Below are 57,671 nucleotides of genomic sequence, written 5' to 3'. Positions count from 1 at the left end.
GAGCAGGCAGTGCGGCGGGCTGCCGGGCAGCCGGCCGTCCATGTGCATCGAGTAGTTCTCGATGCCGGAGCAGAACCCGACCTGGCGCATCATCTCGATGTCGTACGTGGTGCGCATCCGCAGCCGCTGCGCCTCCAGCAGCTTGCCCTGCCGCTCCAGCTCCGCCAGCCGCTCGCCCAGCTCGGCCTCGATGTCGCGGATCGCCCGCTCCATCCGCTCCGGGCCGGCCGCGTAGTGCGTGGCCGGGAAGATCATCAGGTGGTCGACCTCACGGACCACGTCGCCGGTGAGCGGGTTGAGATAGTAGAGCTTCTCCACCTCGTCGCCGAACAGCTCGATCCGGACCGCCAGCTCCTCGTACGCCGGGATGATCTCCAGGGTGTCGCCGCGGACCCGGAAGGTGCCCCGCTGGAAGGCCATGTCGTTCCGGGTGTACCGGATGTCGACCAGCCGGCGCAGCAGCTGGTCGCGGTCCAGCTCCTGACCGACGACCATCCGGACCGCGCGGTCCAGGTACTCCTCCGGGGTGCCCAGGCCGTAGATCGCCGACACGGTCGCGACCACCACCACGTCGCGGCGGGTCAGCAGCGACATCGTCGCCGAGTGCCGCAGCCGCTCGACCTCCTCGTTGATCGAGGAGTCCTTCTCGATGTAGGTGTCGGTCTGCGGGATGTAGGCCTCGGGCTGGTAATAGTCGTAGTAGGAGACGAAGTATTCGACGGCGTTGTGCGGCAGCAGCTCGCTGAACTCCTTGGCCAGCTGCGCGCAGAGCGTCTTGTTGGGCGCCAGCACCAGCGTCGGCCGCTGCAACCGCTCGACCAGCCACGCGGTGGTGGCGCTCTTGCCGGTGCCGGTCGCGCCGAGCAGCACCGTGTTGCGGTCACCGCGCCGGACCCGGCGCTCCAGGTCGTCGATGGCCGCCGGCTGGTCGCCGGCCGGCTGGAACTCACTGACGACCTGGAAACGGCCGTCGAGCCGGGGAATGTCGAGCGCCATGACCCCAACGGTACGCCGGGGGTCCGACACTCCGGGCCGACTACCGTGGGTCCGTGATCGGCTTCGATATTCCCATTGTGTGGCCCTTCTCACGGGGCTAGGCTCTCCACGTAGGCCGCTCGCGGCGGCCGACCGGGCCGGTGGCCAGGCCGTCAAGGGCCGGCCATCCCCGGCACAGGGGTCGCAGCACCCGGCACGCCCGGCGTGCGCGCCCAACGTGGTCGCGCTGGAGGCGCAGACCGGCCGCCGCGAGCGCCCCTGCTCGTCACCCCACGGCGGTGAGTTCCGTTCAACATCCGTGGAGTCCTCCGACCGGCCCGCCGCCGACCCCGCGCCCGCCGCTCCCGACCGTCCTCCGGCCGCCGCCGACCGGCTGCCGGTGGCACCCGGCACCCGGCGCTCACGCCAGCGCGCCGCACCCCCGCCCGACCGGACGCCACCGGTCCTCCCGCCGCCCGGCGACGCCAACACCGGCACGATCCCGCGCGTCGTCACCGGCCGACGGCGGACCGTCCTGGTGCTGCTGGCCGTGGTCGCCGTCCTCTCCGCCGCCGGCCTGGTGGCCGGGCTGCTGAGCTGGGCGCCGGAGCCGCCGGAGCCGCCCCGGGCGGCGAGCGCCGACGAACGCGCCCGGCTGGACGCGATGCGGGTCACCAACTACCGGGACCTGCGCGCCGGTGTGCACGTCACCGCCGGCACCGGCGGGGCCCGGGTCGAGCTGGTGGGCTGGGTGGACTGGTCCCGCGCACTGGCGTACCTGGACGTGGGCGGGCCCGGGGCCGGCCCCGAGCGCGGGCTGCTCCAGGCCACCCCGACGGTGGCGGTGCTCCGCCCCGACCCCGGCGCGGTCCCCACCCCGGCCCCGCCGCCGCTGGTGCCACCCACCGACCGGTGGCGTCTGCACGAACTGCCCGCCGGCCGGGGACCCGCCCCGCTGCTGGACCTGCTCTTCTCCCTCGCCGCCGACCGCCGGGACCCGGCCGGTGACCCCGCCGCCGTCCGATGGGTGGGCCGCGACACCGTCGAGGGGGAACCGGTGGACATCCTCCAGGCGCCACCACCGGGCAGCCCCTCCCCGCCGGCCAGGGACGGCGGGCAACGCCACTGGTTGGACCGCGACGCCCGCCTGCACCGCCTGGAGACCCGACTGCCCGGCACCGGCCCGGTCACCGTCACGCTGAACCGGACCAACCGGCCCACGCTGCGGCCGGTCGACGCCCTCGGGGGCCGTCCCGGGCTGCCCCGCGCCCTCGAGCCCGCCGAGCAGGACCGGCTGGACCGGCTGCCGGCCCGGCTGCGCGCCCGCGGCGGTGCCACGGTCACGCTGACCGCCCCGGTCGGCACGGCCACCAATCTGCGGGGCGCCGGCTGGGTCGACTGGCGCGGACGGATCACCTACCTGACGGTCGCCGACGTCGGCGTACCGGATCGGCGGACGCTCCTGCGCCGCGCCGCCGGCCGCACCACCCGCCTACCGGTGCCGGCCGGCACCGTCGGGGGGACCGCCGAGGCGCCCGCGCGCCCGCCACTACCGCCCCCGGCCCGGGGCTGGCGGGCCGACCCGGCCCGCGACGACGTGGCCGTACTGCTGGATCTGGCGCTCCGGGCGGGCGCGGCGCCACCGGAGGGCACCGCCCGGCGGATACGCGGGGACAGCCTCGCCGGCCAGGGCGTGGACGTGGTGGAGGTGCGGACGGCACGGACCGTGCTGCGCTACTGGATCGACCGCACCGGGTTGCTGCGCCGGCTGGAACTGCGGACCCGGCCGGGCACCTGGGCGCAGCTCGACCTCCGCCCGGGGCCGGTGCCGCGCCTGGGCGGCCCTGCTCCGGCCCGCCCCACCGCCGGAGCCTCCGGGCGCTGACCCGGGTCAGGGACGCCAGCCGCTCTGCGCGGCCCACTCCTCGGCCCGCAGGTGCTCCTCGTCGAACCACGGGTCCTTCGCCGTGGTGTAGGTGGCGCTGTCCGGCGCCGACGCGGCGAGCTCGCGCTTCAACAGCAGGTAAGCCGACCGCTGGTCCGGGTCCGCGCGCAGGTGGTCCCGCACCAGCAGCGCGTACCGCCACCCGGGCGAGTCGACCTCACGGATGTGCAGGTGGACCGGACGGGCCGGGTCGGCGCTGCCGTGCAGCCGCTTCGGCCACCGGCCGCTGCCCCGTGGGCGCGGCGCGTCCCACCACTCGCCGGGCAGCCGAGGGAACCCGGCGTCGGCGAGCCGGTCGGCCAGCGGCCCGTCGGCGTCGGCGAGACGCGGCACGGTGAGTTGGATGTCGATGACGTCCTTCGCGGCGAGACCCGGAACGGCGGTCGAACCGATGTGGTCGATCCGCAGGTCCGCGGGGGCGGTCGCGTGCCGGATCCGGGCGGCCAGCCGCGCGTACTGCTCCGGCCATGTCGGGTCCGCCTCGGCCAGGGCCACCCCGTGCGACCGGACCGCCCGCCGCGCGCAGAGATTCGCCTCGTAGGGCAGCAGCCGCTCCTGCCACAGCGCGTCCACCGCCGCGTGCAACTCGGCGAGGGTGCCGTCGTTGGTGAGGACCACGTCCGCCGCCGCCCGCCGCCGGGCGTCGTCGGCCTGCGCGGCGATGCGCCGCTCGGCCTCCGCCCGGTCCATCCCCCGGTCGCGGGCCAGCCGCTCCAGGCGGGTGGCCATCGCCGTCTGCACCACGAGCACGAGATGGTACGAGGGCGCGAGCCCCACCTCGACCAGGAGCGGCACGTCGTTGACCACGACCGCGTCCGGCGGCGCCGCGGCGGCGAGTTCGGCGGTACGCGCACGCACCCGCGGGTGGATGATCGCCTCCAGCCGCCGTCGGGACGCCTCGTCGGGGAACACGACGGCACCCAGCGCCGCCCGATCCAGTGCACCGTCGGTATCCAGCACCCGCTCGGAGAAGGCCTCGACGATCGCGGCCAGCCCGTCGGTGCCCGGCGCGACCACCTCCCGCGCCACCTGGTCGGCGTCGATCAGCACCGCGCCCCGCTCGACCAGCCGCGCCGACACCGCGCTCTTGCCGGACCCGATCCCTCCGGTCAACCCCACCATCAACACCGCACCAGTCAACCGGATCCCACTCCGCCGGCCAAACCGAGCGCCCCCTCGCGCCACGGGCTCGCGGGCGGCGGAGGCTCGCGGGCGGCGGGCGCCGGCGGGCTCGCGGGCTGCGGGCTGCGGGCTGCGGGCTGCGGGCTCGCAAGATCACGCACGAACCCGGATGTAGCGGCCTCCTGCACGCCCGGAGGCCGCTACATCATGGATCGAGCACGATCTTGCGGCGCGACGCGGGGCGACGCGGGCGGGCAACGCGAGGGCCCCGCCCCCGGCGATCTCGCGATCGCGGGGACGGGGCCTTTCGTCGTTCAGCGGGTCACTTGCCGCCGGCGAGCTTCTCCCGCAGAGCGGCGAGCGCCTCGTCGGTGGCCAGGGTGCCGGCCGGCTCCTCGGCCTGACGGCTCGGGGCCGTGCTGACCGTGGTGGTGGTGCCACCGGCAGCCACCGGCGGGGCCGGGTTCGCGGCAGCCTCGGCGTCGGCGGCCCGGGAGGTCTGCACCTGCTTGGTGTGGGCCTCCCAGCGCTGACGGGCCTCGGCGTACTGGTTCTCCCAGGTCTCGCGCTGCTTGTCGTACCCCTCGAGCCACTCGCCCGTCTCCGGGTCGAAGCCCTCCGGGTAGATGTAGTTGCCCTCGGCGTCGTACGTCGCGGCCATGCCGTAGAGGGTCGGGTCGAAGTGCTCCTCGCCCTCGACGAAGCCCTCGTTGGCCTGCTTGAGCGACAGCGAGATCCGGCGGCGCTCCAGGTCGATGTCGATGACCTTGACCATGACCTCGGAACCGACCTGGACGACCTGCTCCGGGATCTCGACGTGGCGCTCGGCCAGCTCGGAGATGTGGACCAGGCCCTCGATGCCGTCGTCCACCCGGACGAAGGCGCCGAACGGCACCAGCTTGGTGACCTTACCCGGCACGATCTGCTGGATCGCGTGGGTGCGGGCGAACTGCCGCCACGGGTCCTCCTGGGTCGCCTTCAGCGACAGCGAGACCCGCTCGCGGTCCAGGTCGACGTCCAGGACCTCGACCTCGACCTCCTGGCCGACCTCGACGACCTCGGACGGGTGGTCGATGTGCTTCCAGGACAGCTCGGAGACGTGCACCAGGCCGTCCACGCCGCCCAGGTCGACGAACGCGCCGAAGTTGACGATCGAGGACACGACGCCCTTGCGGACCTGGCCCTTCTGCAGCTTGTTGAGGAACTCGGTGCGCACCTCGGACTGCGTCTGCTCCAGCCACGCCCGGCGGGACAGGACCACGTTGTTGCGGTTCTTGTCCAGCTCGATGATCTTGGCCTCGAGCTCACGGCCGACGTACGGCTGCAGGTCGCGCACCCGCCGCATCTCGACCAGGGACGCGGGCAGGAAGCCGCGGAGCCCGATGTCGAGGATGAGGCCGCCCTTGACCACCTCGATGACGGAGCCGCGGACGACGCCGTCCTCGTCCTTGATCTTCTCGATCGTGCCCCAGGCCCGCTCGTACTGCGCCCGCTTCTTGGAGAGGATCAGACGACCCTCCTTGTCCTCCTTCTGGAGGACCAGGGCCTCGATGTGGTCACCGACCGAAACGACCTCGGCCGGGTCCACGTCGTGCTTGATCGACAACTCCCGAGAGGGGATGACACCCTCGGTCTTGTAGCCGATGTCGAGAAGGACCTCGTCCCGATCGACCTTGACGACGGTGCCTTCGACAATGTCGCCGTCGTTGAAGTACTTGATGGTCTCGTCGATCGCGGCGAGGAAAGCCTCCTCGGAACCGAGATCGTCGTGGGTGACCCGGGTGGCGCTCGAGGGGGCCTCGATGCTGCTCGTCATGTGGGCGGTTGCTCCGGTCGGATGGGTTGTCACAGCAGGCGTGGTGTCGCGGTGACCTGTTCGCGCCAGCGGATCCGCCGCCGGGCACACCGAACGATCAAGCAAGTGAAGATCATTGAGTGGCTCCGGTGACCGCGCACCTGCTCCCTGCCGAGGCACACGATCCGCGAGCGCATCGTCTAGCCTACCCGCTGTATTACCACAGCGTGCAAGGCCTCCCAGGTCCTCGCTGCCTCGCCACCTGCGAAAGCGGAGATTTCGACCGGAGAAGGAACCACCTGTCACCTGCGTCACAGCAGCCCCACCAGAGACGGTTGGCGACGCCCGGCCGGGTCCGCCGTTCGTCCCCGGCGCCCCCGACCCGCCGACACGCGACACGCCGGCGCCGGCCGTCCCCGCCCGCCGGCCGCGTCGCCGGGTACGGGGCCTAGCGTGGGCGGGTGGACGACGACAGCAGGGTGACCCGCCGCCGGGTCGGCGACGCCGAGGTACGCCGCGCCAACCGTGGCTGGTGGGACGTCGACGCCGACGACTACCAGGCCGAGCACGGCGCCTTCCTCGGCGACCTGGACTTCGTCTGGTGTCCGGAGGGCGTGCGGGAGGCCGACGTACACCTGCTGGGTGAGCTGGACGGGCGGCGGGTGCTGGAGTTGGGCAGCGGCGCGTCCGCCGCCGCGCGCTGGCTCGCCACGCAGGGGGCCCGCCCGGTCGCGCTGGACCTCTCCGCCGGCATGTTGCGGCACGCGGCGCGCGCCGCCGACCGCACCGGCGTACGCGTGCCGCTGGTGCAGGCCGACGCCCTCGCCCTGCCGTTCGCCGACGGCGCGTTCGACACGGTCTGCACGGCGTTCGGCGCGATCCCCTTCGTCGACGACTCGGCGGCCGTCATGCGGGAGGTGTTCCGGGTGCTGCGCCCCGGGGGTCGCTGGGTGTTCTCGGTGACCCACCCGATGCGGTGGATCTTCCTCGACGACCCGGGCGAGGGCGGGCTGACCGCCGTGCACTCGTACTTCGACCGCTCCCCCTACGTCGAGCAGGACGACCACGGCGTCGCCACGTACGTCGAGCAGCACCGCACCCTGGGCGACCGGATCCGCGAACTGGTCGGGGCCGGCTTCCGCCTCACCGACCTGGTGGAACCGGAGTGGCCGGCGGGCCACGAGGGGATCTGGGGGCAGTGGAGCCCGTTGCGCGGGCGCCTCTTCCCCGGCACCGCCATCTTCGTCACCGACAAGCCCGCCGACTGACCTCGAGCTGGTCGCCGGCAGCGCGGAGCCGACCGAGTTGGGGCCGCCGATCGGCGAGATCACCCGGAGGCGCCCGACCGGGCCCGCCGTTTTTTCGAGCCGGGCACGGGTAGCCAGGGCGTATGGCCGAGCAGAGGGAATTCCGCGAGGGTGACCACGTCTCCTGGGCCAGCCACAGCGGCCGGGCGCATGGCGTGATCAAGGAAAAGCTGATCGACCGGACACACGTGCGCGGGCACGCCGTGAACGCAACGGAGGACGAGCCGCAGTACCGGATCCGCAACGACGACTCGGGCCGGGACGTCGCCCACCGACCGGAGGCGCTGCGCCATGAGCCGAAGTGACGACGGCCGGGACACCTACCGGGAGTTCACCGAGGCGGTGAACATGAAGCCCCGCGAGCTGTCGACCTGGCTGGAGACCGACGAGTCGAAGCACGTCGGCTGGCGGAAGGGCACCAAGGGCGGCGAGTCGGTGGGCCACGAGTCGGGTCGGAAGATCATCGACCTGCTGCGTCGCAAGCGTGGCGACCTGTCCGAGGGCGACTACAAGCACATGCGCAAGGTGGTCGGGTACGTCCGCCGGCACATGGCCCAGCGCCCCTCCGGCGACGTCCGCGACACCAAGTGGCGCTGGTCCCTGATGAACTGGGGACACGACCCCCTCAAGGGCCCGCTGCCGCCGCCGGGCGGCCCGTCCCGGCGAGCCCTCGATCGCCACGGCACCCCACCGAAGGAGCGCCGGGGACCGGGACGGTGACCCACGCCTGACCGTCCGACGCGGCGACGGGGCACGGGCTCACGAGGCCGCGCGGCCCTTCACCCCGCCGCGACGGCTCAGTGGTCGGCGCTGTTCCAGTCGCGGCCCTCGCCGACGGACACCTCCAGCGGCACCGACAGCGGGTACGCCGCACCCATCTCGCGGCGGACCAGCTCCTCCAGGGTGTCCCGCTCGCCGGGGGCGACCTCGAAGACCAGCTCGTCGTGCACCTGGAGCAGCATCCGGGAGCGCAGCCCGGCGTCGCGCAGCGCGGTGTCGACGCGCAGCATCGCGACCTTGATGACGTCGGCCGCCGAACCCTGGATGGGGGCGTTGAGCGCCATCCGCTCGGCCATGTCCCGCCGCTGCCGGTTGTCGCTGACCAGGTCGGGCAGGTAGCGGCGGCGGCCGAGAATGGTCGAGGTGTACCCGTCGTGTCGGGCGCGGGCCACCACCTCCTGCAGGTAGTCGCGGACGCCGCCGAACCCGGCGAAGTAGTTCTCCATCAGCCCGCGTGCCTCCTCGGCGGTGATGCCGAGCTGCTGGGAGAGGCCGAAGGCACTGAGCCCGTACGCCAGGCCGTAGTTCATCGCCTTGATCTTGCGCCGCTGGTCGGCGGTGACCGCACCGACCTCGACCCCGAAGACCGACGAGGCGGTCGTGGCGTGGAAGTCGGCGCCGGAGTTGAACGCGTCGATCAGCGCCTCGTCCGACGACAGGTGCGCCATGAGGCGCATCTCGATCTGGCTGTAGTCGGCGGTGAGCAGGCACTCGTAGCCCTCCCCCACCACGAAGGCCCGGCGGATCCGCCGCCCCTCCTCGGTGCGGATCGGGATGTTCTGCAGGTTGGGCTCGGTGGAGGAGAGCCGGCCGGTGGCCGCCACCGTCTGGTTGAAGGTGGTGTGGATCCGGCCGTCGTCGGAGACCGACTTCAGCAGGCCGTCCACGGTGGTCTTGAGCTTGGCCACGTCACGGTGGCGCAGCAGGTGGGCCAGCACCGGGTGCGGGTTCTGCGCGTAGAGCCACTGGAGGGCGTCGGCGTCGGTGGTGTAGCCGGTCTTGATCTTCTTGGTCTTGGGCAGGCCCAGCTCGACGAAGAGGATCTCCTGCAACTGCTTGGGCGAGCCGAGGTTGAACTCCCGCCCGACCGCCTCGTACGCGCCCTGCGCGGCGGCCTTCACCTCGGCGGCGAAGTGCGCCTCCAACTCCGACAGGTAGTGCGTGTCGGCGGCGATGCCGACGCGCTCCATGTCGGCCAGCACCCGCATCAGGGGCAGCTCCACACCGGCCATCAGCCGGGCGGACTGCTCGCCGTCCCGGGACAGCTCCGCGTCGATGGCGTCGGCCAGGTCGAGGGTGGCCCGGGCCTGGAGCATCAGGTTCTGCTCGGCCTCGGCGTCGTTGCCCAGGCCGTCGAGGGTGAGCTGGCCGGTCTCCGGAGCGTCGACCCGCAGCTCCCGGTGCAGGTAGCGCAGGGCCAGGTCGGTCAGGTCGTAGGAACGCTGGTCGGGGCGGGCCAGGTAGGCCGCGATCTGGGTGTCGCGGGCGATGCCCTGAAGCGACCAGCCGTGCGCGGCGAAGGCCAGCACGGCCGGCTTGCTGTCGTGCAGCACCTTCGGCCGGGTGCCGTCGGCCAGCCACGCCGCGAGGGCCGCCTCGTCGGTCGGCTCCAGGCCGGCCGGGTCGAACCACGCCGCCGCGCCGCCCGCCGTCGCCAGCGCCATCCCGCTGACCGAGGCGGTGTGCCGGCGGTTGGGGCCGGTGTCGAGCTTGACGGCCACGCCCACCGGCGTGCCGGCCGCGGCGTGGGTCTCCAGCCAGCCGGCGAGGGCCCCGGGGGCGCCGAGCACCTCGCCGGTCAGGTCGAAGCCCGCCTCGGCCTCCGGCTCGACGGCCTCCAGGTACTGGTAGAGACGGTCGCGCAGGATGCGGAACTCCAGCGTGTCGAAGACCTGGTGCACCGCCTCCCGGTCCCAGCCCTGCCAGCGGGCGTCCTCCGGGCGCACCGGCAGCTCCAGGTCGGAGACCAGGCAGTTGATCTCGTAGTTGCGGATCACGTCGGCGAGCCGCTCCCGCAGGCTGTCACCCGCCTTGCCCTTGATCTCGTCGGCCCGGGCGACGACACCCTCCACGCCGCCGTAGGTGTTGATCCACTTGGCGGCGGTCTTCGGGCCGACACCCGGGATGCCGGGGAGGTTGTCGCTGGTCTCTCCCACCAGGGCGGCCAGGTCACGGTAGCGCTCGGGGCCCACGCCGTACTTCGCCTCGACGGCGGCCGGGTCCATCCGGGCCAGGTCGGAGACGCCCTTGCGCGGGTAGAGCACGGTGACGCGGTCGCCGACGAGCTGGAAGGCGTCCCGGTCACCGGTGGTGATCAGCACCGACATGCCCTGGTCGCGGGCCTGGCAGGCGAGGGTGGCGATGACGTCGTCGGCCTCGTAGCCCTCCTTCTCCACCACCGGGATGCGCAGCGCCGCGAGGACCTCCTTGACCAGGCTGACCTGGCCCTTGAAGTCGGTCGGGGTCTCGCTGCGGCCGGCCTTGTACTCCGCGTACCGGTCGGTCCGGAAGGAGCGGCGGGAGACGTCGAAGGCGACGACGATGTGCGTCGGCTGCTCGTCGCGCAGCACGTTGATCAGCATCGAGGTGAAGCCGTAGACCGCGTTGGTCGGCTGACCCGTCGTGGTGGAGAAGTTCTCCACCGGCAGGGCGAAGAAAGCCCGGTATGCCAGGGAATGTCCGTCGACGAGGAGCAGGCGCGGCGTCGTAGCTGTCACGGCAGCGACTCTAGTCCGTACGCCCGACATCCCCGGCCCTGACATGGCCCCGGACCGCCGGCACCCCGGCTCCGCGGGCGGAGCGCGGAGGTCCGGCCGGGACGGGAAGGAAACGGGAAGACCGGTCGCCGAGGCTGGACCGCCGGAGCGACCGGCACGCCGATCCGGGCGTCGCCGGCCGCAGCGTGCCGATCGGACGACGCGCCACGGGCGGCGGGCCTATTCGGGGGCGGGCGGACCGCAAGGTCCGCCCGTCAGGCCCGTCACCGGCCGGCACGCCTTGTCCGGGGCCGGACGGCGGGCGGGTACTAGGCTGACCTTTCCGCCGTCCCGCCGCACCCACCGAGGATGCCCTTGGAGCTCCGCCTGCTCGGTCCGATCGAGATCCGCCAGGGTGTCGCCCCGATCGTCCCCGGCCGCCGGATGCACCGGTTGCTGCTCGGGCTGCTGGCGATGCGGGCCGGCAGCATGGTCCCGACCAGCGACCTGGTGGACTCGCTGTGGCAGGACCGGCTGCCCCGGAGCGCCCGGTCCATGGTCCACTCGCGGATCTCCGAGCTGCGGGCCGCGCTCGCCGCCGCCGGCCTGGATGAGGACCAGCTCGCCATCGTCACCGCCGGGGACGGCTACCGGGCGGTGCTCGATCCGGAGACGGTCGACGTCAACCGCTTCCGCCGCCTGCTGTCCCGGGCACAGGGCGACGGGGAACCCGACTGGCGGCACCGGCGCGACCTGCTCCGGGAAGCCGTGGGGCTGTGGCGGGGGCCGGCGTTCGGCGGCTGGCTGCCGAACCGTCCCGCACCGCCGGAGGTGCAGGCGCTCGAGGACGCCCGGCTCACCGCCGTGGAACTGTGGCACGAGGCGAAGCTGCGCTCCGGAACCCCCGTCGCGACGCTGGTCGACGACCTCGCCCCGCTGGCGGCCCGGCACCCGAGCCGGGAACGTCTCACCCTGCTGCTGATGCAGTCCCTGGCCGGCTGCGGCCGGACCGGCGAGGCGCTGCACGCCTACGAGCAGCACCGCCGACGGCTGGCTGCGGAGCTGGGCGCCGATCCGAGCCCGGACCTGCAACGCCTGCACGTCGACCTGCTCCGGGCCGGCCCGGTCGGCGGACTCACGACGACGCCGACCGCGACGGCGAGCGCGGTGGCGACGCCGTCGGCACCGGCGCAACTGCCCGCGGCGCCGGCCGGCTTCGTGGGTCGGCTCCGCGAGCTGGAACGACTGGACACGATCGCGGACGCCGGGTCAGGGGTGGTCGCCCTGGTCGGCCCACCCGGGGTGGGCAAGACCGCGCTGGCCCTGCGGTGGGCCCACGACCAGTCCCGCCGGCAGGGCCGTACCGGACACCTGTACGCGGACCTGCGCGGCACCGACCACGCACCTCCGTCGACCCCGGGCGCGGTGCTGGAGGGGTTCCTCCGCGCGTTGGGCGTGGCCGGCGACGACGTCCCCCACGAGACGGAGGAGCGCGCCGCCCGGTACCGCTCGGAGCTGGCCCGGCGGGCCATGGTGGTGGTGCTCGACAACGCCGCGTCCTCCGGGCAGGTACGGCCGCTGCTTCCCGGAGCGGGCGAGAACCTCGTCGTGGTGACCAGCAGGCACCGCCTCGACGGGCTGGTCGCCACCCACGGTGTCGCACGGTTGCAGGTGGAGCCGCTCGACGAGGACGACGCCTGCGAGTTGCTCGCCCGGGGACGCGACAACGGCCGTCCGGAGCCGACCGACCCGGCCCTGCTGCGCCGGCTCGCGTCGCTGTGCGACCGGTTGCCCCTCGCGCTGCGGATCGCCGCCGCCCGGCTCGACGCCGACGGAGGCGCCCGGGCGCTCGCCGACCGGCTCACCGACGAGAACGCCCGACTCGGCCTGCTCATCTCGGAGGACGTGTCGGTGCGTGCCGCCCTGGAGGTGTCGGTCGGCAGCCTGCCCGAACCGGCCCGTGGGCTGTTCCGACTGCTCGGCCGGCATCCCGGCCAGCGTCCGTCGACCGACGCCGCGGCGGCGTTGGCCGGCCTGCCACCGACCCAGGTCCGGTCGCTGCTGGCCCACCTGGCCGCGGCCCACCTCGTGCACGAGCTGGACACCGACCGGTACCAGCTGCACGACCTCGTCCGCCTCTTCGCCGCCGAGCAGGCAGCCGCCCAGCCGCCCGGCGACGACGCGGCCCCGGTTCGCCTGCTCGCCTGGTACCGGGACGCCGCCAACGCGGCGGACCGTACGCTGCGGCCCGCCGAGCGACCGAACTTCGACTCCGACCCGCCCGACCCGCCGGTCCGGTTCGCCACCCCCGCCGCCGCCCTGACCTGGCTCGACGACGAGGCGGACAACCTGGTCGCCGCCGTGGAGACCGCCGCCGCCGGACAGCCCCGACTCGCCTGGCAGATCGCCGCCGCCCTGTACGGCTGGCTGTTCCGCCGGCACCACCGCGACCGCTGGGTGCAGCTCTACACCCTGGCCGTGCGGGCGGCCCGGAGCGCCGGCGACGACATCGGCGAGGCGCTGATCGCCGGCCGGCTGGCCATTCCGCTCAGCCAGCTCGGCCGGCACGACGAGGCGGCACACTGGACCCGGCGGGCGTACGAGCTGCGCAGCGCATCCGGTGACCGGCTCGGCGCGGCGACGGCCCTGCTGAACCTCGCCGCGATCATGAACAACGCCGGCCGGCCCGAGGAGGCGATCCGGCGGCTGACCGAGGCCGAGGAGCACAGCCGCACCCTGACGAACGCCACGCACCTGCGCGCGCTGGTGCGCAGCAACCTCGGCGAGGCCCACCTCCTCGCCGGTCGGCAGCGGGAGGCGGCCACCCACTACGACGCGGCGCTGGCCATCGCGGAGAACGGCTGCGGGCCCCGTGACGTGGCGGAGATCCTGGTCGGCCTGGCCCGCACCCACCGGGCCGCCGGTGAGCCGGCGCGCGCCCTGCCGTACGCCGTGCGTGCGGTGGCACAGGCCCGCGAGGCGGGTGACGTGCTGGTCGAGGCGGAGGCGCGGGAACAGCTCGGTCGGACCCGGGTGGAGCGGGGCGACCCGACCGGTGGGCTGAGCGAGCTGCGGACGGCGTTGGCGACGTACCGGCAGAAGGGCCATCGCGGCACCGCGGACCTTGCCCGGGACGTCGCCGCACTGGCCGCCGACAGCCGGGCCTGACCGTCGGGCGGAAACGGGAAGGTCCCGGCGCGGCGACCGCCGCACCGGGACCTCCGTCTCACGTAGGCGTCAGGCCACGCCGAGGTACGCCTCCTTGACCGCCGGGTCGTGCAGCAGGTCCCGGCCGGTGCCCTCCTTGACGATCCGGCCGGTCTCCAGCACGTAGCCCCGGTGGGCGCGGGACAGCGCCTGCTGGGCGTTCTGCTCCACCAGCAGGATGGTGGTGCCCTGCTCGTTGATCCGCGTGATGATCTCGAAGATCTGCTGGATCAGCTTCGGCGCCAGGCCCATCGACGGCTCGTCCAGCAGCAGCAGCCGGGGACGGGCCATCAGCGCCCGACCCACCGCCAGCATCTGCTGCTCACCGCCGGAGAGCGTGCCGCCGGGCTGCTTGCGCCGCTCGGCCAGCCGGGGGAAGAGGTCCAGCACCATCGCCATGTCCTTGGCGATCTCGCCACGGTCCCGGCGGGTGTAGGCACCCATCTCCAGGTTCTCCGTGACCGACATGCCCGGGAACACGCCCCGGCCCTCCGGCGCCTGCCCGATGCCCCGGACCACACGCAGGTCCGCGCGCATCCGGGTGACGTCGGTGCCGTCGAACACGATCGAGCCGGACGCGACCGGGCGCAGCCCGGAGATCGCCCGCATGGTGGTCGTCTTGCCGGCGCCGTTGGCGCCGATCAGCGCGACCACCTCGCCCTCGTTGACGACCAGGCTGATCCCGTGCAGCGCCTGGATCCGCCCGTACAGCAGCGTCAGGTCCTTGATCTCAAGCAGCATCGGTCGGCACCCCCAGGTACGCGGCGATCACCTTCGCGTCCTCGCGGACCTCGGCCGGGAGGCCGTCGGCGATCTTCTTGCCGAACTCCAGCACCACGATCCGGTCGGTCACACCCATCACCAGGCGCATGTCGTGCTCGATGAGCAGGATCGTGGTGCCCTGGTCACGGATCTTCCGGATCAGGCCGAGGAGTTCCTCCTTCTCCGCCGGGTTGAAGCCGGCGGCCGGCTCGTCCAGGCAGAGCAGGAACGGATCCGTGGCGAGCGCCCGGGCGATCTCCAGCCGGCGCTGCTCGCCGTACGACAGGTTGCGGGCCAGGTCGCCGGCGCGGCGCTCGATGCCCACGAACCGCAGCAGCTCCAGGGCCTTCTCCCGGCCCTCCCGCTCCTCCCGCCAGTGCCGCGGCAGCCGCAGCATCGCGGAGATGACGCTGGTCTTGTGGTGGACGTCCGTGCCCACCATCACGTTCTCCAGCGCGGTCATCTCCGGGAAGAGCCGGATGTTCTGGAACGTCCGGGCGATGCCCGCCTTCGTGATCCACGACCGCCGTTTGCCGCTGACCCGCTCGCCCTTGAACCGGATCTCGCCCTCGGTCGGGCGGTAGACACCGGTCATCGCGTTGAAGCAGGTCGTCTTGCCGGCGCCGTTCGGGCCGATCAGCCCGAGGATCTCCCCCTTGTACAGGGTGAAGGTGACGTCGTCGAGGGCGACCACACCGCCGAACCGCAGCGTGACGTGGTCGACCTCCAGCAGCGGCTCCCGGCCGGCGGGGTCCGGCCCCGCCGGGGTGACCCCGGCCGGTTCGGCGGGGCCCTTCTCCGGCGGGACGCCGATCGTGCTGCGACCGTCGGCGACGATGTCCCGGTCGCTGCTCGGGTCGCGTTCGCTTCTCATCTCCGGGCTACTCACTGGGCACCGTCTCCTGGGGAACCGCTTCCTCGCGCCGGTCTTTGAACTCCGCCGCCCGCCGCCGGTTGGGCACCAGACCCTGCGGACGGAAGACCATCATGACGATGACCACCAGGCCGAAGACGAGGATCCGGTACTCGGCGGCGTCGAACTCCACGCCGATGAGGTCACCGACGCCGCGCAGCCACTCCGGCAGGTACCAGGTGATCGCACCACCGACGATGGCTCCCTTGATGTTGCCCACACCACCCAGGATGACCGCCGCGAGCACCAGGATGGAGCTCTCCAGCAGGAACTGGTCGGAGTTGATGAAGGTCTGCTTGCCGGCGAAGACCGCGCCGGTCAGGCCGGCCACCGCGGCGCCGATGGCGAACGCCCACAGCTTGTACTTGAAGGTGGGCACGCCCATGACCTCGGCCGCGTCCTCGTCCTCCCGGACGGCCACCCAGGCCCGGCCCACCCGGCTGTTCGCCAGGTTCCGCACCAGCAGGATCACCACGAGGATCAGCGTCAGGATCAGCCAGTAGTACGGCCGCGCGTCCACCACACCGAACAGCGGCTTGCCGTCCGAGCCCGAGCCCGGCGGGTGCGGGATGGCGGGGATGCCCCGCTGGCCCTGGAGGATGCCCTCGTTACGGGCGGCGTACAGCCGGATCATCTCGGCGAAGCCGAGCGTGACGATGGCGAGGTAGTCACCGCGCAGGCGCAGCGTCGGACCGCCGAGGATCACGCCGAAGACCATGGTGATCATGACCGCCAGCGGCACCGCCGCCAGCCACGGCCACTCCGTCCCGAAGCGGCTCTCCGGCGAGGTCAGCAACGCCACGGTGTACGCACCGATCGCGTAGAAGCCGAAGTAGCCGAGGTCGAGCAGGCCGGCGAAGCCGACCACGACGTTGAGCCCGACGGCCAGCAGCACGAAGACCGCGGTGTCGAACAGCACGCCGGCGAAGTTCGACCGGGTGGTGTAGAAGGCGAAGTACTCGCTGCCCACCGGGAAGCCGAGGTACTCGTAGAACCAACGGTTCGGCAGGATGTAGAGGAAGACGATCAGGGCCGCGATGCCCGCCCAGCGCACCTGCTTGGGCAGGTTGGCCCAGCGGGCCTTGATGCCGGAGACCCGTCCCCGTCCCTTGTCCGCGGTGGCGGTCATGCGCGCGCCCTCCCCAGTGATTCACCGAGCAGACCGGTGGGCCGGAACATCAGCAGCACCACCAGCAGCACGAAGCCGGTGAAGTCCTTCCAGTCTCCGCCGAACAGACCGGCGGCGTAGTTCTCCGCCACACCCAGCAGCAGACCGCCGAGCAGCGCGCCGCGCAGGTTGCCGATTCCGCCGAGGACCGCGGCCGCGAAGGCCTTGAGGCCGAGCAGGAAGCCGACGTTGAACTTGGTGTAGCCGAACTTGATGTTCCACAGCAGGGCGCCGACGCCCGCCATGATCCCGCCGAGCACGAACACCAGCAGGATGACCCGGTTCTTGTTGACGCCCATCAGCGCCGCGGTGTCCGCGTCCTGGGCCACCGCGCGGATGCCCCGGCCGAGCCGGCTGCGGTTCACGAACTGGTCCAGGCCGACCATCATCACCAGCGTCACGCCGACGATGATCAGCTGGAGGTTGGTGATCCCCGCGCCGAAGACCGTGAACAGCGTCTCCTGCGGGATCAGCGTCGGCATGCCGAACGGGGCCCGCTCGGTGCCGATACCGAACGACTCGGCGAGCACGAAGGACGCGCCGATCGCGGTGATGAGGAACGCCAGGGGCGGTGCGTTGCGCCGCCGCAGCGGCCGGTACGCGACCAGCTCGACCGTGACGGCCGTGGCCGCCGAGGCGAGGGCCGCCACCGCGAGCCCCGCCAGCAGGGCGATCAGCAGCGACCCCAGAGCCGGAGCCGGGCTGTTCTGGTTGTAGCCGAGGGCCTCCCAGGTCCACAGGGCGGTGAAGGTACCGACCATGAAGACCTCGGAGTGGGCAAAGTTGATCAGGCGGAGAACGCCGTAGACGAGCGTGTAGCCGAGGGCCACGAGCGCGTAGATCGCGCCCTGCTCCAATCCGGTTATCGTCAGCGCCGGAAAGTTTCCGAAGAACTCATCGAAGTTCAAGTGGGGGCTCCAACTGTGCGGCCAAACGCTGCGGCCGGGAGCAGAACTCCCGGCCGCACCGTGGGTAGCCCGTGACCGGACCGGTTTCCCGGTCAGGCCTTGGGGATCTCGACGTCCGGAACGACCTTGCCGGCGTTGACCTTGAACGCCCAGACGACGACCTCGGCCGGGTCCAGCTCACCGGTGTCGGCGAACTTGTAGGTCACACCGGTGGCGGTGCCGGCCTTGTTGTACGACTTGATGAAGGACAGCAGGTCGGCACGGGTGGCCTTACCCTCCTTGATGCCCTCCAGCATGATCTTCGTGATGTCGTACGACACGTCGGCGTAGGTGCCCGGCTCGGCGTTCTCGAAGGCCGCCTTGTAGTCGGTCAGGAAGCTGCCCTTGGCCGCCGTGGCCGGGGCGCACGGGCAGGTCAGGACGGTGCCCTCGGCGACCGCGTCGCCGGCGACCTTGATGAAGTTGGCGTCGTTGACGCCGTCACCGGCCACCATGGTGCCCTTCCAGCCGGCACCCTTGAGCTGCTTGAGCAGCAGACCGGCCTCGGTGTAGTAGCCACCGAAGAACAGCACGGTCGCGCCGCTGGAGATGATCCGGGTGGAGACCGCCGAGAAGTTGGTCTGCTTGACCTGGATCTTGTCCTCGCCGGCCACGGCCCCGAGAACCTTCTTGACCTCGTCCACCAGGCCCGCGCCGTACGCGGACTGGTCGTCGACGACGTAGACCTTCTCGGCCTTCATGACGTCCTTGATGTACCGACCGGCCGCCGGGCCCTGCGAGGTGTCGTTGCCGACGCCCCGGTGGAAGATCTTCCAGCCCTTGGTGCTCAGGCTCGGGCGGGTGGCCGACGGGGTGATGGTCGGCAGGCCGGCCTCGTCGAAGATCGGGTCCGCCACCTCCGACTCACCGGAGAAGGCCGGGCCGATGATGCCGACGATCTTCTGGTCGCCGACGGCCTGCTGGGCGAGGGCGGGGGCCTTGGCCGGGTCACCCTGCGAGTCGTACTCGGTCAGGGCGACCTTGCAGTCGGCGTTGTCCTTGTTGTACTGGTCGATGGCCAGCTTGGTGCCGTTGCGCATGTGGATACCGAGACCCGCGGCGTCGCCGGTGAGCGGGCCGAAGAAGCCGAGCTTCAGGTCACAGGCCGCGTTGCTGCTGCCGCCTTCGTCACCACTGTCAGCCTTACATGCGGCCGCGCCGCCGAGAACCAGCGCGCTGATGGCAACGCCACTCAGCACCCGTGCGAGCTTCTGCCTCAAGGCTCGTACCCTCCTCAGTCCCAATGGCCCGAACCACCCGGCGCCTATTGGCCCTTGCAGGATGGACGGACCAGACCGTCGTCGCCGGTCTGGGGCCGGACGTTATCCCACGCCGGAGCTGTGACGTAAGCCCCACGGGAGCGGGTTGACCGAACCGTTACACGGCGTGGCGGCCTGGAAGCGATCACTGTAAGAACCTTCGGCTATGAAGCCTTTTCACCTTTGTTTCGTCGGTAACGAGCCAGGTCTCCCCCGCCCCCTACCGATCGATGCCCGCCAACCCCACTGACCAGGCACGGGACGCCTCGGCGTCGTCAGCCACCAGCAGAAGTCGATCTCCATCCGAAGCGACCGCCACCGCCGTGTCACCGCGGTGCGCCACGGCCGCCGGCATCGCCATCGCCTGCCATGAATGTCCCGAATCGACCGAAAGCCACAGACCGTGATCGGCACCGTTCGCCGTCACGGCCACCAGGCGCGCGCCCGCCGCCGTCAGACCCACCACCGACGGAACCCCCGGACCGGCCACCCCGAACCCACCGGCCCGCCGCCACCCGTCCGGACCGGACCGCCAGGCGGCGAACACACCGCCCGCCGGCCCCACCGCCACCGGACCGTCCGCGGCCACCGCCACGCGCTGCGCCGCGCCCGGCCCGCCCGGCAGCTCCGCCCGCCGCCACGAGCGACCGTCGGGCGACGTCCACGCCAGGGGCACTCCGCCGGCCGCCAGCAACGTGCCCACCGCCAACCACCCCGCCGGTACGCCCACCGCGTCGTACGCCGCCGTTCGCCCACGCCCGTCGCCGGACAGCCCCGGAGCCCCCTCGACGAGGGTGAACGCCGCCGAGTCCGGCGAGACCCACACCACCGCCCCGTCCACCCGCGAGCCGACCACCAACCAGCCGGCCGGACCCGCCGCCATCCGGCCGACGCTCACCGCACGCGGACCACCGAACTGCTCGAACGGCGCCGACACCTCACGCAGCGCGCCGTCCCGCCCCTGCCACCAGGTGCCGGTACGCGGATTGCCGTGCACTCCCCCGCTCTTCGCGCCCACCACGGCGACCCGGTCATCCCGGCACGCCACGGACGAGAACACGTGCTGCTCACCGGAGAAGGTCACCGGCACCGTCGGCAGGCTCGACCACACCGCCCCGTCGCCGACCCAGGCCGCGGGCCGGGTCCCCCCGTCCGCGCCCGAGACGCCACCCACCACGTACCATCGGTCGGCGCAGGCCGCCACGTCGCGCAGCAGCAACCGGCCGGGCGGGCCCGGAGGCGCCGGCAGGCTCAGCGGCACCCACGCCGCACGGACCGGCGGCGGCTGGTCACCGTCCAGCCGGCCCGGACGCGCGCAGCCCGCGAGCAGCGCGACGACCGCACCGAGCACCGCCACCGGACGCCGGCCCCACACGAACGTCGATGCTATGCAAGGAAGGGCCCCCTGTTAACGCCTGGCGTCGTACAGGGGGCCCTTCTCAACCCTCGACTCAGGTGGCCGGACGGGCCACCTCGCCGCCGGCGGTCTCCGCGAGGATCCGCTCGGCGACCTCCTTCATGGTCATCCGGTGGTCCATCGCCGTGCGCTGGATCCACTTGAACGCCTGCGGCTCGGTCATCCCGTACGTGGTCATCAGCGCGCCCTTGGCACGTTCCACCGTCTTGCGGATCTCCAGCCGGTCGTTCAGGCCGGCGACCTCGGCCTCCAGGGCGGCGATCTCCGAGTAGCGGGACAGCGCGATCTCCACCGCCGGGACCAGGTCGCTCTTCTGGAAGGGCTTCACCAGGTACGCCATCGCGCCGGCCGCCCGCGCCCGCTCCACCAGGTCGCGCTGGCTGAACGCGGTCAGGATGATCACCGGGGCGATGCGCGCGCCGGCGATGCGCTCGGCGGCGGCCAGCCCGTCCATGATCGGCATCTTGATGTCGAGAATGACGAGGTCGGGCTTGAGCTCCTCGGCGAGCCGGACGGCGGTCTCACCGTCGCCGGCCTCGCCGACGACCTCGTAGCCCTCCTCGACGAGCATCTCCGCGAGGTCCAGCCGGATGAGCGCCTCGTCCTCGGCGATCAGTACGCGCCTGCGCTCGGCATCCGTCTGCGTCTCGGCCACGAGCCACTCCCACCAGTCTGTGCTCGACACCCGACCGACCGGGTGTCACGACACATAGCCTAGTAGGTAACCTGTTCACGCCGAGAGACCGAAGGCCCCTGTAGTCCAATGGCAGAGACGATGCACTCAAACTGCATAAAGTGTGGGTTCGAATCCCACCGGGGGCACTGAAACTGTCATACAGGCGTTCGAGGATGCCCGTATGCATTCACCCGAGATCCGGGCGAGAGCCCGGTGCGTCTATCTGTCCGGGGCCACGGTGGCCGAGGCCCCCCGTGCCGTCGGGGTCTCCTATCCGACAGTTCGACACTGGTGCAAAGTCCGCCCTGAGCCGACGCAGCAGGCCACCGCACTCCGGTGCTTCCGGTGCCGTCCTGACAACGGCGGGCTCTCCGATCCTGCCCACTACGCCTACCTACTCGGCCTTTACCTGGGCGACGGCCATCTGGTCACCTCGGTCCGCGTGCCGGTGCTGCGGATCTCGTGCAGCAACAGGTGGCCCGACCTGATCGACGCCTGCGACGACGCCATGCGGGCGGTCTTGGCCACCAAGGTCCAACGGGTCCCGCAACAGGGCTGCGTGAGCGTCCAGAGCTCCGGCACGCACTGGCCTTGCCTGTTTCCCCAGCACGGTCCGGGCGAGAAGCACCGGCGACTGATCGTGCTCGCCGACTGGCAACGCGAGATCGTTCAGCGTCATCCTGGCCACTTCCTGCGTGGCCTGTTCCACTCCGACGGTTGCCGCGTCAGCAACCGGGTGACCACCCGAGGCAAGGAGTACGTCTACCCCCGCTACATGTTCACCAACGAGTCGGCCGACATCATGGGCCTGTGCCAGTGGACGCTGGACCTGCTCGGCATCGCCTGGCGGATGAACCGCCGCAACTCCCTGTCGGTGGCCCGCCGGGAGGCCGTCGCCGCCCTCGACCGCCACGTCGGCCCGAAGTCCTGACCCGTGCGCGGCCCGGACCTCCCGTCGACCCCACACCAGTCCGTCCCGGGCGAAGATCCACTCGACGTCATTGATGTCGGGCTGACGACCTGACCCGGACACCCCGGTTTCAACGATGTCGAGTCGATCATGCGCGAAACCCGCTGGTTCGGCCGCGTGCAGGAAAAGGAGACGCCGACGCACGGCCGGTTCGGGGGCCGGCCAGGGATGTCGCCGCGGAACCAGTCAGGCGACGGCGGCGAGTGCCCGTCCCAGGTCGGCCCACAGGTCCTCCGGGTCCTCCAGGCCGACCGAGAGGCGCAGCAGCCCGCCGCCCGGCTTCGCCTCCCCCTGCACCGGCCGGTGGGTCAGCGAGGCGGGGTGCTGGATGAGGGTGTCGACGCCGCCGAGCGACACCGCGTGAGTGATCAACTGGCAGCCGTCGGCGACGGCCGCGGCGGCGGGCGCGCCGCCGCGTACCTCGAAGGCCAGGAGGCTGCCCGGGCCGGACATCTGGCGGCCGACGAGCCCGGCCGGGTCGTGCAGCGACGGGTGGTGGACGCGGGCGACGGCCGGGTGGGCGGCGAGCCGGGCGGCGAGCTTCTCGGCGCCGGCCTGCTGGGCGCGGACCCGGACCGGGAGGGTCTGCAGGCCGCGGTGCAGGAGGTACGCGCCGAGCGGGTGCAGGACGGCCCCGGTGACCGCGCGGACCTGGCGCAGTCGTGCGGCCCAGTCGGTGTCGCAGGCGACGACGCCGGCGAGGACGTCGCCGTGCCCGCCGATGCTCTTGGTGGCGCTGTGCAGGACGAGGGTCGCGCCGTGCCGGGCGGGCCGCTGGAGCACTGGGGTGGCGACGGTGTTGTCGACGAGCAGCGGCACGTCGCCGGCGGCGCGGGCGAGGGCGGCGATGTCGACCAGGTCGAGGGTGGGGTTGGCCGGGGTCTCGGCGATCACGAGGGCGGTGTCGGGGCGGACGGCGGCGGCGACCTCGTCGGCGCGGGCCCAGGTCACGGTGGTGCCGAGCAGGCCGGTGGCGAGGACGTGGTCGGTGCCGCCGTAGAGGGGGCGGACGGCGACGACGTGCCGCTTCCCGTCGCGGGTGGCGGCGAGCAGGGTGGCGGTGAGGGCGGCCATGCCGCTGGCGAAGGCGACCGCCTCGGCGGTGTCCTCCAGCGTGGCGAGCGCCGTCTCGAAGCGGGCCACGGTGGGGTTCCAGAGCCGCTGGTAGACGGCGCTGCTGCCGGGCGGGAGGGTGCCGCCGGTGGCGAGGGTCTCGTACGCGTCGCCGCCGGCGTCGACCGAGGGCAGCGGGTTGGTGGTGGAGAGGTCGATCGGCGGCACGTGGACGCCGAGGGCGGCGAGGTCGTCGCGGCCGGCGTGCACGGCTCGGGTGTCCACGGTCGTCATGACGGAAGGATCGAACATCCGGGGAAATGGGGGCAAGAGACCGGAAGAAGATTCTGAGAATGGCCTGGATGGCGTGGAAGATTCGGTGGAGGATGCCCGCATGCCCCTCGTAGCGAATGATGTGCGGCCGTTTGAGGCCCTCGACGACACCGACCGCGCGATCCTGGCGGAGTTGGCCGTGGACGGCCGCCTGCCGAACAACGCCCTCGCCGAGCGGGTGGGGGTGGCGCCGTCGACCTGCCTGGCGCGGACCCGGGCGCTGCGCGAGTGCGGCGCGATCCGGGGGTTCCACGCGGAGGTGGACCCGGCCGCGCTGGGCCTGCCGTTGCAGGCGCTGGTGTCGGTGCGGTTGACCGCGCACGAACGGGCGGCGGTGGACGCGTTCCGGGCCCGGTCGGTGCGCCTGCCGGGGGTGGTGTCGGTGTTTCACGTGGCCGGGGCGGAGGACTACGTGCTGCATGTGCGGGCGGCCTCGTCGGTGGCGCTGCGCGACTTCGTGCTCGACCACCTCGCCGTGGATCCGGCGGTGCAGCACACGCAGACGAGCTTGATCTTCGAACAGGCCCGCGGCCTCGGCTGAACGCACGCGGAGCGAGGGCGGGAGCGTGGGTTGCGGCACGATCCGGAACAATCCCGGCGGGCAGTGGGTTGGGGTGACGTGTGATCGACGTACCCTTGTCTGTTCTTGATCTTGCTCCGGTCGCGGCCGGAGCGTCCGCCGGTGCGGCCCTGCGGCACACCACCGAGCTGGCCCGGCGCACCGAGGAGCTGGGCTACCACCGGTTCTGGGTGGCCGAGCACCACAACATGCCGGCGATCGCCTCGTCCGCGCCGGCGGTGCTGCTCGCGCACCTGGCCGCACACACGAGCACCATCCGGCTGGGCTCCGGCGGCGTGATGCTGCCCAACCACGCCCCGCTGGTGGTGGCCGAGCAGTTCGGGACCCTCGAGGCGCTGCACCCGGGCCGGATCGATCTGGGGATCGGCCGCGCGCCCGGCACCGACCAGGTGACCGCGCTGGCACTGCGCCGGACGATGGAGGGGCTGTCGGCCGAGGGGTTCCCCCGGGAGCTGGCGGACCTGATGAACTACTTCAGCGGCGACGAGCCGGGGCCGATCACGGCGACGCCGGGTCGCGGCCAGCAGCCGGCGGTCTGGCTGCTCGGCTCCAGCGGGTTCAGTGCCCAACTGGCCGGCCTGCTCGGGCTGCCGTTCTCCTTCGCGCACCACTTCAGCGCGCAGAACACGCTGCCCGCGCTGGCGCTGTACCGGCAGAGCTTCCGGCCGTCGCGCTGGCTCGACGAGCCGTACGCGATGGTCGCGGTCAACGCGGTGTGCGCCGAGACCGACGAGCGGGCCGAGTGGCTGGCCGGCCCGGCGGCGCTGTCGTTCCTGCGGCTGCGCTCCGGGCGGCCGGAGCCGTTGGCCTCGCCCGAGGACGCGGCGGCCTACCCGTACACGGAGATGGAGCGCGAGTTCGTGGCGCAGCGCCGGGAGGGGCAGGCGACCGGGTCGCCGGAGACCGTGGCCCGGCAGCTCGGTGACCTGCTGGCGCGTACCGGCGCGGACGAGCTGATGCTCACCACGCTCGTGTACGACCTGGAGGACCGGGTGCGCTCGTTCGAGCTGATCGCCGAGAAGGTGGCGGGTGGCCTGCGCCGGACGGTCTGAAACACGATCTTCACGTCGGTGTCACCCTGCCGACCCGGACGGCGCATAGCTTTGTATCCGGTGGTGGTACGGCATTCCCGGTCGGGACGGGTCGGGGATGCCGCGGTGTGGCGCACCGGGCCGGAGCTGTGCGGATTCCGCGGCTGCGGCCCGGTGCCTCACCGTAGGCGACCCCTACCGGGAGACGCCAGGGTCTCCGCTCAGCGGAGGTGGATGCGCGGCGTGGGCGCGGCGGCCATTCCGGCACCGATGAAGAACCCCGGGTGCGGGGGCTGGTTGTAGGCGGTGTTCTGCCAGGCGACCGCCACCCGGTACTGCGGGTCGTGCATCAGGGTGTGGATCCGCGTGGTGGTCGGCGTCGGGGTGCTGTAGATCCGCAGGGCCCGGCTGTCGCTGGTCCGCCACACGACCTCCTCCCGCCAGTCGCCGAGGATGTCCGCCGACAGCGCCGGGGTGGACTTGGTGCCGTTGCCGGACGCGACCCCGCTGCCGGTGAGCAGGCGGGTGTCGCCGGCGGTGCCGTACTTGTCGATCCGGGTGCCGTCGAGCAGTTCCCGGACCGGGTCACCGTCCCACCAGGCGAGGAAGTTGGACGACGAGGGGTTGCGACCGAGGTTCGCGCCGCTGGTGCTGTACAGGTTGCCCATCTGGTTGCCCGCGCCCCAGAACTCGGCGCCGGGGCTGCCGGCCCAGATGTCGGCGGCCACACCCCGGCCGGGTCCCTCGGTGCCGCCGTTGTTCGGCCGCTGCCAGATCACCTGTCCGGTCCGGGCGTCGTGCACGTCGGCGGCGGGTTGGTTGCCGGACTCGTGGATGGTGAAGACCTCCAGCCCGGTACGGCCCGGGATCAGGTCGCCCACGTGCAGGGCGTCACCGTGGCCGAAGCCGGTGGCGTACAGGAGCCGGCCGGTGTCGTCGATGGTGGCCGAGCCGTACACGATCTCCTGCCGGCCGTCGGCGTCGACGTCGGCGACGGAGAGGCTGTGGTTGCCCTGGCCGGCGGCGGCGCCGTTGCCGGAGGCGTTGGAGTCGAACGTCCACCGCCTGCGCAGGGTGCCGTCGCGGAAGTCCCAGGCGGCGATCACCGCCCGGGTGTAGTAGCCGCGCGCCATGATCAGGCTGGGGCGCTGCCCGTCGAGGTAGGCGGTGCCGGCGAGGAACCGGTCGACACGGTTGCCGTAGCCGTCCCCCCAGGAGGAGACGGTCCCGCGTGGAGGGTCGTAGCTGACGGTGGACAGGGCGGCGCCGGTGCGGCCGTCGAACATGGTCAGGTACTCGGGACCGGCGAGGACGTAGCCGGAGGAGTTTCGGTGGTCGGCCGAGGAACTGCCGATGACCTGGCCGGTGCCGGAGCGGGTGCCGTCGGCGGTCTTCATGGCCACCTCGGCGTCGCCGTCGCCGTCGTAGTCGTACACCTGGAACTGGGTGTAGTGGGCGCCGGCGCGGATGTTGCGGCCGAGGTCGATCCGCCACAGCCGGGTGCCGGTCAGGGTGTACGCGTCGACGAGGACGGTGCCGGTGTAGCCGCTCTGCGAGTTGTCCTTGGCGTTCGACGGCTCCCACTTGAGGACGAACTCGTACCGGCCGTCGCCGTCGAGGTCACCGACGCTGGCGTCGTTGGCGGAGTACGTGTACGCCTCGCCGCTCGGCGTGGTGCCGCCGGGCGGCACCTGGAGCGGCACGTCGAGGTAGCCGGCCGGGAACGGGAGCGCGGGCGCCGAGGGGGCCTGTTCCGCGCCGCCCACCACGGCCCGCACGGTGTACGCGGCGCCGGTCGCCGCGCCGCCGTCGAGGTAGCTGGTGGCGCCGGTGAGGGGACTGGCGTTGACCTTCGTGGAGCCCCGGTAGAGGTTGAAGGAGACACCGGTGGTCTCGGTGCCGAGCAGGCGCCAGGAGACCAGGTTGCCGTCGCCGGACCGGACGCTGACGAGGCCCCGGTCGAGGTCCTCCATCTGGACACTGCCCGGCGGTGGGGTGGTCGGCGGGGGCGTGGTCGGTGGCGGGGGCGTCGGGGGCGGGGTCGTGGGTGGGGGCGCGGTGGTCGGGCCGCCGGTGGGCACCGTGCCGGTGCAGGCGGTGCCGTTGAGCGCGAAGCCGGCCGGCGCCGGATTGCTGGCGCCGGTCCAGGAGCCGTTGAAGCCGAACGACGTACTGCCGTTGGTGGGGATCGCGGCGTTGTAGCCGACGTCGCGCGCGGTCACCTGTGCGCCGGACTGGGTGACGGTGGCGTTCCAGGCCTGGGTGACCTGCTGGCCGGCGGCCCAGGACCAGGTCACCGTCCAGCCGGTGACCGGATCGCCGAGGTTGGTGACGGCGACGGTGGCGCCGAAGCCGCCCTGCCACTGGTTGGTGACCTGGTAGTCGACGCGGCAGCCGGCGGCAGCCGCCGAGGCCGCCACCGTGGCGACCGCGCCGGCGGTGAGGGTCGCCGCCGTCGCTGCGGCGAGCAGCGCGAGGCGACGCGGGGAGACGGACATGGGTGTCCTCCGCAGGAGGTGGGGACGCGCGGCGGCCCGGGGTCGTCCGGCCTGCCCGGGCCGGCGGAGGGGCGTACCGCGCTGACGGCGGTGATGGTCCGACGCGCGTGGTCAGCGTCGGCGAAGCAGGCTCTGCGCCCCTCGGATGCTAAGGCAAGCGCTTTCTCGACACAATGCGCCCAGCCCCACGGCTTGCCTCGCGGCCCGTTTGTTGATCGACTCGTCGTCGTGGCCGAGCACATGACCCCGGAGGAGTTCCGCCGCGCGGGGTACGCCGTGGTGGACTGGATCGCCGACTACTGGACGACGCTCGGGCAGCGCCCGGTGACGTCGCCGGAGCCGCCCGGCGCGCTGGCCGCCGACCTGCCGGCCGGCCCGCCGGAGCGGGGCGAGCCCGTCGACGCCGTGCTCGCCGACCTGGACGCGCTGATCACGCCGCGGCTGACCCACTGGCAGCATCCCGGCTTCTTCGGCTACTTCCCCGCCAACACCTCCGGCCCGAGCGTGCTCGGCGACCTGGTCAGCTCCGGGCTCGGCGTGCAGGGCATGCTCTGGGCCACCGGCCCGGCCTGCACCGAGCTGGAGACGGCGATGCTGGACTGGCTCGCCGACCTGATGGACCTACCGGAGCGGTTCCGCTCCACCTCCTCCGGCGGCGGCGTCATCCAGGACTCCGCCTCCTCGGCGACGCTGGTGGCCACCCTCGCCGCGCTGCACCGGGCCGGCGGGGGCCGCTGGCGGGAGGTCGGGGTCGACCGGCGGTACCGGGCGTACACCTCCGTCCACGGGCACTCCTCGATCGACAAGGCGGTCCGGATCGCCGGTCTGGGCACCGACGGCGTACGGCCGATCGGGGTGGACCCGGAGACCCAGGCGATGCGACCGGAGGCGCTGCGCGCGGCCATCGAGGCCGACCGGGCCACCGGGGACGTCCCCGCGATCGTGGTCGCCACGATCGGCACCACCTCCACCACCGCCGTCGACCCGCTGCCGGAGATCGGGCGGATCTGTGCCGAGTACGGGGTCTGGCTGCACGTCGACGCCGCGTACGCGGGTGCGGCGGCGGTCTGCCCGGAGCTGCGCTGGTCGCACGCGGGAGTCGAGTACGCCGACTCGTACTGCTTCGATCCGCACAAGTGGCTGCTGACCGGCTTCGACTGCGACGCGTTCTGGGTGGCCGACCGGGGTGAGCTGATCGAGGCGCTGACGGTGCTGCCGGAGTTCCTGCGCAACGCCGCCAGCGAGTCCGGCGCGGTGATCGACTACCGGGACTGGCAGGTGCCGCTGGGCCGCCGGTTCCGGGCGTTGAAGCTGTGGTTCGTGCTGCGCTGGTACGGCGTCGAGGGGCTGCGTGCGCACGTCCGCTCCGGGGTGGCGCTCGCGGCGCGCTTCGCCGACCGGGTCCGCGCCGACGACCGGTTCGAACTGGCCGCGCCGCACCCGTTCTCGCTGGTGTGCTTCCGGCTGCGCGCCGACGACGCGGCCAACGCGGACCTGCTGGCCCGGGTGAACGCGACCGGTCGGGTACACCTGACGCACACCCGCGTCGACGGCCGGTACACGCTGCGCCTGGCGGTCGGCTCCCCCCAGACAACCGCAACCCACGTCGACGAGGCCTGGCACCTACTCAGCACCCTCTAAAACCACCCCACCCCCCACCCCCCCGGCCCCACCCACCCACCAGACCCCGTTGATCAAGAGGTTTGCGTCACCACGGAGGCTCTCGCTGACGCAAACCTCTTGATCAACCCGGAGGGGGGTGGGGGGTGGGGGGTGGGTGGGGGGTCAGTGGTCCGTGGCGCCGGCTGTGGCGGGGGTGCGGTCGCCGGGGGTGTCGAGTGTGGTGGTGGGCTCGGCCAGGGCGGTCGCGGCGGTGGCGCGGGCCCGGCGGGTGCGGCGCAGTGCCCGTACGGCGAGGGTCAGGGCGACGATCCAGCCGGCGGCCAGCAGCACGTAGACGATCGGCGGGACGGCGCCGCCCAGGTCGGCGGAGCGCATCAGGACCCGGGCGTTGGTCAGCACGATGACGCCGCCGATCGCGGCGCCGAGCAGTTGCGCGGGGACGATCCGGACCAGCCAGGCAGCCACCGGCGCGGCGATCAGGCCGCCGACGAGCAGCGCCCCCACCATCGGCAGCAGGAAGCCCTCCGAGCCGAGACCGATGAGGAAACCGACGCTGGCCGCCCCGGCGACGAGGAACTCGGAGGTGTCCACCGAGCCGATCACCCGGCGAGGCTCCATCCGGCCGCTGACCAGCAGCGCCGGGGTGGCGACCGGACCCCATCCGCCGCCGCCGGTGGCGTCGATGAAGCCGGCGACCAGACCCAGCGGGCCGAGGAAGCGCGAGCGCAGCCGGCCACCGCGCCGGTCGGTGCGCAACGGCCGGGAGAAACGCACCAGCAGGTACGCCCCGAGGGTGAACAGGATGCCGGCCATCCACGGCGCGGCGGCGGCGGTGGAGATCGAGCTGAGGAACGTGGCGCCGGCGAACGCGCCGAGCGCGCCGGGAACGGCGATGCGGCTGACGACGCGCCAGTCGACGTTGCCGAACCGCCAGTGCGCCACACCGGCGGCGAGCGTGGTGCCCATCTCGGCGAGGTGCACCGAGGCGGAGGCCGCCGCCGGGGCGACCCCGACGAGGAGGAGCAGTGTGGACGACGTCAACCCGTACGCCATGCCCAGCGCACCGTCGACCAGCTGCGCGGCGAGGCCGACCAGCGCGAGGACCAGCAGCTTGCGCACGGGCGCCCCCTGACTTGTAGGTATCTCCTATCGACTTGGTCGACAATGCGGGAAAGAGCGCTCCGGGTCAAGTGGCTGTTCGGTCGATGGGACGGCACCTGCGTCCGGCCGGACGGTCCTGCCGTCGCGCCGGCGACCGGCGCGTGGATCAGGTCCAGGCGCCGGGATCGGCGACCAGTTCCGTCACGCGCGGAGGCAGCGTGCCCGCCACCACGTCGGCGACGGTGACGAGGTCGAGGATCTGGCGCTCGCTGGCCCGCAGGGCGATCCAGACGTCCTGGAGGGCCCGCGCCGCCCCCTGGTAGCCCAACTGTTCGGGCCGCTGACCCCGCACGTGCGCCAGCGGTCCGTCGATCACCCGGATCACCTCGGCGAGGGAGATCTCCTCCGCCGGCCGGGCCAGCCAGTAGCCGCCTTCGGGACCGCGCTGGGCGTGCACGACGCCGCCCCGACGCAGTTGCAGCAGGATGCTCTCCAGGAACTTCGGCGGGATCTCCTGCGCCCGGGCGATCTGCTCGGCGGTCACCGGCCGGCCGCGCCCGGGGGCGGCGCCACCGGTCACCGAGGCCAACTCGGCGACCGCTCGGAGGGCGTAGTCGACCCGGGCGGAGAGGCGCATGCCGGACAGGTTAGCCCCCTGAGCGCTCCGCCCGGCCGATCACCCCTCGGCCGATCGGCCACGATGAGGTGCCGGCCGGCTCAGACGCCGACGCGGCGCAGCAGTCCCTCCTGCACGGCGGTGGCGATGTTCCGACCGTCGGTGGTGAACATCCGGCCGGTGGCCAGCCCTCGCGCGCCGGAGGCGGACGGGCTCCAGCAGTCGTAGAGGAACCACTCGTCGGCGCGGAACGACCGGTGGAACCACAGCGCGTGGTCGAGGCTCGCGCCGACCACGCCGCCGGGGCCCCAGACCTCGCCGTGCACGGAGAGCACCGAGTCGAGCAGGGTCAGGTCGGAGGCGTACGCCAGGGCGCAGGCGTGCAGCAGCGGATCGTCGGGGAGCTTCCCGTCGATGCGCATCCAGACCCTCTGGTGCGGGTCGGCGGGGCGGTCGCCGGGGCGTACCCAGCCGGGCTCGCCGATGTAGCGGACGTCGATCGGGCGGGGGATCTGCCCCCAGATGCCGAGCCGCTCCGGGTACCGGGCGAGCCGGTCGGCCATGGTCGGGACCTCGTCCGGTCCGGGCACGTCCGGCGGGGTGGGCGCGTGGTGGTCCAGCCCCTCCTCGACACGCTGGAACGACGCCGACATGAAGAAGATCGGCTTGTCGTGCTGGAGCGCCACCGCGCGGCGGACCGAGAAGGAACGACCGTCGCGGATGTTCTCCACCTGGTACTCGATCGGTTCGACCGGGTCGCCGGGGCGCACGAAGTAGCCGTGCAGGGAGTGCACGAAGCGCTCCTGGTCGACGGTGCGGCCGGCGGCGACCAGGGCCTGGCCGGCGACCTGGCCGCCGTACACCCGCTGCGGCCCGACCGGCGGGCTCATGCCCCGGAAGGACATGTCGCCGGTCGGCTCCAGGTCGAGGACCTCCAGGAGCTGGTCGACCGCGGCCTGGCCCGTCGCGGCCCGACCGCCGGTCACTGCGATGTCTCCGTTCGCGACTGCGGGGCTCGCAACCCCGGCTCACTCCTCGCGCTCACTGAAGCGCCCGCGCCGAGGCCGCGTCCACCAGCGAACCCAGCTGGTGTACGCGCAGCGTGTTGGTGGAGCCGGGGGTGCCGGGCGGGCTGCCCGCGACGATGACCACGTAGTCGCCGGGGTTGGCCCGGTTGAGACCGAGCAGCGCCTCGTCGACCTGCCGGAACATGTCGTCGGTGTGCTCCACGAACGGCATGTGGAAGGTCTCCACGCCCCACGACAGCGCGAGCTGGTTGCGGACCTCCGGCACCGGGGTGAAGGCGAGCAGCGGCAGGTCGCAGTGCAGTCGGGACAGCCGTCGGACGGTGTCGCCGGTCTGCGAGAAGGCGACCAGGGCCTTGGCGCCGATGGCCCGGGCGATCGAGGAGGCGGCGACGGTCAGCGCTCCACCGTGCGTACGCGGGTCGTGCTGGAGCCGGGGCACACCGATCGAGCCGGACTCGGTGGTGGTGACGATCTTCGCCATGGTGCTGACGGTGAGCACCGGGTACTTGCCGACGCTGGTCTCGCCGGAGAGCATCACCGCGTCCGCGCCGTCGAGCACGGCGTTGGCCACGTCGGAGGCCTCGGCGCGGGTCGGCCGCGAGTTCTCGATCATCGAGTCGAGCATCTGGGTGGCCACGATGACCGGCTTGGCGTTCTCGCGGCACAGCTGCACGGCCCGCTTCTGCACCAGCGGCACCTGGTCCAGCGGAAGCTCCACGCCGAGATCGCCCCGGGCGACCATGACCCCGTCGAAGGCGAGCACGATCGCCTCCAGGTGGTCCACCGCCTCGGGCTTCTCCACCTTGGCGAGGACCGGGCGGTGCACGCCCTCCTCCGCCATGATCGTGTGGACGAGCTTGATGTCCTCGGCGGACCGGACGAAGGACAGCGCGACGAGGTCGACGCCGAGACCGAGGGCGAAGCGCAGGTCCTCGGCGTCCTTGTCGGACATGGCGGGAACGCTGACGGCCACGTTGGGCAGCGAGACGCCCTTGTTGTTGGAGACCGGGCCGCCCTCGGTGACCAGGCAGCGGATGTCGTTGCCGGTGACGTCGGTGACCTCCACGGCGACCCGACCGTCGTCGATCAGCAGGCGGTCGCCGGGCTTCACCTCCTGGGGCAGCTTCCGGTACGTGCAGGAGACGCGGTCCCGGGTGCCGAGGACCTCGTCGCCGGTGATCACGACCGAGTCGCCCGTACGCCACTCGTGCGGGCCGTCGGCGAAACGCCCGAGCCGGATCTTCGGGCCCTGCAGGTCGGCGAGGACGGCCACCGGCCGGCCGGACGCGTCGGCAGCCTCGCGGACGAGGCGGTAGACAGCCTCGTGGTCTGCGTGGTCGCCGTGGCTGAAGTTGAGCCTCGCCACGTTCATGCCGGCCTCGACGAGGCCGCGGATGCGCTCGGGCGACGAGGTGGCGGGGCCGAGGGTGCAGACGATCTTCGCGCGGCGTGTCACGCCCATCAGGCTAGTCTCTCCTTCGGGCCGGACTGCGGGCCGACCCCCTCGCGGACTGCGAACGTTTGTCCAACGACGCGCGAACGCGCGTGACCGGCGGCGGCAGATCCGCACGGGACGTTGTGACGGCGGGCATCGGCGACCGCGCGCCGGGAATCGTACCGTCCGGTGTCACCAGTCTCCGAGGGCGTCCGTGCCCGGCGTGCGCGCGACCGGCGGATTCCCACCGTGACCGGTCAGGTCTGCGCCCGGACGAGGGGGAACTCCAGGGAGCCGGCCGGGCAGAGGAAGGTCATCACGTCGACCTTGTAGAGGCCGGCCTGCACGGCGGGGTCGGCCTCCATCACGCTGCGGACGTCGTCGACGGAGCCGGTGCGGGCCAGGCCGAACCCCAGGGGCGGGTCCGGCTCGCGGGCCGGGCCGTCGACGGCGCCGTCGACCAGGATGATCCCCCGCCGTTGAAGCGCCTGCATGTGCGCGAGGTGCTCGGCCTGGAGCCGCTGGACCGTCTCCGCCGGCAGCGCCCGCCCGGACGGCCCGGGGTAGAGCACGATGCACTCGTACGTGTCGAGCGCGAAGTCGACCTGTGGCGTTCCCGACATGGACGCTCCCTCCCGGCGGTCGCGCCGCCGGACGGCCGACCCGGGGTCGGCGCCGACCGGGCCGGTGCGGCCCGTGACGAGCGGCGTGGGCACAGCGTCCCACGGCCCGGGCCCCGGCACGGCCGCTCCGCCCAACTCCGCGCCGATGTCCACCGGGTTGGCACCTGGCTGATCCGTTTCGGCCGGGCCCGCGCCGGATCAGGCAAGATCGAAGACGGTCGTGGAACGGCCCGCGCTGGTACTTTCCGTCTGATGGCTGATCGCGCGGCGCCGAGCGGAGGGCCCGGGGTGACCGACGACCCCTTCCCGGTCACGCCGGCCGACGACGCCGGCTGGCGCCAGGTGCTCGCCGACGGCGGGGAGACCGGTGCGCGGATCGACGCCCGGGACTGGTCGACCACCCCGCTGGGCCCGCTGGACGACTGGCCGCAGAGCCTGCGGACGGCCCTGACGCTCTGCCTCCACTCCCCCGCCCCCATGCTGCTGTGGTGGGGCGAGCAGCGGGTGGTGCTGCACAACGACGCGTACGCTCCCCTGCTCGGCGCGTCCGGGGCCGACGCCCTCGGCCGGCCCGGCGCGCTGGTGTGGCCGGAGCGGTGGGACATCCTCGGCCCCCTGCTCGACGGGGTGCTGGCCGGGAAACCGACCACCGCGGAGGGACCCGCGCTCCCGGCCGCCGACGACGGGCCGTCCGCGGTGACCTGCTCGTACGTCCCGGTGCTCGACGAGTCGGGGCGGCCGGGCGGTGTGCTCACCCAGGTTGTCACCGTCTCGACCGCGGACGATGACAACCTGACGGCGGTCGCCCGGGACGGCGGCGACCGGCAGCGGGTGCTGCGGCAGGCGGAGGCGTTGTCCCGGCTGGCCGGCGGGCTGAGCACCGCGCAGGACCGTCCGGCGATCGTCGAGGTGGTGCTGCGTACCGTCCCGGCGGTCTTCGACGGCGCCACCGCGCGGGTCGCGACCGCCGCGCCGGGTGAGCCGGCCCTGCGGGTCGCCGCCGGCCCGGGGGCCGGGCCCGCGGTGGACCTCGACCTGGACGCCGACGTGCCGCTGGCGCGGGCGGTCCGGCAGAACAGGGTCGTCCGGGACGGTACGGCCGTGTGCGTGCCGCTGCGGTACGGCGACGGCGGGGCGTTCGGGGCGCTGGAGGTGCGCTGGTCCGGGCCGGTGGTCGACGGCGGTCGTCCGCAGGGGCTGCTGGACACGGTGGCCGGGCTGTGCGGCCAGGCGTTGCAGCGGGCCGAGCTGGCCGACTCGGCGCAGGCCATGGCCGCGTTCGCCGCCCGGCTGAGCGTGACCCGGTCGACGGCCGAGGCGATCGAGGTGATCCTCACCGCGGCGCCGGTCGCGGTCGGCGCGGTGCTGCCCGGCCTGGCGATGCGGGAGGAGGGGCGTCGGGTCCGGCTCTGGTACAACGGTGTGCCGTCCAGCCTGTCGGCGACCTTCGCCGACCTCACCATCGACGATCCCCGGCCGATCGCCACCGCGCTGCGCACCGGCGAGCGCATCGTCCTCACCGACCGGGCGGAGTTCGTTCGGCGTTTTCCCGGGCTGCCCGACCCGGTGGGGCGGCACGGGCTGGTGACCACGGTCGCGTTGCCGCTGCTGGACGCACGGCGCCGGCCGATCGCCGCCCTGGGCTTCGGGTGGCGGCGGCAGCGGCCCCTGCGCGAGGGCGACCTGGCGCTGCTGGACACCGTCGCCGACCTGTGCGAGCAGACCCTGGAGCGGGTCCGGCTGGCCGCCGCCGAGCACAACCTGGTCACCCGTCTGGCGGGGCGGCTGCGCGCGTCGAACCGGTCCACGCCGGCGGGGTTGCGGGTGGCCACCCGGTACACGCCGGCGATGAGCGGGCTGCACCTGGGCGGCGACTGGCACGACCTGGTCGACCTCGACGGTGACGGCCTGGCGGTGGTGGTCGGTGACGTGGTCGGGCACCGGGTCGAGGCGGCCGCGGACATGGCCCAGATCCGTACGGTGGTCAACACGCTGATCCGGCTCGGGGTGCCGCTGGGCGAGGTGTTCCCCCGGTTGACCGACCTGCTCGGGGTGGGCTTCCTCGGTACCTGCCTGGCGATGACGGTCGACCCGGTGGCGGGCCGGGTCAGCGTGGCCCGGGTGGGGCATCCGCACCCGGTGCTGGTGCGCCCGGGACGGCCACCGGAGCGGGTGCACACCGCCAACGCCCTGCCGTTGGGGCTGGTCCGCGAGCCGGTGCCCGTCACGACCCTGCCGTTCGGCGTGGGCGACCTGCTCGTGGCGTACACCGACGGGCTGGTGGAGCGGCGCAACCAGGCGTACGACGAGGGGGTGGCGGCGCTGCACGCGGTGGTCGACGCCCACCGCGACGCGCCGGTGGAGGCGATCGCCGACGCGGTGATGGCCGAGTTGGCCGGCTCCGAGGACGACCAGGCCCTGGTGGTCATCCGGCACGTGGGCTGAGCGCCAGCGCCGGAGCGCGTACCTGGCTAGATTGGCCGCGGAGGACCACCGACAGGAATGAGGACACCAGGCGATGGCAGTCGACGCCGGCAAGCAACCCGCGAAGGCCTCCGGGACGTACCGGATCGGCGGCGACCTGCGGGTCGACCGGCTCGGGTACGGGGCCATGCAGATCACCGGTCCCGGGGTGTGGGGCGACCCGAAGGACCCGGCCGAGGCGGTACGGGTCCTGCGTCGGGCGGTCGAGCTGGGCGTGACCTTCATCGACACCGCCGACTCGTACGGGCCCTTCGTCAGCGAGATGCTGATCAAGGAGGCTCTCCACCCGTACGCCGACGACATCGTCATCGCGACCAAGGCCGGCCTGACCCGCTCGGGCCCGGGTGACTGGCGGCCGGTGGGTCGCCCGGAGTACCTGCGTCAGCAGTGCGAGCTGAGCCTGCGCCACCTCGGCCTCGACACCATCGGGCTCTACCAGCTGCACCGGATCGACCCGCAGGTGCCGCTGGCCGACCAGCTCGACGAGCTGGCGCTGCTCCAGCAGGAGGGCAAGATCCGGCACATCGGCCTGTCCGAGGTGTCCGTGGACGAGATCGAGGCCGCCCGGAAGATCACCCCGATCGTGTCCGTGCAGAACCTCTACAACCTCGCCGACCGCAGCGCCGAGGACGTCGTCGACCACTGCGAGCGCACCGACCTCGCGTTCATCCCGTGGTTCCCGATCGCCACCGGCAACCTGGCCCGGCCGGGCGGCCCGCTGGACGCCATCAGCACCGAGCACGGCGCGACGCCCGCGCAGCTCGCCCTGGCGTGGCTGCTGCGCCGCTCGCCGGTCATGCTCCCCATCCCGGGCACGTCGTCGGTGGCGCACCTGGAGGAGAACGTGGCCGCCGCCGAGGTGGAGCTGACCGACTCCGAGTACGAGGCGCTCTCCCGGGCCGCCTGATCCTGGTCACAGGGCGGGCGGCCGGCACCATGCCGGCCGCCCGCTGACGATCGCCTCAGAGGGCGAAGCAGTTCGGTCGGATCGTGGAGTCGGCGAGCGCCTGCCGGACCACGCTGTACGTGGTGCCGTCGAGCACCAGCCCGAGGTGTCCGACAATCCGCAGCGGGCACCACGACTGGATCAGCACGTTTGTCGCGCCGTCCGCGAGCGAGGCGTTGCCCACCGGCCGGACCAGCTCGTCCTGGAGGGTGCGCACGGCCGTGTACCGCACCGCGCCCGGCGTGTCGTCGCCGGAGTTGAGGTCGGCGAGGAAGGCCGAACCGATCGTCATCTGCTGGCAGGCGACGATGCCCACGCAGCTGCCCAGGCCGAGGAACGCCACCAGGTTGGCGACGTAGGTGCCGTACTGCGGGGAGCCGAGGCTGACGTAGCGGCCGACGGAGCCGGTGCCGCCGAGCCGTTTGAGGTAGTACCGCGACACCAGTCCGCCCTCGGAGTGCGCGACCACGTCCACCGTGGCGGCACCGGTCGCGGCGCGCACCTGGCCGACGTACGTGGCGAGGGCGCGGGCGGAGGTGGGGATGTCACCGAGCCCGAGGTTGGGCAACTGGTAGATCCACACCCGGTAGCCGTCGGCCCGCAGCCGTGCGGCGAGGGGCTCGTAGACGGCGGCGATGCCGCTGAGCCCGCCGACCACGATCACGGTACGTCCGGCGGCGGCGGTCTGGACGGTCGCCGCGGGGTCGGCCTGGACGGCCGCGGCGGGGTCGGGCGGTGCGGGGGCCGCGACGGCGGTGGAAGGGACGAGCAGGATGGCGAGGGCCGCGAGGGTGGCGGCGACGGCGGTCTTTCGGAGCAGCATGGCTGCACCTCCGGTGGGAGGTACCCGGCGAGCCGGGAGTGGTGGGTGGGGTGTCCGATCGACCGGTGCGACGATGATGCGGGTAACAATCCGGAAACGTCAATGGAAAGTTACGCGCGGGTAACCCGTTGTCCCACCGGGGGCGCAAACCGGCATTTCGCACGCGGCCGGTCCACTGAGGAGATTGGTCGACACCGGACGGCCTTGTGCGGCAACGGATCGGGACCCCGGCGGGCGTGCGCCGGTGGCATGCTGTGGACCGTGCAGGGGACTCCGCCATCCGACCGGCAGCTCCGGGTGATGCCGTGGTGGCTCGTCCTGATCGGGCTGCTGCTCGCCGCCGCGCTCGGCTGGTGGGTGCTCGACTGGCTCCTCGGTGAGGCCGACCGGGCCGCCCAGCCGGACACCCGCGCCACACTGCGCATCGACGCCATCCGCACCGGGTTGACCGTGGTCGCCGGCACCGGCGGCGGCCTCGCGCTGCTGCTCGCCGCGCGCCGGCAGTGGATCAGCGAACGGGCGCAACGTCACCAGGAGGCCGTCGCCGCCCACGACCAGGCGCACCGGGAACGCGTACAGGCACACGCCGAGTCGGTCGCCGAGGCCGGCCAGCGGCACCAGGAGCAGCAGGCCGCCGCCGCCGAGCACGACGCCGCCGAGCGCCGGCTCACCGAGCTCTACACCCGGGCCGTGGAGCTGCTCGGCAACGACAACGCCGCCGTACGCCTGGGCGGCCTGCACGCCCTGGAGCGGCTCGGGCAGGACAACCCGGCGCAGCGTACGACGATCGTGGCGGTGCTCTGCGCGTACCTGCGGATGACGCCGCCGGACGACGACGCGCGCGAGACGGAGGTCCGGCGCACCGCGCAGCGGGTCCTGACCCGGCACCTGCGGGCGGACGGCGACGGATGGTGGCCCGGGGTGACCCTGGACCTCACCGGGGCCCGGCTGGACGGCTTCGACGCCAGCGGTTACACCTTCCGGCAGGCCCGGTTCGCCGACATGGCGCTGTTCCGCTGGACCGAGTTCGGCGGGGAGACGTGGTTCGAGCGGACCCGCTTCGAGGGCGCGGCGAACTTCGGGCGGGCCCGGTTCGGTGGTCCGGTCAGCTTCGCGGGGGCGACGTTCGCCCGCACGCTCCTGGTGGACCAGGCGCGGGCGGTGGCGGGGGCGTCGCACGCCTGGCCGGAGGGAGTGACCCCGGAGCGGCTCGACGACGACTGGCTGCTGCTGACCGACCGCTGACGACGCCCACCGCGGTAGGGCCCAGGTGCGGGCGTCGTCAGCGCAGGGAGCGGAACATCACCAGGTGCCCGCAGTACGCCAGCGGCACCAGCGCGAAGCAGATCAGGATCCCCAGCGGGACGTAGCGCGGCGGCGTGCCGGCGACGACAGCCGGCCGTCCCCAGCGCCCGAGGATCAGCCAGCCGGCGATCAGCGACACGGCGGGCAGCCCGGCGCACATCCACGCGTACAGCGTCCCGAGGTCGACCACCCCCACCCCGGACGCCACGACGAGGACCAGCATGAGCACGACGCCGACCGCCGCGCATCCGGCGTACACGGCGACCGCCCGGGCCATCGGTGACCACGCCGGCAGCAGGGCCGGCCGCTGGGCCAGCGCGTCGGCCTGCTGTCCGTGCCGGTCGGCCTCGTCGGCGTAGCGCCGCGCCAGCTCCAGCTCCGCGGCCGGGTCGGCCTCCGCCGGGCGCGGGCCCGGCACCCCGGCCGCCGTCGGCACCGCCAGCCCCGACCCCACCTGAGGGGAGTACGCCCCGACCCCCGGCCGCCCCGGCGCGGCGGCTGCGCCGCCGGTGACGCCCTCCCAGGATCCGGGCCCGCTTGCCGGGGCGACCGACCCGGGAGGCGACCAACCCGGGGCACCGGAGACGGGAGCGGCGGGCGGGGGCGGTGCCGCGCCGTCGGGCACAGTGGACGGTGGCAGGCCGACGGCGCGGCCGAGCTGGTCGAGGCGGTGCCCCTGGGCGGCGAGCCGGTGCTGGAGGGCGTCGGCGACGGCGTGCACGTCGCGGCGTCGCCCGGCCTCGGCGGCGGCGTCCCGCTCGCCGGCCCGGCGCTGCTCGGCGAGGTGCCGGGCCAGCGCCGCGTACTCGGAGAACGTGGACACCGCTCAGCCCTCCCCGTCGTCGTCGTGCCCGTCACGGGCGAACGGCACGATCAGCCGGGTGCGGTGATCGTGCCGGTCGACCAGCAGCGCCCGGTCCGGCCGGGGCGTGTACGCGAGGTCGTGCACGCCGAGGTGCAGCCCGAGGTCGGCGGCGGGCACGTTCAGCGCCACGAGGCAGGCGACGTCGTCGCGGTTCTGCGTGCCGCCGAGGTCGTCACCGAGCCGGCGCAGGCCGCGCCACCACCCGAGCAGGTGCACGCCGTGCGCGGGACCGGCCCGGAGCAGGGCGCGCAGGTCGTCGTGTCCGGTGTGGAAGGTCTGCGGATCCGCCGCGCCGAGCACCGCGGACGCGGCGTCCACGCCGAACACGACGAGGTACGTCCGGTCGGCGAGCCCTCCGGCGGTGGCGGGCGACGACGGCGCGACGGACTCGGCCGGCGAGGCGGTGTGCGCGGTGAGGCCGGCGAGCCGCGAGCGCAGGCCGGCCGCGTCCAGTCGTTCGACGGGGTGCCCGGCGGCGGTCAGCGCGGCGGCGGTGTCGTCGGCGGCCGGGTCACCGGCGGCGACCAGCGGGGCGAGCAGGAACCGGGCGTCGCCGGGCGCGTGCTGGCGGGCGAGGCTGAGGGTGGCCGCCCGGAGCACCTCCGCGCCGGTGACCGAGGTGCCGACCACGGCGAGGTGCCGGCCGGGGCTGCTGTCCATGAGGAACAGCGCCGAGGTGCCGTCCACGTCGACGGTGCGCCCGACCAGGGCCAGGGGGCGCCGGCCACCGGGGCGCAGGCCGGCGTACGTGGCGTCGTCCTCGACGCGCGCCGTCTCGTACCCCCGGAAGACCGACGGTGGCCGCGCGCCCGACGGCCGGGCCTGCCACAGCTCGTGGCGCAGCGCCGCCAGCTCGTCGGCGGCGGCGTGCGCGTCGGGAAAACGCACGACCGTGTCGGCGCCGGCCGCGCCGGCCGCGGTGTTGAGCACGGCGGAGCCGACGGGCAGGGTGCCGGCGGTGGCGTTCAGCGGGTCGAGCACACCACCCCCGCCGGGCAGCGCGACCCGGAGCGCGAACTGCCCGAAGATGGCCTCCGCCCGGCCGTAGAGGGCCTCGATGCCGGTCATGCTCTGGCTGGCCAGGACCAGGTGCACGCCGTACGAGCGACCCTTGCGGGCCAGGTCCTCCAGCAGGTCGACCGACTGCCGGGCCAGCGCGTCGTTGCCGGCCAGCAGCACGTGGAACTCGTCGATCACCGCGACGATGCGGGGCAGCGGGGTGCCGCGGGGCAGGTCGGCGAGTTTGGTGACGCCGTGCCGCTTGAGGGCGGTGGCCCGCCGTTGCAGCTCGCGGCGCAGGTCGCGGAGCACCGCGACGCCGTACTCCCGGTCGGACTCGATGCCGACGGCCCGCGCGTGCGGCAGCCAGGACGGGTCCCGGCCGGTCGGTACGAACTCGGTGAAGCTGACGCCCTCCTTGAAGTCGAGGAGGTAGAGCTGCAGCTCGGCCGGGGAGTAGCGGGCGGCCAGCCCGTAGAGGACGTCGAGCAGGAAGACGGTCTTGCCGGCGCCGGTGCGCCCACCGACCAGCCAGTGCGGGGTGGCGTCGTCGAAGGCGACGGTGACCGGGTCCCGGCCGGCCCGGCCGACCACCGTGCGCAGGCCGGCGACGGAGGACTCGGCCCACCGCCGCTCGGGCAGCAGGTCGGCGAAGCCGACCACGTCACCCTGGCGGACGGCCGCGCCGAGGTGCGCGGCGAGGGCGGCCACGGAGGAGGCCGGCGGATCCCCGTCGAGGAGCACCTCGGCGGCCAGACCGGTGCCGTCGGGGCTGAACGGGACGCCAGGTGGGTCGCCGACGTGCGCGTACCGCTCCGAGAGCCGGACCTGCGTCGCGGCGCCGAACTGCGGGGGCGGGTCGGCCGACGCGGCCGGCGGGTGCCCGGCGGCCAGGACGCAGACGGCGGCGTCCGGCCCGGCGTGGGTGAGCGCGGCGAGCCGGGCCGCCGCGCGCGGCGACGGGGTGGAGGCCGCGACGACCAGCAGCAGCTCCTGGTCGGCCCGGCCGGCGTGCCGGGCGGTGCGCGCGTGCGTCTCGGCGGCGTCGAGCAGCGTGGCGACCTCGTCGTCGGTGGACGCGGGTGGGTCCAGCACGCCGGCGTCGACAAGCGGCCGCAGCGGCCCGAAGGTGGCGCCGAGCGCGGCGGTGTCGATGCCGGCGACCCGCACGCCACCGGGCGGGGCGGTGGCCAGCAGCCGCAGGACGACCGCGCGGAGCAGCCCGGCCACCCGGGGGTCGCGGGCGTCGCCGTCGACGGCGAGGTGGGCGCCACCGCCGAGCGGGACGAGCACGGGGAAGCCACCGTCGGGTGTGGACGCCTCGCCGAGCCGGACCGGCACCGGCGTGACGGCGACGGGGGTGGCGCCGGGTGTCGGCGCGGCGAGCGCGGCGCCGAGGTGGGCCAGCCGGGCCACCACGTCGGCGGTCCCGGCGGGGCCGGCCGGCGCCGGGGCGGCGTCCAGGGCCCGGCGGGCGGTGTCGAGGTGGGACCGGGCCGCCCGGTGGGCCGCCACCGCCTGCCCGTACGCCGACGCGAGCCTGCCCACTTCCCGTGCTCCCGTCGCCTCGCCCCGCCTGGTCCCGGGAAACCCTAGCCGACCCCACCGACGCCGGGACAGTCCGAAGCGGACGCGTCGCCGAAGGACACGCCGTGTCAGCGGCCGGGCGCCGGGACGACGGCGCAGGAGGCCGGTTGGGGCCGGTCGGCGGTACCGCAGTGGTACACCTCGACGGCTTCCGTCGCCACGTCGGGCACCCGCTCGACCCGCAGGAGAGCGAGTCGCTTGTCCACCGGCTCGCCGGAGTCCGGCGGGTACCGGATCAGTCCGGCCACCCCCGGGTAGCCCGGGCCGGCGTTCTGCCGCAGCACCTCGGCGTGCACGGCGACCGGGTTGACCGAGGTCGGCTCCCAGCGTTGGCGCGGGCCGGCGTGGTGCAGCCGGGCGGCCAGGCTCTCCAGGGCGCGCACCATCATCATCGACGCGTCGTAGGCCAGGCTGACCCGCTCGCCGACGGGATGCGGGCGGTCCGGTCGGCAGCGCGGCGGGTCGAGCAGGTCACCGGCCTGGATCCAGGTGAGGAAGCTCGACCGGGCCTCGTCCCGCCGGTCCTGGGCGGCCCGCAGCGCGGCGCAGGTGCCGAGCGCGGCCTTGGACACGTACGTGACCGGCACGTTGCCCGGCGCGGCGGCCCGCAGGCCCGGGTTGGCCATGTAGCGGTTGACCGAGTCGTCGCCGACCAGGTGTTTCGGCGGGTCGTCGCCGCACTCGCGCAGCGCGCGGAGGAACCCGTCGAACTCCGACCACCGGCCGGCGTAGAAGAGCAGGCCGTCGAAGCCGCACTCGACGGTCAGCCGTCGGCCGGTCCGCCACTCCTCCAGCCGGGTGAGCCGGGGCCCGAACCGCTGCTTCAGCCCGTCCAGGAGGGTGCCGACGTAGAGGTCCTCGGCCAGTGAGCTGTTCTCCCCGGTGGTCCAGTAGACGTGCGTCTCGTCCACCTTCAGCACCTGGCGGGCGTACTCGTCGACCATCTCGACCTGGTCGGCGTTCGGCGCGGAGACCTGGAGGTAGAGCCTCGAGTTGGCGTCGATGCGGTCGGCCGACAGGGTCGGTGCGAGCACGGGCAGCCCGATCCGGTTGAGTTCCCGCAGCGCCCGGGCGGTGCTGGCGCGGCTCTCCACCAGACCGACGACGCCGAGGACCGTCGGGTCGTCGCGGGCCAGCTCGGCGAGCATCGCCACGGCACGGTCCGCGTGGCGCATCTGCCGGCCGCCGTTGGCGACCACGATCCGCAGCAGCGCCGCGCCGTCGGCGCCCGCGGACTCCTTCAGCAGCGCGTACTGCGCCGTCGCCATCCCCTCCAGTTCCTCCCGCTCGGACACGTAGGACTCCTCGTCCGCGCGGGTCCGGTTGCCGGTGAGCGTGCCCAGGTAGACCAGGGTCAGGTAGGGCCGGCGGTGGTGGCTGCGTTCCCAGACCTCCTCGGCGGCGCGGTTCTGCGCGAAGATCCGCTCCTGGACGGTCCGCAGCGCGTCCTGTCCCGGGTCGTCGTTGAAGACCTGGGCCGCGCTGTCGCTGTAGCCGACGCACTCCCCCTCGGCCAGTTCCACCGCGATCCGGCCACCGGTCGGCGAGGGGTGGCAGCCCGGTCCCCAGCGGGTGCCGGCCCACGCGCCACCGGCGGCCAGCAGCGTCAGGGCCACCGCCGCCGGCAGGAACCGCCGCGACCACCACGGCGGTTCGGGCGCGCTGAAGGGGCGCAGGCCGCCGCGCGGGGGCGGGCCGGCCTCCGCGGCGTCGGGCCGCAGCACGACCAGCCAGGCCGCCGCGCGCCGCAGCCGGCGCACCTCGGGCAGGGCCTCCGACCATTCCTGGTACGCCTCGTCGGCGTCGGCGAGCGGGTGCGGCCCGGGCAGCTCGGGCGGGGGAACGTCCCCGGCGGCGACGACGAGCAGCGGGTCGTTGCGGCCGGTCTCGGTGCGGACGTCGCCGAGCAGTCGGACCAGCACGTGCCCGAGGTTGCCGGGGCTCACGTGGTCCAGCAGCAGCACCGGGTAGGCGGTACGCCGCCAGTCCGACGGCCGCCACGGCCGACGCCGGTACGCCTGCCGCAGGTCCTCCAGGAACGCGTGCAGCAGCAGCTTGTTGACCTGGTCGGGCTGCTCGCCGTCGCGCCAGCCGGCGGTGAGGCGCTCGGCGAAGCCGAGGAACGTCACCGACTGCCGGGGCGCGAGGTACTGCTGGCGCATGAACCACCGGTAGTGCCGCCCCACCACCGGCACCCGCCCGGAGACGGCCAGCCGGAACACCACCCCGGGCACCGCGTGTCGGACCAGCCACAGCACGAGCTGCGACACGATCGACACCGCGTCCCCACCGGTCGGGACGGCGTCGGCCGCCCCGCGCGGCCCGCGCCGGTCGCGCAGCCGGCGGACCAGCGCGGCCCGGCCGTCGTCGGCGTCGACGGCCGGGCTGAGGCTCTGGTGCATCAGCCAGTCGGCGAGCGGATAGTGCCGGAACCGCAGCCGCGCCACCCCGAACGCCTCCAGCGACAGCTGCCGGTACAGGTCCCGCAGCAGGGTGGGCACGTCGGTGCCGGCGGGCTGCGCGGCGATGTCCAGCACGGCGTGCGGGACGCGCCGGCGTTGTCCCTGCCCGAGGAAGCGACGCAGCAGCGCCATCAGGTCGGGGTGGACCAGCCAGAGCAGCGGTAGTCGTCGGTCCCCGCGGCGGGGCCGCCGGAGCAGCCGGGCCAGCAGTGCGAGGAACTCCGTCGCCCCGGCCGGGAGCCGGTCCCGGCCCGTGGGCAGCTGTCTGGGTGTGGTCACGTCCCGCATGGACACCCCCGCCCGGTGGCACGCCGTGGTCGCGCGATCCACCCAGTGTGCCGGTCGCCGGCAAGCGGCGGCCGACGGTCCCCTTCGGACCGTCGACCGCCGTGGGGCAGGATCAGCCGGTGACCGCGTTCAGCGCGGGCAGGTAGCCGTAGCGGTAGCCGTCGGAGTCCGGGTGGTACGCCTCGATGACACCGGTGACGTCGCGGATCCACGGGTCGCTGGCGCAGACGCCGTGGCCGGCGAAGTAGGGGCGGGTGTCGGCGAAGGTGGCGCCGGCGGCGGCCGCCCGCCCGGAGATGACCGTGGCGAGCACGTCGGCGGCCTCGTTGAGGATCGTGCGCTTGTACGTGCTCATCGCGAACAGCCCGCAGTAGGTGGTCTCGAACAGGCGCGGGTATCCGAGCACGATCAGCCGGGCGTTGGGCGCGCGGTTGCGGATCGCGGCGTACGTGGCGTCGAGCCGCCCGGGCAGCGTGCCGGTGGCGAACGCCTTCGCCTCGTTGACCGCGCTGGTGCAGCTCGAGGTGCTGCCGAACCGGCAACTGGTGATCACGTCGGCGAAGCCGGCGTCGTTGCCGCCGATCGTGACGGTCACCAGGGTGGTGCTCGTGCTCAGGGCGCTGACCTGGTTGTTGATGACGTCGGCGGTCACGGCGCCGCCGCAGGCGGGGAACTTGAAGCTGGTGACCGCGTTGGCCGACGCCCAGATCGGCGCGTACGACTTCTGGCTGCGGAGGCAGCCGGAGAGGTCGTACGGACCGGCGCCGACGCCGGAGGAGTAGGAGTCGCCGAGGGCGACGTAGTTGATGGTGGCGGCCTGCGCGGTGCCGGGGACGAGCACGGCGCCCAGGGTTGCGGTGAGGACGGCGACCAGCGCGGCGAGGGCACGGGCCAGCGGGCGGTGTGGCATGAGGGACCTCCACAGGACAGGGGTGGTGGGGCCCTGTGACCGCGCGCGTGGCCAGGGGTGCAACGGTTGTTACTAGTCGGTAATGCTATCGAAACATGTAGATGGATGGAATAGGCGGAACTCTCAGACTTCCATCAGTGTCGATTTAGTGGGCCGCACGCGTTGCCGGGGAGGGGGGACAAGCCGCTCCTGCGCGAGAGCTGCCACGCGGACGCTGTCGAGCTGATGTCGTGAATGAATCACTCGCCCGCCGGCCCGACCTCGCCCGCCGACCCGACCTCGCCCGCCGACCCGACCTCGACCGCCGACCCGACCTCGACCGCCGGCCCGACCTCGACCGCAGCCTGAGTCGTCTACGACATCAGCTCGACAGGACCCACACCGGTGTTCTCCGACCCGCCGGTGACGCGGTCGCCGGCTCGACGCCCCTAAGGGGAGGTTCATCGCCGGGAAGCCACGGAAGCCGCCGCCCCACCGAGTAGCGGGCCCGTGTGCCGAGGGGCGGCGCCGGACACGGCAGACACCCGGCCCGGCCCGGCCCGCCCACGCGTGCGAGGACACGCGGGCGAGCCGGGCCGGTGCGGCCGGCCGGGTGCGGCCGGGCCGGTGCGGGTCAGCGGGCGGCGAGCGGCTGCGTGGCCGGGCCCACCGGGGCCGGGAGTTGTCCCACCCCGTCGAGATGGGCGTGAATGGCGGCGGCCGCCGCCCGCCCCTCGGCGATGGCCCAGACGATCAGGGACGCCCCACGGTGCATGTCGCCGGCGACGAAGACCCCGTCGGCGTCGGTCTGCCAGTCCGATCGGGCGTCCACCGCGCCGCGCGGGTTGCGCGTCACGCCGAACTGGTCGAGCAACGGCTGCTCCTCGGTGCCCTCGAAGCCGATCGCCAGGAGCACCAGGTCGGCCGGGAGCTCACGCTCCGAACCGGGCAGCGCGGTGACGATCCGCCGGCCGTCCCTCTTCTCCACGGTCACCTCGGCGATCCGTACCGCCCGGACCTGACCGGTGCCGTCGTCCACGAACTCCTGCACGGCGACGGCGAACACCCGCTCGCCGCCCTCCTCGTGCGCGGGGTAGCTGCGCAGGACCCACGGCCACGTCGGCCACGGGTCCCGGGCCTCGTCGCGGGCGTGCGGCGGCTCCGGGTAGAGGTCCAACTGGTGTACGCCGGCAGTGCCCTGCCGGTGGGCCACGCCGAGGCAGTCCGCAGCCGTGTCGCCACCGCCGATGATCACGATGTGCTTACCGGCGGCGTCGATCGGAGTCCCGTCGGGCAGCACGGCGAGCGCCGGCCGGCCCGCACCCGCGGCGGCGACACCCTGCTGGCCGGCGGCCGCGTCCGCGACCGCCCTGTTCGCGGCGACCAGGTGGTCCATCGCCTGGTGCACGCCGCGCAGGTGCCGTCCCGGGGTCTGCGGGGTGTCCCGGCCCTGCAACGCCCCGCAGGCGAGCAGCACCGCGTCGTGCTCCGCGCGCAGCTGCTCGGCGGTGACGTCGACGCCGACGTTCACGCCGGTGCGGAAGCGCACCCCCTCGGCGGACAGCTGGGCCAGCCGCCGGTCGATGTGCCGCTTCTCCAGCTTGAAGTCGGGGATGCCGTACCGGAGCAGGCCACCGATCGCGTCGTCCCGCTCGTACACCGTCACGGCGTGACCGGCGCGCGCGAGCTGTTGCGCGGCGGCGAGCCCGGCGGGCCCGGATCCGACCACGGCCACCGACCGACCGGACGGCGCCGGCACCGGCCGGGGTCGCAGCGCTCCGCGCGCCGCGGCCGCGTCGGCGATCTCGACCTCGACCTGCTTGATGGTGACCGGCTCGCCGCCGGCGATGCCCAGGACGCACGCCGCCTCGCAAGGCGCCGGGCAGAGCCGGCCGGTGAACTCCGGGAAGTTGTTAGTGGCGTGCAGCGACTCCACCGCGGCGTCCCAGTTACCGGTGCGGACCAGGTCGTTCCAGTCCGGGATGCGGTTGCCCAGCGGGCAGCCGTCGTGGCAGAACGGGATGCCGCAGTCCATGCAGCGGGTGGCCTGCTCGCGGACCAGCTCCTCACCGGCCGGCGGGTAGACCTCCCGCCAGTCGCTGATCCGCACCGGCACCGGGCGGCGGGCGGGGAGCCGCCGGTTGTAGCGCAGGAAACCGTTCGGGTCAGGCACGAGCCACCTCCTGGGCGACCGCCCGCGGGGCGGGCGGCAGCGGCGCGGTCGGCGCCGCGAGTGCGCTCATGACCGCGTCGTCGACGTCACGGCCGGCGGCTTCGGCGGCCCGCATGATCTCCAGCACCCGGCGGTAGTCCCGGGGTACCACCGCGGTGAACTCCTCCACCGCCTCCGGCCAGCGCTTGAGCAGCGACTCGGCGACCGCCGAGTCGGTCTCGGCGAAGTGTCGCTGCACCAGCTCGTGCAGCACCGACCGTTCCTCCTCGCGCAGCGGCGCCAGTTCGACCAGCTCGGCGTTGACCCGGCGCCGGTCCAGGTTCCACACGAACGCGGTGCCGCCGGACATGCCGGCCGCGAAGTTGCGCCCGGTCTGCCCGAGCACCACCACCGTGCCGCCGGTCATGTACTCGCAGCCGTGGTCGCCGACGCCCTCGACGACCGCCGACGCACCGGAGTTGCGGACCGCGAACCGCTCCCCCACCCGGCCCCGCAGGAACACCTCGCCCGCGGTGGCGCCGTACAGGATGGTGTTGCCCGCGATGATCTGGTCCTCGGCGCGCTCACCGGGCTCCGCGTCGCCGTCGACGAAGGGCGCGGCGTCGTCCGGGCGGACCACGAGCCGGCCGCCGGAGAGGCCCTTGCCGACGTAGTCGTTGGCGTCACCGTGCAGCCGCAGGGTGACCCCGCGCGGCAGGAACGCGCCGAACGACTGGCCGGCGGTGCCGCGCAGGTCGAACTCGATGGTGTCGGTAGGCAGGCCGGTGCCGCCGAAGCGTCGGGTGACCTCACCCCCGAGCATCGCGCCGACACTGCGGTGCTCGTTGCGCACCGCGACCTCGACCCGGACCGGGGTGCCGTCGGTCAACGCCGGCGCGGCGAGCGCGATCAGCTCGTTGTCCAGGGCCAGCTCCAGGCCGTGGTCCTGCGCGCGTACGCCACGCCGGACGGCGTCGGCCGGCAGCTGCGGCAGGTGCAGGACCGGACCGAGGTCCAGCCCGCCGGCCTTCCAGTGGTCGATGGCCGGGGTGAGGTCGAGCAGCTCGGTCTGCCCGATCGCCTCCTCGATCGAGCGCAGGCCCAGCTCGGCCAGGTAACCGCGGACCTCCTCGGCGAGGAAGAGGAAGAAGTTCTCCACGAACTCCGGCCTGCCGGTGAAGCGCTCGCGCAGGACCGGGTTCTGCGTGGCGATGCCGACCGGACAGGTGTCCAGGTGGCAGACCCGCATCATCACGCAGCCCTCGACGATCAGCGGCGCGGTGGCGAAGCCGAACTCCTCGGCCCCGAGCAGCGCCGCGACCAGGACGTCCCGGCCGGTCTTGAGCTGGCCGTCGACCTGCACGGTGACCCGGTCCCGCAGCTTGTTCAGCAGAAGCGTCTGCTGCGCCTCGGCCAGGCCCAGCTCCCACGGGGTGCCGGCGTGCTTGAGCGAGTTCAGCGGGGACGCGCCGGTGCCGCCGTCGTGGCCGGAGATGAGGATGACGTCGGCCTTGAGCTTCGCCACGCCGGCCGCCACGGTGCCGACGCCGACCTCGCTGACCAGCTTGACGTGCACCCGCGCGGCCGGGTTGACGCACTTCAGGTCGTGTACCAGCTGGGCGAGGTCCTCGATGGAGTAGATGTCGTGGTGCGGCGGCGGGGAGATCAGGCCGACGCCCGGCGTGGCGTGGCGGGTCCGGGCGATCCACGGCCAGACCTTGTTGCCGGGCAGCTGGCCACCCTCGCCGGGCTTGGCGCCCTGGGCCATCTTGATCTGGATGTCGTCGGCGTTGACCAGGTACTCACTCGTCACGCCGAACCGGCCGCTGGCGATCTGCTTCACCGCGGAGCGGCGGGCCGGGTCGTGCAACCGCTCGACGTCCTCGCCGCCCTCGCCGGTGTTGGACTTGCCGCCGAGGCGGTTCATCGCGATCGCCAGGGTCTCGTGCGCCTCGGCCGAGATCGACCCGTACGACATCGCGCCGGTGGCGAACCGCTTGACGATCTCGCTGGCCGGCTCGACCTCCTCGATCGGCACCGGGGGCCGTACGCCGGTGCGCAGGGTGAACAGGCCGCGCAGTGAGCCGGCGCGGGCGGCCAGCTCGTCGACCTTGGCGGTGTACCGGCGGAAGACGTCGTACTGGCGGCTGCGGGTGGCGTGCTGGAGCAGGAAGACCGTCTCCGGGTTGAACAGGTGCAGTTCGCCCTCGCGACGCCACTGGTACTCGCCGCCGACCTCCAGCCGGTCGGATGTCTCCGCACCGGGAGCGGGCCAGGCCCGTCCGTGCCGGGCGGCGACCTCGGCGTGGATCTCGTTCAGCCCGATGCCACTGATCTTGCTCGGGGTGCCCCGGAAGTAGCGCTCGACCAGCCGGGTGTCCAGGCCGACCGCCTCGAAGACCTGCGCGCCGCAGTACGACGACACGGTCGAGATGCCCATCTTGGACATGATCTTCAGGACGCCCTTGCCGAGGCCCTTGACGTAGTTGCGGACCGCCTTCGCCGCGTCGACACCGACCAGCGCGCCGGTGGCGATCATGTCCTCGACCGACTCGAAGGCCAGGTACGGGTTGACCGCCGCGGCGCCGTACCCGATGAGCACGGCGGCGTGGTGCACCTCCCGGCAGTCGCCGGACTCCACGATCAGCGCCACCTGCGTACGCGTCTGCTCGCGCACCAGGTGCTGGTGCACCGCGGCGGTGAGCAGCAGCGACGGGATCGGGGCGAGGTCGGCGTTGGAGTCCCGGTCGGAGAGCACCAGGATGCGGACGCCGTCCTCGATCGCCTCGGAGACGTGCCGGCAGATCTCGGTCAGCCGGGCCTTGATCCCGGCCCCGCCCTCACGGATCCGGTAGAGCCCGGAGACCCGGACCGCCTTGAAGCCGGGCAGGTCGCCGTCCTCGTCGATCGAGAGGATCTTGGCCAGCTCGTCGTTGTCGATCACCGGGTACGGCAGGACGATCTGCCGGCAGCTCGCCGCCCCCGGATCGAGCAGGTTGCCCTCCGGTCCGATGGTCGACGCCAGGCTGGTCACCAGCTCCTCCCGGATGGCGTCCAGGGGCGGGTTGGTGACCTGGGCGAAGAGCTGGTGGAAGTAGTCGTACAGCAGTCGCGGCCGGGTCGACAGCGGCGAGATCGGGGTGTCGGTGCCCATCGAGCCGATCGGCTCGGCGCCGACCCGCGCCATCGGCGCGAGGAGGATCTTCAGCTCCTCCTCGGTGTAGCCGAAGGTCTGCTGCCGGCGGCGCACCGAGTCGTGGGTGTAGACGATGTGCTCGCGGGCCGGCAGGTCGTCCAGCTCGATCAGGCCGGCGTGCAGCCACTCGTCGTACGGCTGCGCGGCGGCCAGTTCGGTCTTGATCTCCTCGTCGTGCACGATCCGGCCGGCCACGGTGTCGACCAGGAACATCTTCCCCGGCTGCAGACGGCCCTTGGCCACCACCCGCGCCGGGTCCAGGTCGAGCACGCCCGCCTCGCTGCCGAGCACCACGAGCCCGTCGTCCGTGCGCCACCAGCGGCCCGGGCGCAGGCCGTTGCGGTCCAGCACCGCGCCGACGATCTCGCCGTCGGTGAAGGCGACCGAGGCCGGCCCGTCCCACGGCTCCATCAGGCTCGCGTGGAAGCGGTAGAACGCCCGCTTGTCGCCGCGCATGTCCGGGTCGTTCTCCCAGGCCTCCGGGATCATCATGAGCACCGCGTGCGGCAGGCTCCGCCCGGACAGGTGCAGCAGCTCCAGGACCTCGTCGAAGTTCGCCGAGTCGGACGCCGCCGGGGTGCACACCGGGAAGATCCGGCGGATGTTGCCGGGCAGGTTCGGGGTCCGCAGCAGCGCCTCCCGGGCCTGCATCCAGTTGCGGTTGCCGCGGATCGTGTTGATCTCACCGTTGTGGGCGATGAAGCGGTACGGGTGCGCCAGCGGCCACGACGGGAACGTGTTGGTGGAGAACCGGGAGTGCACCAGCGCGATCGTGCTGTCCACCCGCTCGTCGGTCAGCTCCGGGTAGAACGCGGGCAGCTGGTCGGGGGTCAACATGCCCTTCCACACCATGGTCCGCCCGGACAGCGACGGGAAGTACGCGGGCACGCCCCGCTCGGCGGACTCCCGCTCGGCCTGCTTGCGGACGCAGAACGCCACCCGCTCCAGATCGAGGCCGCCCAGCGGCGAGCCGGCCGGACCGGCGGGCGAGTCGGTGAGCCGGTGCGCGGCGAGGAACAGCTGCCGGACCCGGGGCATCGCCGCGAGGGCGGTCTCGCCGAGGCCGCTCGCGTCGACCGGGACGTTCCGCCAGCCGAGCACGTCCGCGCCCTCGACCAGCGCGTACTTCTCCACCACCCGGCGGGCGCGCGCCTCGTCGGCGTCGTCGTCGGGAAGGAAGACCAGGCCGGTGGCGTACTGGCCGACCGGGGGCAGGGGAAAGTCGACGACCGCGCGCAGGAACGCGTCGGGGACCTGGATCATGATGCCCGCGCCGTCGCCGGTGTTGTGCTCCGCTCCCCGGGCACCCCGGTGGTCCAGTCGGCAGAGCGCACCGAGACCGCTGGCCACGACCGCGTGCGAGCGCCGGCCGTGCAGGTCCGCCACGAAGGCCACGCCGCAGGCGTCGTGCTCGAACGCGGGGTCGTAGAGCCCGGCCGCGGGGGCGGCATCGTGCGGGGCCGGCTGCGGGGTGTGCGGGTACGGAAAGGCCACCGGGCCTCCTGTCGTCACTCAGGATGGATCTCTGGGTGGGGACGACGTCGGCCCTCAGGGGTCTATTGAGTCTACGTTAGGGGGGTCGGCGCAAGGCCAGTGCAGATTGATCACACCTTCCAGAGTCTGGGACGTGTAGTCTCGCGCGGTGGATCCGCTGCACAAGCACCTGTTCGACCGGTTGGAACGTTTCTACGACGGCGTGCCCCGGGACGTGGCGCGGGCGGAGGAACACGGCTCGCTGGTGCTCTTCGTCCGCGAGGGGGCCGGTTGGCCGTTCTACGCGCGGCCCCGGCTCGACGCCGCCGGCGTACCCTCGCTGGCCGACGTGTCGTCGGTCCGGGAACGGCAGCGGGAACTGGGCGTGCCCGAGGCGTTCGAGTGGGTGCACGAGACCAGCCCGGACCTGCTCCCGGTGGTCCGCTCGGCCGGCCTGTCCGTGCTGGAGGCGCCCCTGATGGTGCTCGACCCGGCCGCGTGGGCGGACCCGGCGACGTTCACCGACGTACCGCTGCGGGCGCTGGACCCCGACGCGCCCGGCTTCGCCGCCGACGTGGCGGCGCACCGCGCGGTGGCCGCGGTTGGCTTCTCCACACCCGGCACCGGGCGCGGTGACGCCGGGCCCGCGCAGCGGGACGCCGCGGTCACCGAGCTGGACGCGGCGGTGGTGGACGAGGAACGGACGCGGATCGCCGACGGACGTCGGCTGTCGGTGCTGGCCGGGACCCCCGCCGAGGGCCCGCTGGCCAGCGGGATGGCGATGCGGGTCGGCGACGTGGCCGAGATCGCCGGGGTGGCCACCCTGCCGGTGGCCCGCCGGCGCGGCCTCGGCGCGGCCGTTACCGCGCTGCTGGCCCGCGAACTGCTCGCCGCCGGCACCGACCTCGTCTTCCTCTCCGCCGGCAGCGAGGAGATCGCCCGGGTCTACCTGCGGGTCGGCTTCCGTCGCGTCGGCACCGCCTGCGTCGCCGAACCCGCCGCCGCCCTCGTCGGCTGACCCCCACCGCACCACCACCGCCCGTCGCCGCGCCGACGACGGGTCCGCCGCGCCGTCAGGCCGGCGGGCGCCACTGGGCGGCGGACGCGGCGGCGCTGCTGAGCAGGCGCGGGTTGATCGTGCCCAGGGCCGCGTCGCGGGCGCGCAGCGCCAGCCGGCCGCGCGCCTGGAGGACCGCCGACATGCGGCGGGTCTGCCGGACCACCGACGCCGCGCGGGGCCGGCGCACCCGGTCGTACGCGGACACGGCGTCGGGCAGCCGCGACTCCCGCAGCAGCGCGGCGAGGGTGGCGGCGTCCTCGAAGGCGAGGCAGGAGCCCTGCCCCAGGTGCGGCGGCATGGCGTGCGCGGCGTCGCCGAGCAGCACCACGCCACCCGGGCCGGCCGGGAAGCCGTACGACCGGGGCAGCGGCCGCAGCTCGCGGATCTCCTGCTGGACGATGTCGGCGGGGTCGGTCGCGTCGAGCAGGTCCGCGATCGGGGCGGGCCAGCCGGCGTACCAGCGCTTGAGCAGGGCGAGCTGCGTCTCCGGGGACTCCGGACGGGGTGCCCCCGCCGCGGTGGCCACCCAGTAGATGCCGCCCCGGCTGGACGCACCGGACGAGCCGCGCTCGCCCAGCGACGCCGCCACGAAGCGGTAGCCGGCGCCGAGGACCTCGCCGGCCGGTGGCGCACCGGCCGGTAGCCGGGGTGCCCGGTACCAGGGGATCACCGCCCGCCAGGCGGCGGAACCGGAGCTGACCACGGTCGCCTCCGGCGCGAGCTGCCGCCGGACCGCACTGTCGATGCCGTCCGCGCCGACGACCAGGTCGGCTTCCAGGACGTGGCGTCCGTCGCTGACCGACGGGCGCTGCCCGGGTTCGGCGCATACCGTCCGCACCGTCACCCCGGTCCGCAGCTCGACCCCGTCGCCGAGGCCCGCGATCAGCGCGTCGTGCAGGTCCTCCCGGTGCACGACGACCGGCATCCGGTCGGCGGGGGTGGGTCGGGGCTGCACGAGCCGGTGGCCGTCCGGCCGGCGGACCCCGCCGTCGGGCAGCGGGGTGGCGATCGCCTCCAGGCCGGCGCCCAGGCCGAGAGCGCGCAGTGCGCGTACCCCGTTGGGCCAGAGCACCACGGCCGTCGGCTCCGGGCGGACCCGGTCGGCGCGTTCCAGGAGGGTGACCCGCCAGCCGGACCGGGCCAGCGCGCCGGCGATCGCCAGGCCACCGATTCCCGCGCCCACCACCACCGCGCTCCGCATGTGGGCCCCTCGCTCAGCTGTCGCGGTCGGCGGGCCGGGACCCGCCGGCGTCCGCCGCCGCGGTGCCGGTCCGGCCGTCGTCGGCCGCCGTGGTGTCGGCCGTGTCGTCGTCCGCCGTCGCCGTGTCGGCCGGCCTCTCGTCGGCCGTCGCGGCGTCGCGCTCGGCGGGCGCGTCGGGGTCCGGCACCTCGCCGGTCTCCCGCCACCGCCGGAACTGCTCCTCGCTGACCACCCGGTAGCCCTCCGGCGCCTCCGGCCGGGAGCCGGCCTCCCGCGCGGACAGGTCGACCTGGGAGACGTCGGAGTCGGTGGCCGCCGGCACCGGGGTGGCCGCCGGACCGACGGGCACCAGGTACTCCCGGGGGCCGCGGACCCGGACGAAGTAGACCAGGGCGCCGAGGAACACCAGCGCGGCCGTCCAGACGTTCAGGCGTACGCCGAGGATGGTGTTCGCCTCGTCGGTGCGCATCAGCTCGATCCAGAAACGGCCGGCGGTGTAGCCCATCACGTACAGCGCGAACGCCCGGCCCCGGCCGAGCCGCAGCCGCCGGTCGAGCACGAGGACGAGGACGGCCACGCCGACGTTCCACAGCGCCTCGTAGGCGAAGGTGGGGTGGTACAGGCCCGGTTCGAGGATCGGCTGGCCGGCGTCGTCGCGCAACGCCTGCCCGGGGTTGTCCGGGTCCATCCGGTGGATCTCCAGGCCCCACGGCAGGGTGGTCCGGCCGCCATACAGCTCGTTGTTGAACCAGTTGCCGAGCCGCCCGATCGCCTGGGCCAGCGCCAGGCCCGGCGCGACCGCGTCGGCCACCACCGCGAAGGGGATGCCGAGCTGCCGGGCGGCGATCCACGCGCCGACCGCACCACCGGCGACGGCACCCCAGATGCCGAGACCGCCCTCCCAGACGTAGAGCGCCTTGAGCGGCTCACCACCGGTGCCGAAGTACTTCTCCGGGGAGGTGATCACGTGGTAGATCCGCGCTCCGATGATGCCGGCCGGCACCGCCCAGACCGCGATGTCGAGCACCGCCCCGGGGGCGACGCCGCGCTGCCGCAGCCGTCGCTCGGTGACCCAGCAGGCCACGACGATGCCGACGATGATGCACAGCGCGTACGCCCGGAGCGGGAAGGGTCCGAGCTGCCACACGGCGGTGCTGGGGCTGGGCAGGGCCGCCTGGGGGGTGAGCGAGGCGAGAGTCACGGGTGCACACGCTACCGCCGAGGGGCCCGTGTGCGGCACCCCGGTCCGACAGTTCAGCGACTCCCATGACTTCCGGTGGCCACCGCCGTAGGCTCCGAAGCCATGAGCACGCTCACCTGGGCGGTCGCCGCGGTGGTCACGGACGAGGCCGGGCGGGTGCTGCTCTGCCGGCAGGGCCCCGGTCCGCGCCGGTACGCGCTGCCCGGCGGCCGGCTACGCCGGGACGAGAGCCCGGTGCACGCCGCGGCCCGCGACATCCGGGCCGAGACCGGCTGGGAGGTCGAACTGGTGGACCTGGTCGGGCTCTACCACCTCGCCGCGGAGGCCACCGGCCGCACCGACTGCGGTCCACCACCGGACGTCCTCGTGCACGTCTTCCGGGCCCGGACGCGAGGCACGGCACCGACCGGCGACCCCGTCGGGGGCTGCCACCTCTCCTGGCACGACCCGACGGCGCTGCCCGAGGTGTTGACCCCGACGACCCGGGCCGCCCTCACCGACGCCCTGGCCGGCCGCTCCGGCGTCCTCCGCCCGGCAGCCCGACCCACCCGTCCCCCGGGCCAACGCCCCGGAACCCCGACAGACAAACCAGTCCACCCCTGAACCCACCCCACCCCCACCCCCACCGCGATCTGTGAGTGGGGGTTGTCAAGGGGTTCGGTGGTGGGTGGTGATGGTGCGGTAGAGCTGTCGGGCGATGTAGCGCTTGAGGCAGCGGGTGATTTCTCTGGTGGTGCGGCCTTCAGCGCGGCGTCGGGTGATGTAGTCGCGGGTTTCGGGGTGGATGCGGCGGCGGGTCAGGGCGATGGTGTGTAGGGCGCTGTTGAGGGTTCTGTCGCCGCCGCGGTTGAGGCGGTGTCGGTCGGTGCGGCCGCTGGCC

The 57,671-nt window shown here is 73.6% G+C and carries 42 protein-coding genes and 1 tRNA gene (1 of these 43 running past the window's edge); 15 read left to right on the top strand and 28 right to left on the bottom strand.

Going from position 1 to position 57,671, the window contains the following annotated elements; all coding sequences use genetic code 11:
* Nucleotides 1–996: the beginning of an excinuclease ABC subunit UvrB gene (uvrB, locus tag ACIBR0_RS00215; RefSeq protein WP_357040894.1), read on the bottom strand. It extends 1,110 nt beyond the left edge of the window; only the first 996 of its 2,106 coding nucleotides appear in the window; its start codon is at nt 994–996; its stop codon lies off the left edge, out of view.
* 373 nt (nt 997–1,369) lie between these two features.
* On the opposite strand from uvrB, the gene ACIBR0_RS00210 reads away from it, so the two are divergent.
* Nucleotides 1,370–2,860, top strand: a complete 1,491-nt coding sequence (locus tag ACIBR0_RS00210) for a hypothetical protein (RefSeq protein WP_396712429.1) — start codon at nt 1,370–1,372, stop codon at nt 2,858–2,860.
* A 6-nt stretch (nt 2,861–2,866) separates the two neighbouring features.
* Here ACIBR0_RS00210 and coaE read toward each other — a convergent pair whose 3' ends face one another.
* The gene (gene coaE / locus ACIBR0_RS00205; RefSeq protein WP_396711728.1) at nt 2,867–4,048 is read right to left on the bottom strand and encodes a dephospho-CoA kinase; all 1,182 of its coding nucleotides are present in this window, start codon (nt 4,046–4,048) and stop codon (nt 2,867–2,869) included.
* A 316-nt stretch (nt 4,049–4,364) separates the two neighbouring features.
* A complete protein-coding gene (gene rpsA / locus ACIBR0_RS00200; RefSeq protein WP_396711726.1) occupies nt 4,365–5,858 on the bottom strand; it encodes a 30S ribosomal protein S1 in 1,494 nt (497 codons plus the stop codon).
* 440 nt (nt 5,859–6,298) lie between these two features.
* On the opposite strand from rpsA, the gene ACIBR0_RS00195 reads away from it, so the two are divergent.
* The 3 genes from ACIBR0_RS00195 to ACIBR0_RS00185 all read left to right on the top strand — a co-directional run bounded on the left by ACIBR0_RS00195 (nt 6,299) and on the right by ACIBR0_RS00185 (nt 7,864).
* Nucleotides 6,299–7,105 carry a class I SAM-dependent methyltransferase gene (locus tag ACIBR0_RS00195; RefSeq protein WP_396711724.1) on the top strand — a complete coding sequence of 269 codons (807 nt, stop codon included), beginning with the start codon at nt 6,299–6,301 and terminating at the stop codon, nt 7,103–7,105.
* A gap of 122 nt (nt 7,106–7,227) precedes the next feature.
* Nucleotides 7,228–7,449 (top strand): DUF2945 domain-containing protein, encoded by a 222-nt coding sequence (locus tag ACIBR0_RS00190; protein ID WP_250792519.1) that lies wholly within the window; start codon nt 7,228–7,230, stop codon nt 7,447–7,449.
* Complete coding sequence (locus ACIBR0_RS00185) at nt 7,436–7,864, top strand: DUF3140 domain-containing protein (RefSeq protein WP_357036153.1); 429 nt, start codon at nt 7,436–7,438, stop codon at nt 7,862–7,864. Before ACIBR0_RS00190 ends, ACIBR0_RS00185 begins: the two co-directional genes overlap by 14 nt.
* Before the next feature lie 77 nt (nt 7,865–7,941).
* Here the strand turns inward: ACIBR0_RS00185 and polA are convergent, their stop codons facing one another.
* Nucleotides 7,942–10,641 (bottom strand): DNA polymerase I, encoded by a 2,700-nt coding sequence (gene polA / locus ACIBR0_RS00180; protein ID WP_396711722.1) that lies wholly within the window; start codon nt 10,639–10,641, stop codon nt 7,942–7,944.
* Nucleotides 10,642–10,989: 348 nt separating this feature from the next.
* Here polA and ACIBR0_RS00175 point away from each other — a divergent pair, with 348 nt between their 5' ends.
* Nucleotides 10,990–13,788, top strand: a complete 2,799-nt coding sequence (locus ACIBR0_RS00175) for a BTAD domain-containing putative transcriptional regulator (RefSeq protein ID WP_396711720.1) — start codon at nt 10,990–10,992, stop codon at nt 13,786–13,788.
* 69 nt (nt 13,789–13,857) lie between these two features.
* On the opposite strand, the gene ACIBR0_RS00170 is transcribed toward ACIBR0_RS00175, so the two are convergent.
* The 7 genes from ACIBR0_RS00170 to ACIBR0_RS00140 form a co-directional block, all read right to left on the bottom strand.
* Nucleotides 13,858–14,568 (bottom strand): ABC transporter ATP-binding protein, encoded by a 711-nt coding sequence (locus tag ACIBR0_RS00170; RefSeq protein WP_396711718.1) that lies wholly within the window; start codon nt 14,566–14,568, stop codon nt 13,858–13,860.
* Nucleotides 14,558–15,463 (bottom strand): ABC transporter ATP-binding protein, encoded by a 906-nt coding sequence (locus ACIBR0_RS00165; RefSeq protein WP_396711716.1) that lies wholly within the window; start codon nt 15,461–15,463, stop codon nt 14,558–14,560. The genes ACIBR0_RS00170 and ACIBR0_RS00165 overlap by 11 nt, the downstream gene beginning before the upstream one ends.
* A gap of 7 nt (nt 15,464–15,470) precedes the next feature.
* Entirely contained in the window at nt 15,471–16,631 is a 1,161-nt protein-coding gene (locus ACIBR0_RS00160; protein ID WP_396711714.1) for a branched-chain amino acid ABC transporter permease, read from the bottom strand.
* Entirely contained in the window at nt 16,628–17,578 is a 951-nt protein-coding gene (locus tag ACIBR0_RS00155; protein WP_396711712.1) for a branched-chain amino acid ABC transporter permease, read from the bottom strand. The genes ACIBR0_RS00160 and ACIBR0_RS00155 overlap by 4 nt, the downstream gene beginning before the upstream one ends.
* A 92-nt stretch (nt 17,579–17,670) precedes the next feature.
* On the bottom strand, nt 17,671–18,816 hold the full coding sequence (locus ACIBR0_RS00150; protein ID WP_396711710.1) for a branched-chain amino acid ABC transporter substrate-binding protein: 1,146 nt from the start codon (nt 18,814–18,816) through the stop codon (nt 17,671–17,673).
* A gap of 280 nt (nt 18,817–19,096) precedes the next feature.
* Nucleotides 19,097–20,251, bottom strand: coding sequence for a hypothetical protein (locus ACIBR0_RS00145; RefSeq protein ID WP_396711709.1), 1,155 nt, complete (start codon nt 20,249–20,251; stop codon nt 19,097–19,099).
* 76 nt (nt 20,252–20,327) lie between these two features.
* The gene (locus ACIBR0_RS00140) at nt 20,328–20,948 is read right to left on the bottom strand and encodes a response regulator (RefSeq protein ID WP_357040804.1); all 621 of its coding nucleotides are present in this window, start codon (nt 20,946–20,948) and stop codon (nt 20,328–20,330) included.
* A gap of 94 nt (nt 20,949–21,042) precedes the next feature.
* On the opposite strand from ACIBR0_RS00140, the gene ACIBR0_RS00135 reads away from it, so the two are divergent.
* Together ACIBR0_RS00135 and ACIBR0_RS00130 are read left to right on the top strand one after the other, a co-directional pair.
* Nucleotides 21,043–21,115 (top strand) — tRNA-Leu (locus ACIBR0_RS00135).
* 296 nt (nt 21,116–21,411) lie between these two features.
* Nucleotides 21,412–21,900, top strand: coding sequence for a hypothetical protein (locus ACIBR0_RS00130; protein ID WP_396711707.1), 489 nt, complete (start codon nt 21,412–21,414; stop codon nt 21,898–21,900).
* A gap of 225 nt (nt 21,901–22,125) precedes the next feature.
* Here the strand turns inward: ACIBR0_RS00130 and ACIBR0_RS00125 are convergent, their stop codons facing one another.
* A complete protein-coding gene (locus ACIBR0_RS00125) occupies nt 22,126–23,304 on the bottom strand; it encodes a trans-sulfuration enzyme family protein (RefSeq protein ID WP_396711705.1) in 1,179 nt (392 codons plus the stop codon).
* 82 nt (nt 23,305–23,386) lie between these two features.
* Here ACIBR0_RS00125 and ACIBR0_RS00120 point away from each other — a divergent pair, with 82 nt between their 5' ends.
* Both ACIBR0_RS00120 and ACIBR0_RS00115 read left to right on the top strand, forming a co-directional pair.
* On the top strand, nt 23,387–23,866 hold the full coding sequence (locus ACIBR0_RS00120; RefSeq protein ID WP_396711703.1) for an Lrp/AsnC family transcriptional regulator: 480 nt from the start codon (nt 23,387–23,389) through the stop codon (nt 23,864–23,866).
* An 80-nt stretch (nt 23,867–23,946) separates the two neighbouring features.
* On the top strand, nt 23,947–24,957 hold the full coding sequence (locus ACIBR0_RS00115) for an LLM class flavin-dependent oxidoreductase (protein ID WP_396711701.1): 1,011 nt from the start codon (nt 23,947–23,949) through the stop codon (nt 24,955–24,957).
* Between the two features lie 200 nt (nt 24,958–25,157).
* On the opposite strand, the gene ACIBR0_RS00110 is transcribed toward ACIBR0_RS00115, so the two are convergent.
* A complete protein-coding gene (locus ACIBR0_RS00110; RefSeq protein WP_396711699.1) occupies nt 25,158–27,434 on the bottom strand; it encodes a cellulose binding domain-containing protein in 2,277 nt (758 codons plus the stop codon).
* 228 nt (nt 27,435–27,662) lie between these two features.
* Here ACIBR0_RS00110 and ACIBR0_RS00105 point away from each other — a divergent pair, with 228 nt between their 5' ends.
* The gene (locus ACIBR0_RS00105; protein ID WP_396711697.1) at nt 27,663–29,075 is read left to right on the top strand and encodes a pyridoxal-dependent decarboxylase; all 1,413 of its coding nucleotides are present in this window, start codon (nt 27,663–27,665) and stop codon (nt 29,073–29,075) included.
* Nucleotides 29,076–29,219: 144 nt separating this feature from the next.
* Here the strand turns inward: ACIBR0_RS00105 and ACIBR0_RS00100 are convergent, their stop codons facing one another.
* The 5 genes from ACIBR0_RS00100 to ACIBR0_RS00080 form a co-directional block, all read right to left on the bottom strand.
* The gene (locus ACIBR0_RS00100; protein ID WP_396711695.1) at nt 29,220–30,176 is read right to left on the bottom strand and encodes a sulfite exporter TauE/SafE family protein; all 957 of its coding nucleotides are present in this window, start codon (nt 30,174–30,176) and stop codon (nt 29,220–29,222) included.
* Between the two features lie 148 nt (nt 30,177–30,324).
* Nucleotides 30,325–30,795 carry an RrF2 family transcriptional regulator gene (locus ACIBR0_RS00095; RefSeq protein ID WP_396711693.1) on the bottom strand — a complete coding sequence of 157 codons (471 nt, stop codon included), beginning with the start codon at nt 30,793–30,795 and terminating at the stop codon, nt 30,325–30,327.
* Nucleotides 30,796–30,875: 80 nt separating this feature from the next.
* Nucleotides 30,876–31,760: an acyl-CoA thioesterase gene (locus tag ACIBR0_RS00090; protein ID WP_396711691.1), complete on the bottom strand. Its 885-nt coding sequence runs from the start codon at nt 31,758–31,760 to the stop codon at nt 30,876–30,878.
* Between the two features lie 55 nt (nt 31,761–31,815).
* The gene (pyk, locus tag ACIBR0_RS00085) at nt 31,816–33,264 is read right to left on the bottom strand and encodes a pyruvate kinase (protein WP_357033710.1); all 1,449 of its coding nucleotides are present in this window, start codon (nt 33,262–33,264) and stop codon (nt 31,816–31,818) included.
* Between the two features lie 230 nt (nt 33,265–33,494).
* A complete protein-coding gene (locus tag ACIBR0_RS00080) occupies nt 33,495–33,860 on the bottom strand; it encodes a YciI family protein (RefSeq protein ID WP_357033708.1) in 366 nt (121 codons plus the stop codon).
* Between the two features lie 252 nt (nt 33,861–34,112).
* Here ACIBR0_RS00080 and ACIBR0_RS00075 point away from each other — a divergent pair, with 252 nt between their 5' ends.
* Complete coding sequence (locus ACIBR0_RS00075; RefSeq protein ID WP_396711689.1) at nt 34,113–36,305, top strand: SpoIIE family protein phosphatase; 2,193 nt, start codon at nt 34,113–34,115, stop codon at nt 36,303–36,305.
* 73 nt (nt 36,306–36,378) lie between these two features.
* Nucleotides 36,379–37,251 (top strand): aldo/keto reductase, encoded by an 873-nt coding sequence (locus tag ACIBR0_RS00070; protein WP_396711687.1) that lies wholly within the window; start codon nt 36,379–36,381, stop codon nt 37,249–37,251.
* 55 nt (nt 37,252–37,306) lie between these two features.
* Here ACIBR0_RS00070 and ACIBR0_RS00065 read toward each other — a convergent pair whose 3' ends face one another.
* Complete coding sequence (locus tag ACIBR0_RS00065; protein WP_396711685.1) at nt 37,307–38,113, bottom strand: esterase/lipase family protein; 807 nt, start codon at nt 38,111–38,113, stop codon at nt 37,307–37,309.
* 261 nt (nt 38,114–38,374) lie between these two features.
* On the opposite strand from ACIBR0_RS00065, the gene ACIBR0_RS00060 reads away from it, so the two are divergent.
* Nucleotides 38,375–39,358, top strand: coding sequence for a pentapeptide repeat-containing protein (locus ACIBR0_RS00060; RefSeq protein WP_396711684.1), 984 nt, complete (start codon nt 38,375–38,377; stop codon nt 39,356–39,358).
* Between the two features lie 37 nt (nt 39,359–39,395).
* Here the strand turns inward: ACIBR0_RS00060 and ACIBR0_RS00055 are convergent, their stop codons facing one another.
* From ACIBR0_RS00055 to gltB, 6 genes are all read right to left on the bottom strand, one after another.
* Nucleotides 39,396–40,241, bottom strand: coding sequence for a hypothetical protein (locus ACIBR0_RS00055; protein ID WP_396711683.1), 846 nt, complete (start codon nt 40,239–40,241; stop codon nt 39,396–39,398).
* A gap of 3 nt (nt 40,242–40,244) precedes the next feature.
* Nucleotides 40,245–42,830, bottom strand: coding sequence for an FtsK/SpoIIIE domain-containing protein (locus tag ACIBR0_RS00050; RefSeq protein ID WP_396711681.1), 2,586 nt, complete (start codon nt 42,828–42,830; stop codon nt 40,245–40,247).
* Nucleotides 42,831–42,937: 107 nt separating this feature from the next.
* Complete coding sequence (locus ACIBR0_RS00045; protein WP_396711679.1) at nt 42,938–45,610, bottom strand: hypothetical protein; 2,673 nt, start codon at nt 45,608–45,610, stop codon at nt 42,938–42,940.
* 121 nt (nt 45,611–45,731) lie between these two features.
* Nucleotides 45,732–46,529 (bottom strand): SGNH/GDSL hydrolase family protein, encoded by a 798-nt coding sequence (locus ACIBR0_RS00040; protein WP_396711676.1) that lies wholly within the window; start codon nt 46,527–46,529, stop codon nt 45,732–45,734.
* Nucleotides 46,530–47,142: 613 nt separating this feature from the next.
* Complete coding sequence (locus tag ACIBR0_RS00035) at nt 47,143–48,681, bottom strand: glutamate synthase subunit beta (protein WP_396711674.1); 1,539 nt, start codon at nt 48,679–48,681, stop codon at nt 47,143–47,145.
* Complete coding sequence (gene gltB, locus ACIBR0_RS00030) at nt 48,674–53,350, bottom strand: glutamate synthase large subunit (protein ID WP_396711672.1); 4,677 nt, start codon at nt 53,348–53,350, stop codon at nt 48,674–48,676. Before gltB ends, ACIBR0_RS00035 begins: the two co-directional genes overlap by 8 nt.
* Before the next feature lie 157 nt (nt 53,351–53,507).
* Here gltB and ACIBR0_RS00025 point away from each other — a divergent pair, with 157 nt between their 5' ends.
* On the top strand, nt 53,508–54,347 hold the full coding sequence (locus ACIBR0_RS00025) for a GNAT family N-acetyltransferase (protein WP_396712428.1): 840 nt from the start codon (nt 53,508–53,510) through the stop codon (nt 54,345–54,347).
* Between the two features lie 55 nt (nt 54,348–54,402).
* Here the strand turns inward: ACIBR0_RS00025 and ACIBR0_RS00020 are convergent, their stop codons facing one another.
* The gene (locus tag ACIBR0_RS00020; RefSeq protein ID WP_396711671.1) at nt 54,403–55,590 is read right to left on the bottom strand and encodes an FAD-dependent oxidoreductase; all 1,188 of its coding nucleotides are present in this window, start codon (nt 55,588–55,590) and stop codon (nt 54,403–54,405) included.
* Between the two features lie 13 nt (nt 55,591–55,603).
* Nucleotides 55,604–56,791, bottom strand: a complete 1,188-nt coding sequence (lgt, locus tag ACIBR0_RS00015; protein WP_396711669.1) for a prolipoprotein diacylglyceryl transferase — start codon at nt 56,789–56,791, stop codon at nt 55,604–55,606.
* A 102-nt stretch (nt 56,792–56,893) separates the two neighbouring features.
* Between lgt and ACIBR0_RS00010 the strand changes: the two genes are divergently transcribed.
* Entirely contained in the window at nt 56,894–57,394 is a 501-nt protein-coding gene (locus ACIBR0_RS00010) for an NUDIX hydrolase (protein WP_396711667.1), read from the top strand.
* A gap of 45 nt (nt 57,395–57,439) precedes the next feature.
* Here the strand turns inward: ACIBR0_RS00010 and ACIBR0_RS00005 are convergent.
* Nucleotides 57,440–57,671: transposase (locus tag ACIBR0_RS00005; RefSeq protein ID WP_396711665.1), on the bottom strand; the 232-nt coding region annotated here is incomplete at its 5' end.

Origin of the sequence: Micromonospora sp. NPDC049497, assembly GCF_044465805.1 — a bacterium.
Taxonomy (GTDB): Bacteria; Actinomycetota; Actinomycetes; order Mycobacteriales; family Micromonosporaceae; genus Micromonospora.
The sequence above is the reverse complement of the archived record's forward strand: the minus strand, read 5'-3'. Positions and strand labels throughout refer to the sequence as shown.

What these genes read in the sequence shown, in the direction of transcription:
- rpsA (WP_396711726.1), bottom strand. Translation starts at nt 5,858, where the DNA reads ATGACGAGCAGCATCGAGGCCCCCTCGAGCGCCACCCGGGTCACCCAC.
- ACIBR0_RS00190 (WP_250792519.1), top strand. Translation starts at nt 7,228, where the DNA reads ATGGCCGAGCAGAGGGAATTCCGCGAGGGTGACCACGTCTCCTGGGCC.
- ACIBR0_RS00185 (WP_357036153.1), top strand. Translation starts at nt 7,436, where the DNA reads ATGAGCCGAAGTGACGACGGCCGGGACACCTACCGGGAGTTCACCGAG.
- ACIBR0_RS00175 (WP_396711720.1), top strand. Translation starts at nt 10,990, where the DNA reads ATGCCCTTGGAGCTCCGCCTGCTCGGTCCGATCGAGATCCGCCAGGGT.
- ACIBR0_RS00170 (WP_396711718.1), bottom strand. Translation starts at nt 14,568, where the DNA reads ATGCTGCTTGAGATCAAGGACCTGACGCTGCTGTACGGGCGGATCCAG.
- ACIBR0_RS00165 (WP_396711716.1), bottom strand. Translation starts at nt 15,463, where the DNA reads ATGAGAAGCGAACGCGACCCGAGCAGCGACCGGGACATCGTCGCCGAC.
- ACIBR0_RS00160 (WP_396711714.1), bottom strand. Translation starts at nt 16,631, where the DNA reads ATGACCGCCACCGCGGACAAGGGACGGGGACGGGTCTCCGGCATCAAG.
- ACIBR0_RS00125 (WP_396711705.1), bottom strand. Translation starts at nt 23,304, where the DNA reads ATGTTCGATCCTTCCGTCATGACGACCGTGGACACCCGAGCCGTGCAC.
- ACIBR0_RS00120 (WP_396711703.1), top strand. Translation starts at nt 23,387, where the DNA reads ATGCCCCTCGTAGCGAATGATGTGCGGCCGTTTGAGGCCCTCGACGAC.
- ACIBR0_RS00110 (WP_396711699.1), bottom strand. Translation starts at nt 27,434, where the DNA reads ATGTCCGTCTCCCCGCGTCGCCTCGCGCTGCTCGCCGCAGCGACGGCG.
- ACIBR0_RS00095 (WP_396711693.1), bottom strand. Translation starts at nt 30,795, where the DNA reads ATGCGCCTCTCCGCCCGGGTCGACTACGCCCTCCGAGCGGTCGCCGAG.
- pyk (WP_357033710.1), bottom strand. Translation starts at nt 33,264, where the DNA reads ATGGGCGTGACACGCCGCGCGAAGATCGTCTGCACCCTCGGCCCCGCC.
- ACIBR0_RS00080 (WP_357033708.1), bottom strand. Translation starts at nt 33,860, where the DNA reads ATGTCGGGAACGCCACAGGTCGACTTCGCGCTCGACACGTACGAGTGC.
- ACIBR0_RS00075 (WP_396711689.1), top strand. Translation starts at nt 34,113, where the DNA reads ATGGCTGATCGCGCGGCGCCGAGCGGAGGGCCCGGGGTGACCGACGAC.
- ACIBR0_RS00070 (WP_396711687.1), top strand. Translation starts at nt 36,379, where the DNA reads ATGGCAGTCGACGCCGGCAAGCAACCCGCGAAGGCCTCCGGGACGTAC.
- ACIBR0_RS00065 (WP_396711685.1), bottom strand. Translation starts at nt 38,113, where the DNA reads ATGCTGCTCCGAAAGACCGCCGTCGCCGCCACCCTCGCGGCCCTCGCC.
- ACIBR0_RS00040 (WP_396711676.1), bottom strand. Translation starts at nt 46,529, where the DNA reads ATGCCACACCGCCCGCTGGCCCGTGCCCTCGCCGCGCTGGTCGCCGTC.
- ACIBR0_RS00020 (WP_396711671.1), bottom strand. Translation starts at nt 55,590, where the DNA reads ATGCGGAGCGCGGTGGTGGTGGGCGCGGGAATCGGTGGCCTGGCGATC.
- ACIBR0_RS00010 (WP_396711667.1), top strand. Translation starts at nt 56,894, where the DNA reads ATGAGCACGCTCACCTGGGCGGTCGCCGCGGTGGTCACGGACGAGGCC.